Annotated in this window: 49 protein-coding genes and 1 pseudogene (1 of these 50 running past the window's edge); 35 read left to right on the top strand and 15 right to left on the bottom strand. The window is 71.4% G+C overall.

The window, feature by feature from the left end; genetic code table 11:
- The 3 genes from HALOF300_RS08175 to HALOF300_RS08165 all read left to right on the top strand — a co-directional run.
- Window positions 1-37 carry the end of a hypothetical protein gene (locus tag HALOF300_RS08175; RefSeq protein ID WP_156740464.1) on the top strand. 1,451 nt of this gene lie to the left of the window's left edge, so the window shows 37 of its 1,488 coding nt (coding positions 1,452-1,488); its start codon lies off the left edge, out of view; the stop codon is at window positions 35-37.
- A gap of 107 nt (window positions 38-144) precedes the next feature.
- Window positions 145-3,123: an FAD-binding and (Fe-S)-binding domain-containing protein gene (locus tag HALOF300_RS08170; RefSeq protein WP_231955139.1), complete on the top strand. Its 2,979-nt coding sequence runs from the start codon at window positions 145-147 to the stop codon at window positions 3,121-3,123.
- A gap of 114 nt (window positions 3,124-3,237) precedes the next feature.
- A complete protein-coding gene (locus tag HALOF300_RS08165; protein WP_156740462.1) occupies window positions 3,238-4,734 on the top strand; it encodes a hypothetical protein in 1,497 nt (498 codons plus the stop codon).
- Here the strand turns inward: HALOF300_RS08165 and HALOF300_RS08160 are convergent.
- Window positions 4,688-5,392 (bottom strand): maleylpyruvate isomerase N-terminal domain-containing protein, encoded by a 705-nt coding sequence (locus HALOF300_RS08160; protein ID WP_156740461.1) that lies wholly within the window; start codon window positions 5,390-5,392, stop codon window positions 4,688-4,690. The two genes, HALOF300_RS08165 and HALOF300_RS08160, sit on opposite strands and share 47 nt — an antisense overlap.
- 6 nt (window positions 5,393-5,398) lie before the next feature.
- Between HALOF300_RS08160 and HALOF300_RS08155 the strand changes: the two genes are divergently transcribed.
- The gene (locus tag HALOF300_RS08155; protein WP_231955138.1) at window positions 5,399-6,478 is read left to right on the top strand and encodes a Gfo/Idh/MocA family protein; all 1,080 of its coding nucleotides are present in this window, start codon (window positions 5,399-5,401) and stop codon (window positions 6,476-6,478) included.
- A 24-nt stretch (window positions 6,479-6,502) separates the two neighbouring features.
- Here HALOF300_RS08155 and metX read toward each other — a convergent pair whose 3' ends face one another.
- Both metX and HALOF300_RS08145 read right to left on the bottom strand, forming a co-directional pair.
- The gene (gene metX / locus HALOF300_RS08150) at window positions 6,503-7,699 is read right to left on the bottom strand and encodes a homoserine O-acetyltransferase MetX (RefSeq protein WP_156740460.1); all 1,197 of its coding nucleotides are present in this window, start codon (window positions 7,697-7,699) and stop codon (window positions 6,503-6,505) included.
- Between the two features lie 76 nt (window positions 7,700-7,775).
- Window positions 7,776-9,128 carry a bifunctional o-acetylhomoserine/o-acetylserine sulfhydrylase gene (locus HALOF300_RS08145; protein ID WP_231955137.1) on the bottom strand — a complete coding sequence of 451 codons (1,353 nt, stop codon included), beginning with the start codon at window positions 9,126-9,128 and terminating at the stop codon, window positions 7,776-7,778.
- 359 nt (window positions 9,129-9,487) lie between these two features.
- On the opposite strand from HALOF300_RS08145, the gene HALOF300_RS08140 reads away from it, so the two are divergent.
- The gene (locus HALOF300_RS08140) at window positions 9,488-10,819 is read left to right on the top strand and encodes a C40 family peptidase (RefSeq protein WP_231955136.1); all 1,332 of its coding nucleotides are present in this window, start codon (window positions 9,488-9,490) and stop codon (window positions 10,817-10,819) included.
- Window positions 10,820-11,000: 181 nt separating this feature from the next.
- Here HALOF300_RS08140 and HALOF300_RS08135 read toward each other — a convergent pair whose 3' ends face one another.
- Together HALOF300_RS08135 and HALOF300_RS08130 are read right to left on the bottom strand one after the other, a co-directional pair.
- A complete protein-coding gene (locus HALOF300_RS08135) occupies window positions 11,001-11,504 on the bottom strand; it encodes a pyridoxamine 5'-phosphate oxidase family protein (RefSeq protein ID WP_156740457.1) in 504 nt (167 codons plus the stop codon).
- Window positions 11,505-11,613: 109 nt separating this feature from the next.
- Window positions 11,614-12,129: an inorganic diphosphatase gene (locus HALOF300_RS08130; protein ID WP_154795673.1), complete on the bottom strand. Its 516-nt coding sequence runs from the start codon at window positions 12,127-12,129 to the stop codon at window positions 11,614-11,616.
- A gap of 103 nt (window positions 12,130-12,232) precedes the next feature.
- On the opposite strand from HALOF300_RS08130, the gene dacB reads away from it, so the two are divergent.
- From dacB to folB, 8 genes and pseudogenes are all read left to right on the top strand, one after another.
- Entirely contained in the window at window positions 12,233-13,657 is a 1,425-nt protein-coding gene (gene dacB / locus HALOF300_RS08125) for a D-alanyl-D-alanine carboxypeptidase/D-alanyl-D-alanine endopeptidase (protein WP_197522392.1), read from the top strand.
- A 226-nt stretch (window positions 13,658-13,883) separates the two neighbouring features.
- Entirely contained in the window at window positions 13,884-14,966 is a 1,083-nt protein-coding gene (locus HALOF300_RS08120) for a zinc-dependent metalloprotease (protein WP_156740455.1), read from the top strand.
- Window positions 14,966-16,219, top strand: coding sequence for a tRNA lysidine(34) synthetase TilS (gene tilS / locus HALOF300_RS08115; RefSeq protein WP_156740454.1), 1,254 nt, complete (start codon window positions 14,966-14,968; stop codon window positions 16,217-16,219). Before HALOF300_RS08120 ends, tilS begins: the two co-directional genes overlap by 1 nt.
- Entirely contained in the window at window positions 16,220-16,774 is a 555-nt protein-coding gene (hpt, locus tag HALOF300_RS08110; RefSeq protein ID WP_154795670.1) for a hypoxanthine phosphoribosyltransferase, read from the top strand.
- 140 nt (window positions 16,775-16,914) lie between these two features.
- Window positions 16,915-19,062, top strand: coding sequence for an ATP-dependent zinc metalloprotease FtsH (gene ftsH / locus HALOF300_RS08105; RefSeq protein ID WP_156740453.1), 2,148 nt, complete (start codon window positions 16,915-16,917; stop codon window positions 19,060-19,062).
- A gap of 14 nt (window positions 19,063-19,076) precedes the next feature.
- Complete coding sequence (gene folE / locus HALOF300_RS08100; RefSeq protein ID WP_156740452.1) at window positions 19,077-19,667, top strand: GTP cyclohydrolase I FolE; 591 nt, start codon at window positions 19,077-19,079, stop codon at window positions 19,665-19,667.
- Window positions 19,668-19,753: 86 nt separating this feature from the next.
- Entirely contained in the window at window positions 19,754-20,605 is an 852-nt protein-coding gene (gene folP / locus HALOF300_RS08095; protein WP_197522391.1) for a dihydropteroate synthase, read from the top strand.
- Window positions 20,602-21,558, top strand: a pseudogene (gene folB, locus HALOF300_RS27705) (dihydroneopterin aldolase); the annotation flags it as partial. The gene folP and the pseudogene folB, both read left to right, overlap by 4 nt.
- A gap of 293 nt (window positions 21,559-21,851) precedes the next feature.
- On the opposite strand, the gene HALOF300_RS27295 reads toward folB, so the two are convergent.
- Entirely contained in the window at window positions 21,852-22,052 is a 201-nt protein-coding gene (locus HALOF300_RS27295; protein ID WP_231955146.1) for a hypothetical protein, read from the bottom strand.
- 219 nt (window positions 22,053-22,271) lie between these two features.
- Between HALOF300_RS27295 and HALOF300_RS27285 the strand changes: the two genes are divergently transcribed.
- The 9 genes from HALOF300_RS27285 to HALOF300_RS08045 all read left to right on the top strand — a co-directional run bounded on the left by HALOF300_RS27285 (window position 22,272) and on the right by HALOF300_RS08045 (window position 31,494).
- The gene (locus tag HALOF300_RS27285) at window positions 22,272-22,826 is read left to right on the top strand and encodes a hypothetical protein (protein WP_231955145.1); all 555 of its coding nucleotides are present in this window, start codon (window positions 22,272-22,274) and stop codon (window positions 22,824-22,826) included.
- Window positions 22,827-22,829: 3 nt separating this feature from the next.
- A complete protein-coding gene (locus tag HALOF300_RS08085) occupies window positions 22,830-23,291 on the top strand; it encodes a DUF3180 domain-containing protein (protein ID WP_156740450.1) in 462 nt (153 codons plus the stop codon).
- Window positions 23,292-23,375: 84 nt separating this feature from the next.
- Window positions 23,376-23,870: a PH domain-containing protein gene (locus HALOF300_RS08080; RefSeq protein WP_156740449.1), complete on the top strand. Its 495-nt coding sequence runs from the start codon at window positions 23,376-23,378 to the stop codon at window positions 23,868-23,870.
- Window positions 23,867-25,465 carry a PH domain-containing protein gene (locus HALOF300_RS08075; protein WP_156740448.1) on the top strand — a complete coding sequence of 533 codons (1,599 nt, stop codon included), beginning with the start codon at window positions 23,867-23,869 and terminating at the stop codon, window positions 25,463-25,465. Before HALOF300_RS08080 ends, HALOF300_RS08075 begins: the two co-directional genes overlap by 4 nt.
- Entirely contained in the window at window positions 25,462-27,372 is a 1,911-nt protein-coding gene (gene panC / locus HALOF300_RS27700; RefSeq protein WP_408636777.1) for a pantoate--beta-alanine ligase, read from the top strand. Before HALOF300_RS08075 ends, panC begins: the two co-directional genes overlap by 4 nt.
- 9 nt (window positions 27,373-27,381) lie before the next feature.
- The gene (lysS, locus tag HALOF300_RS08060) at window positions 27,382-28,923 is read left to right on the top strand and encodes a lysine--tRNA ligase (RefSeq protein ID WP_156740447.1); all 1,542 of its coding nucleotides are present in this window, start codon (window positions 27,382-27,384) and stop codon (window positions 28,921-28,923) included.
- 293 nt (window positions 28,924-29,216) lie between these two features.
- A complete protein-coding gene (locus HALOF300_RS08055; RefSeq protein WP_156740446.1) occupies window positions 29,217-29,552 on the top strand; it encodes a histone-like nucleoid-structuring protein Lsr2 in 336 nt (111 codons plus the stop codon).
- A gap of 112 nt (window positions 29,553-29,664) precedes the next feature.
- A complete protein-coding gene (locus HALOF300_RS08050; protein ID WP_156740445.1) occupies window positions 29,665-30,693 on the top strand; it encodes a lactonase family protein in 1,029 nt (342 codons plus the stop codon).
- Between the two features lie 63 nt (window positions 30,694-30,756).
- On the top strand, window positions 30,757-31,494 hold the full coding sequence (locus HALOF300_RS08045; RefSeq protein ID WP_156740444.1) for a phosphoglyceromutase: 738 nt from the start codon (window positions 30,757-30,759) through the stop codon (window positions 31,492-31,494).
- Between the two features lie 69 nt (window positions 31,495-31,563).
- Here the strand turns inward: HALOF300_RS08045 and phoU are convergent, their stop codons facing one another.
- Window positions 31,564-32,226, bottom strand: a complete 663-nt coding sequence (phoU, locus tag HALOF300_RS08040) for a phosphate signaling complex protein PhoU (RefSeq protein WP_156740443.1) — start codon at window positions 32,224-32,226, stop codon at window positions 31,564-31,566.
- A gap of 227 nt (window positions 32,227-32,453) precedes the next feature.
- Between phoU and HALOF300_RS08035 the strand changes: the two genes are divergently transcribed.
- Together HALOF300_RS08035 and HALOF300_RS08030 are read left to right on the top strand one after the other, a co-directional pair.
- Complete coding sequence (locus HALOF300_RS08035) at window positions 32,454-33,677, top strand: sensor histidine kinase (protein ID WP_156740442.1); 1,224 nt, start codon at window positions 32,454-32,456, stop codon at window positions 33,675-33,677.
- Complete coding sequence (locus HALOF300_RS08030) at window positions 33,655-34,344, top strand: response regulator transcription factor (RefSeq protein WP_156740441.1); 690 nt, start codon at window positions 33,655-33,657, stop codon at window positions 34,342-34,344. The genes HALOF300_RS08035 and HALOF300_RS08030 overlap by 23 nt, the downstream gene beginning before the upstream one ends.
- A gap of 13 nt (window positions 34,345-34,357) precedes the next feature.
- Here the strand turns inward: HALOF300_RS08030 and HALOF300_RS08025 are convergent, their stop codons facing one another.
- Complete coding sequence (locus HALOF300_RS08025; protein WP_156740440.1) at window positions 34,358-34,840, bottom strand: hypothetical protein; 483 nt, start codon at window positions 34,838-34,840, stop codon at window positions 34,358-34,360.
- A gap of 263 nt (window positions 34,841-35,103) precedes the next feature.
- On the opposite strand from HALOF300_RS08025, the gene HALOF300_RS08020 reads away from it, so the two are divergent.
- Genes HALOF300_RS08020 through ispF form a run of 3 tightly spaced genes read left to right on the top strand, consistent with a single transcriptional unit; the run spans window position 35,104 to window position 36,789 of the window.
- Window positions 35,104-35,586 (top strand): CarD family transcriptional regulator, encoded by a 483-nt coding sequence (locus HALOF300_RS08020; RefSeq protein WP_133107964.1) that lies wholly within the window; start codon window positions 35,104-35,106, stop codon window positions 35,584-35,586.
- 19 nt (window positions 35,587-35,605) lie between these two features.
- Window positions 35,606-36,310, top strand: coding sequence for a 2-C-methyl-D-erythritol 4-phosphate cytidylyltransferase (gene ispD / locus HALOF300_RS08015; protein ID WP_156740439.1), 705 nt, complete (start codon window positions 35,606-35,608; stop codon window positions 36,308-36,310).
- Window positions 36,307-36,789, top strand: a complete 483-nt coding sequence (ispF, locus tag HALOF300_RS08010; protein WP_156740438.1) for a 2-C-methyl-D-erythritol 2,4-cyclodiphosphate synthase — start codon at window positions 36,307-36,309, stop codon at window positions 36,787-36,789. Before ispD ends, ispF begins: the two co-directional genes overlap by 4 nt.
- 122 nt (window positions 36,790-36,911) lie before the next feature.
- On the opposite strand, the gene HALOF300_RS08005 is transcribed toward ispF, so the two are convergent.
- On the bottom strand, window positions 36,912-37,730 hold the full coding sequence (locus HALOF300_RS08005) for a hypothetical protein (protein ID WP_156740437.1): 819 nt from the start codon (window positions 37,728-37,730) through the stop codon (window positions 36,912-36,914).
- A gap of 20 nt (window positions 37,731-37,750) precedes the next feature.
- The gene (locus tag HALOF300_RS08000; RefSeq protein ID WP_231955132.1) at window positions 37,751-38,194 is read right to left on the bottom strand and encodes a MarR family winged helix-turn-helix transcriptional regulator; all 444 of its coding nucleotides are present in this window, start codon (window positions 38,192-38,194) and stop codon (window positions 37,751-37,753) included.
- 81 nt (window positions 38,195-38,275) lie between these two features.
- Here HALOF300_RS08000 and HALOF300_RS07995 point away from each other — a divergent pair, with 81 nt between their 5' ends.
- Window positions 38,276-40,120: an ABC transporter ATP-binding protein gene (locus HALOF300_RS07995; RefSeq protein ID WP_156740436.1), complete on the top strand. Its 1,845-nt coding sequence runs from the start codon at window positions 38,276-38,278 to the stop codon at window positions 40,118-40,120.
- Between the two features lie 66 nt (window positions 40,121-40,186).
- A complete protein-coding gene (locus tag HALOF300_RS07990; RefSeq protein ID WP_156740435.1) occupies window positions 40,187-42,079 on the top strand; it encodes a DUF5107 domain-containing protein in 1,893 nt (630 codons plus the stop codon).
- 36 nt (window positions 42,080-42,115) lie between these two features.
- On the opposite strand, the gene HALOF300_RS07985 is transcribed toward HALOF300_RS07990, so the two are convergent.
- The gene (locus tag HALOF300_RS07985) at window positions 42,116-46,828 is read right to left on the bottom strand and encodes a golvesin C-terminal-like domain-containing protein (RefSeq protein ID WP_156740434.1); all 4,713 of its coding nucleotides are present in this window, start codon (window positions 46,826-46,828) and stop codon (window positions 42,116-42,118) included.
- A gap of 426 nt (window positions 46,829-47,254) precedes the next feature.
- Window positions 47,255-48,136, bottom strand: a complete 882-nt coding sequence (locus HALOF300_RS07980; protein WP_156740433.1) for a hypothetical protein — start codon at window positions 48,134-48,136, stop codon at window positions 47,255-47,257.
- A 207-nt stretch (window positions 48,137-48,343) separates the two neighbouring features.
- On the opposite strand from HALOF300_RS07980, the gene HALOF300_RS07975 reads away from it, so the two are divergent.
- Window positions 48,344-49,138: an IclR family transcriptional regulator gene (locus HALOF300_RS07975; RefSeq protein ID WP_156740432.1), complete on the top strand. Its 795-nt coding sequence runs from the start codon at window positions 48,344-48,346 to the stop codon at window positions 49,136-49,138.
- A gap of 12 nt (window positions 49,139-49,150) precedes the next feature.
- Here HALOF300_RS07975 and HALOF300_RS07970 read toward each other — a convergent pair whose 3' ends face one another.
- The 3 genes from HALOF300_RS07970 to HALOF300_RS07960 all read right to left on the bottom strand — a co-directional run bounded on the left by HALOF300_RS07970 (window position 49,151) and on the right by HALOF300_RS07960 (window position 51,642).
- Window positions 49,151-49,807 (bottom strand): DUF624 domain-containing protein, encoded by a 657-nt coding sequence (locus HALOF300_RS07970; protein ID WP_197522389.1) that lies wholly within the window; start codon window positions 49,805-49,807, stop codon window positions 49,151-49,153.
- 113 nt (window positions 49,808-49,920) lie between these two features.
- Window positions 49,921-50,646 (bottom strand): SDR family NAD(P)-dependent oxidoreductase, encoded by a 726-nt coding sequence (locus HALOF300_RS07965; protein WP_197522388.1) that lies wholly within the window; start codon window positions 50,644-50,646, stop codon window positions 49,921-49,923.
- 81 nt (window positions 50,647-50,727) lie between these two features.
- Entirely contained in the window at window positions 50,728-51,642 is a 915-nt protein-coding gene (locus HALOF300_RS07960; RefSeq protein WP_156740429.1) for a dihydrodipicolinate synthase family protein, read from the bottom strand.
- 173 nt (window positions 51,643-51,815) lie between these two features.
- Between HALOF300_RS07960 and HALOF300_RS07955 the strand changes: the two genes are divergently transcribed.
- The 5 genes from HALOF300_RS07955 to HALOF300_RS07935 all read left to right on the top strand — a co-directional run bounded on the left by HALOF300_RS07955 (window position 51,816) and on the right by HALOF300_RS07935 (window position 57,372).
- Window positions 51,816-53,282: an ABC transporter substrate-binding protein gene (locus HALOF300_RS07955; RefSeq protein ID WP_156740428.1), complete on the top strand. Its 1,467-nt coding sequence runs from the start codon at window positions 51,816-51,818 to the stop codon at window positions 53,280-53,282.
- A 124-nt stretch (window positions 53,283-53,406) separates the two neighbouring features.
- Complete coding sequence (locus tag HALOF300_RS07950; RefSeq protein WP_156740427.1) at window positions 53,407-54,363, top strand: carbohydrate ABC transporter permease; 957 nt, start codon at window positions 53,407-53,409, stop codon at window positions 54,361-54,363.
- Window positions 54,360-55,304, top strand: a complete 945-nt coding sequence (locus HALOF300_RS07945; RefSeq protein WP_154795640.1) for a carbohydrate ABC transporter permease — start codon at window positions 54,360-54,362, stop codon at window positions 55,302-55,304. The genes HALOF300_RS07950 and HALOF300_RS07945 overlap by 4 nt, the downstream gene beginning before the upstream one ends.
- The gene (locus HALOF300_RS07940; protein ID WP_156740426.1) at window positions 55,288-56,178 is read left to right on the top strand and encodes an SMP-30/gluconolactonase/LRE family protein; all 891 of its coding nucleotides are present in this window, start codon (window positions 55,288-55,290) and stop codon (window positions 56,176-56,178) included. Before HALOF300_RS07945 ends, HALOF300_RS07940 begins: the two co-directional genes overlap by 17 nt.
- A 9-nt stretch (window positions 56,179-56,187) precedes the next feature.
- Window positions 56,188-57,372, top strand: a complete 1,185-nt coding sequence (locus tag HALOF300_RS07935; protein WP_156740425.1) for a mandelate racemase/muconate lactonizing enzyme family protein — start codon at window positions 56,188-56,190, stop codon at window positions 57,370-57,372.
- The last annotated feature ends 299 nt before the right edge of the window (window positions 57,373-57,671 follow it).

The following is a 57,671-nucleotide window of genomic DNA, read 5'->3' as shown; positions in this document are numbered from 1 at the left end:
CGTCGCCGACGCGGGGCTGGACTTCAGCGCCGAATGAGACCACCGCTCGCCCGGGCCGGAGGGGGCCCGGGCGGGCGGGATCAGAGGGCGGACGCCGCACGCGGGACACGGCGCCGGCGTGGGAAACTGACGAGCGTGTCGACCGTGAGCACGAATCCCCCCGTGGCGCCCGAGCTGGCTGACCTGGTCGCGGCCCTGGACCGCGCGATCACCGGGGAGGTCGACGCCTCCGCGCGGCGCCGGTCGGAGTACGCCACCGACGCGTCCAACTACCGGGTGCCGCCGCAGGTGGTGGTCTTCCCACGCAGCACCGAGGACGTCCTCGCGATCCTCGCCACCGCCCGCGCGCACAAGAGTCCCGTGACCTCCCGGGGCGGCGGCACCTCGGTGGCGGGCAACGCCGTCGGGCCCGGCATCGTGATCGACTTCTCCCGGCACCTGAACAAGATCCTCGAGATCGACCCGGTCGCCCGAACCGCCCGCGTACAGCCGGGCGTCGTGATGTCGGACCTGCAGGCCGCCGCGAAGCCGCACGGCCTCCGGTTCGGACCGGACCCGTCCACCCAGGCCCGGGCCACCCTGGCCGGCATGATCGGCAACAACGCCTGCGGCCCGCACGCGGTCGCGTACGGGCGCACGGTGGACAACACGATCGCCCTGGACGTCGTGGACGGCACCGGGCGGCGGTACACCACGAGCACCGGGGCCGGTGCCCTCGACGAGATCCCCGGCCTGGCGGACCTGGTCCGGTCCCGTCTGGCCCTGATCCGCACCGAGTTCGGCCGGTTCGGCCGCCAGGTCTCCGGATACTCCCTCGAGCACCTGCTTCCCGAGCACGGCACCGACCTTGCGAAGTTCCTGGTCGGGACGGAGGGCACCCTGGTCACGATCCTCGAGGCGACCGTGAAGCTGGTGCCGATCCCGAGCTCGCCGGTGCTCGTCGCCCTCGGCTACCCGGACATGCCCGCGGCCGCCGACGCCGTGCCCGCGATGCTCGCGCACGCGCCGCTCGCGATCGAGGGGCTGGACGCGAAGCTCGTCGACGTGGTGCGCGCGCACAAGGGCTCCGACTCCGTCCCGGAGCTCCCGCCGGGCGCCGGGTGGCTGCTCGTGGAGGTGGGCGGCGAGACCCCCGAGGCCGCGCTCACCTCCGCCCAGGCGATCGTCGCGGACTCCGGCACGGACGCGGCCCGGATCATGCCGCCCGGACCGGACGCGACCGCGATGTGGCAGATCCGCGCCGATGGCGCCGGCCTGGCCGGGCGCACCGCGACCGGTGCGCAGGCGTGGCCGGGCTGGGAGGATGCCGCGGTGCCGCCCGAGCGGCTCGGCACCTACCTGCGCGAGTTCGAGGCGCTGATGGACTCCTACGGGGTGTCCGGTCTGCCGTACGGGCACTTCGGGGACGGCTGTATCCACGTGCGCGTCGACTTCCCGATGACCGACGAGGCCGGCACCGCGCAGTTCCGGGCCTTCATGCTCGACGCGGCCAGACTGGTGGCCTCCCATGGTGGTTCCCTCTCGGGTGAGCACGGGGACGGCCGCGCCCGGGGCGAGCTGCTGCCGCTGATGTACTCGGCCGAGGCGATCGCGGCGTTCGAGGCGGTCAAGGCGCTCTTCGACCCCGAGGACCTGCTCAACCCGGGCGTCGTGGTGCGGCCCCGGGCCGTCGACGATGACCTGCGCCGCCCGCACGCCCGCCCGCTGCCGATGCTGTCCGGCTCCGGCTACTCGTTCGCCCACGACGACGGCGACTTCACCACGGCCGTGCACCGGTGCGTGGGCGTGGGCAAGTGCCGGGCGGACCTCACGGACGCCGGTTCCTTCATGTGCCCGTCCTACCTGGCCACCCGGGATGAGAAGGACTCCACCCGCGGCCGCGCCCGGGTGCTCCAGGAGATGGCCAACGGCACCCTCGTGAACGGCTGGGACGCGCCCGAGGTGCACGACTCCCTCGATCTGTGCCTGTCCTGCAAGGCGTGCTCCTCGGACTGCCCGGCCGGGGTGGACATGGCCCAGTACAAGTCCGAGGTACTACACCGCAGCTACCGCGGCAAGGTTCGGCCCATCAGCCACTACGCGCTCGGCTGGCTACCCAGGTGGGCCCGCCTGATCACGTCCGTGCCGGGCGTGTCCGCCCTGGTGAACGCGGTCCTTGGGGTGCGTCCGATCGCGAAGCTCGTGCTCGCTGGCGGTGGCATGGATACCCGACGACGGATGGTCACGTTCGCGGATCAGCCCTTCAGTCGGTGGTGGCGCAAGCGGGCACGCGACCTGCCCCGTGCTGCCGCGGGCGGTGCCGGCGCCACCCGCGCCGCCCCGGGCGCAGCCCGCGACACGGCCGCATCCACGACCCGGGCGACGGCGGCGCCCGGCCAGGCTCCGCCGTCGGGCATTGCCTCGGGCTCGACCGAGGTGCTGCTCTGGGCGGACTCGTTCTCCGAGCACCTGGATACCACCGGCGCCCGCGCCATGGTCGAGGTGCTCGAGCAGGCCGGGTACACGGTGCGGATGCCGGAGGCGAGCGCCTGCTGCGGTCTCACCTGGATCTCGACCGGGCAGCTCGACGGCGCCCGGGCGCGCCTTCGCCAGACGATGGACGTACTCGGCCCCTACGCCGAGGCGGGCATCCCGATCGTCGGTATCGAGCCGTCCTGCACGGCGGTGCTGCGCTCGGACCTGCCGGACCTGTTCCCCGACGATCCCCGTGCGACGGCCCTGGCGAAGGGCACCTACACGCTCGCGGAGCTGCTGACCGCGCCCGCCCCGCTCGGGCCCGCGGACTGGGCGCCGCCGGAGCTGTCCGGGCTGCAGGTGATCGCCCAGCCGCACTGCCACCAGCACGCCGTGATGGGCTACGACGCGGACCTGGAGGTGCTGCGCCGGGCCGGTGCGCAGGTGTCGACGCTCGGCACCTGCTGCGGGCTGGCGGGGAACTTCGGCATGGAGAAGGGGCACTACGACGTCTCCGTCGCGGTGGCCGAGCAGGCCCTGCTGCCGGCCCTGCGGGAGGCGCCCGAGGGGGCCGTCTACCTCGCCGACGGGTACTCCTGCCGCACCCAGGCGCAGCAGTTGGCAGGTGTTACCGGAATGCAACTGGCCCAGTTGCTCCGGCGCCCTTGATCCCTGCGCCAGGAGTGTCAGAATGGGCGGCGGGGCAGGAGAGTCAGATTGGACGGCGCGCCTTTACGAGAGGCTCGCCGCGCCCCCCGCTGCCATCAGAAGAGACCCTTGCCGATGCCGTCATTCGCGTTCGAGTCCGGACACCTCGTCCCAGCGACGTTCGGAAGGCAGGGCCCGAGCCGATTGACCCCCGAGCTGAAATCGGCGTTGCGCCGGTATCTGCTCGACGTGCTCGAGGCGGATCTGTTCCCGATCAGCTGGAGCGACGGCGCCGAGCCCGTGCTGACCGCTATGGACCCGGCCGGTCAGGTGGTCACCGCGGTGGTCGTGGACCGGGTCGACTCGACCACCCTGATGCGCGCCCTGGCCCGGGCCGGTGAGAATGCGGCGGCGCCCTGGCTGACCATCGCGGGCCGCTACCGCGCCGGCGTCCCCGGATTCCGGAGGGACTGGAACGCGTTCCGGGAGGCCCGGCCGGCGGGACCTCGGCCCGGACCGCAGCTGTACCTGCTCGCCGGCGACGTGTCCTCGGAGGTGCTCTCCGGCCTGCGGGTGCTGCACGGCGTGCGGGTTGTCGCGGTGGACGTCCGGGAGACGCCGACCGGTGCCCCGCTGCTCGAGGTCGCCGACGTGGCGCCGGCCCGGTTGCGGGTGTTCGACGGCGCGGCGGTGCCCGAGCTCGCGCCGCTCGCCGGTACTCCGGTCGCCTCGGGCGCCGACGCCGGTGGTGCCGCATCGGGTGGGGCTGCCGCGGGTGCGCACGGCGTCGATGTGCAGCGTGTGGGTGCGCAGGACGTCGGTGTGCACGGCGCGGGTGCCGGCCCGGCAGCCCAGCCGGCCCCGGCCCAGCCGGCCCCGGCCCAGCCGGCCCCGGCCCAGCCGGCCCCGGCCCAGCCCTGGGCACGGCCGGCGGCGGCCACACCAGCCGGTCCGTCCGACCCGTCGACGCCGCCCGCTCCGTTCGGTCCGCCCGCTCCGGCTGACCGCTCGGTCCCGGTCAGCCCACCGGCCCCGGTCAGCCCACCCGTGCCGGTCAGCCCACCTGTGCCGGTCGACCATCCGGCAACGGGCAACGGGCCCGGCCCGCTCAACCGGCCCGAGCCGGTCGACCGGCCGGCTCCGACCGATCGGCCTGCTCCGGCCGCCGAGCGCGAGTCCCGCTTCGCTCCCCGACCCGAGCCGGTCGCACGGCCGGAGGCCCGCCCGCCGGTTCGACGCGAGCCGGAGCCGGTGCGGGCCTCGGAGAACCTGCGCGCCGTCGCGGCGCTGGTGGACGCTCCGGTGCGCATCGTGCTCCGTTCGAGAGAGCACGACCATCCGGCGTGGCTCCGCGAGGACGGCGTGGTGGTGCTCGCGGGTGGCGCCGAGCACGGCGAGCTCGGGTCCGCCGCCGCGCATCTGCTCGGTCACGAACCGGCGGATGCCTGGTCCCAGTGGCGCTTCGCCGAGGGCGGCCTTGCACTGGCCGACGCCCGCGCCGAGGTCATCAGGACCACCCGCGCCGAACACCACCGCACCAGTGCGGTCCCGCCCGGCCAGGGTGGCGAGCCGAGCCGTCGAGCGCTCAGATCAACGGAAGAAAACGGCTCACGTCGGGCAGGCCGTCACTGAGGTACTCGGGTCGCAGCGCCGCGGCGGCCACGGCGTCGGGCCAGGTGATGCGGCCCGTCGCCGCCTTGATCCAGGCCGCCTCGTCCCCCACCTGCAGGTCATAGCCGCTGACGCGGTTGAGCGCATCGAGCAGTGCCTGCGCGGCGATCTTGCGGGCCCCGGCGTCGACCGGCACCGGGGCAGGCAGGTCGGTGGCGAGGTCGTACCCGTGCGCCACGAGTTCGATGATCCTGGTCAGCACGAGGTCTCGCACCGTGATCGGCCCGCGGCGGGCGAGGACCACGGCGTCCGGTCCGGACTCGGTGAGGGCGGCGAGCCGGTCGAACGCCGCCTCCGCGAGCTCGTCCAGGCGGGGCAGGAGGTCGTCACCCAGTTCGGCCGCGAGGGCCTTCGTCCCACGGGAGATCTCGTCCGCACCCATCGCGTACCCGCGCACGTACTCCTCGAGCGGCAAGGGCTCGACGTCACCTGGCTGCGGCTCGCAGCTGGAGAACACCGCCATGGCACGCCCGAGGTGGGCCACCAGCTCGGCGACGCTCCAGCCCGCGACCGCGCTCGGCTCGGCGAGCACATCGTCGTCGAGGTCGTCGAGTCTGCTCCGGAGCAGGTCCCACTGGTCCCGTAGTTCGGCGGTCAGCGTCGGCAGCGGTGTCGGCATGCCACCATGATGGCGGAACCGGCGCGCCTCGCGCGCCACCGGCAGCGGGTGACGGACAACGCGACGGCGATCGCGGGAGATGGGCGGGACATGACGCAGGTGCGCTGGGGGATCCTCGGGCCGGGCCGGATCGCGGCCAAGGTGGCCGCCGACTTCGGGCAGGTCGACGGCGGGGTGCTCACGGCCGTCGGGTCCTCCTCCCTGGAGCGGGCGCAGGCGTTCGCCGCCGAGCACGGCGCCTCGCTCGGCACGCCGATCCGGTCACACGGCTCCCACGAGGCCCTCCTCGCCGACCCCGAGGTGGACGCCGTCTACATCGCCACACCGCACTCCGACCACGCCCGCCAGGCGGTCGCGGCGGCCCGCGCCGGCAAGGCGGTGCTCGTGGAGAAGTCGTTCACGGCCACGCTGGCCGGCGCCGAGCAGGTGTTCGCTGCGGCCCGCGAGTCCGGCACGTTCGTCATGGAGGCCATGTGGACGAGGTTCCAGCCGGCCCTCGTGCGGGCGCGGGAACTGATCGCCGACGGCGCGATCGGCGAGGTCCGGGCGGTCCAGGCCGACCTCGGGGTGCGCCGTGAGTTCGATGCGGCGGACCGGCTGTTCGCGCTCGAGCTCGGGGGTGGGGCGCTGCTCGACCTCGGCGTCTATGTGGTCTCCTTCGCGCAGCACTTCCTCGGCGCCCCCGAGACCGTCACGGCCACCGGGACCTTGCTCGAGACCGGCGTGGACGCCGAGGCTGCGATCAGCCTCGGCTACCCGGACGGGCGCGCTGCGAGCCTGCTCACCTCGTTCCGGCTGCCGCTGCCGGGTCAGGGCCGGATCTTCGGAACCGACGGCTGGATCGACATCCCGCCACGGTTCCACCACCCCACCTCGCTCGTGCTGCACCGGTCCGGCGCCGACCCGCAGCCGTTCGACCTGGCACCCGACGGCGCCGGGTACGCGCTGGAGTTCGACGAGGTGAACCGGGCCCTGGCGGCCGGCGCGGTACAGAGCGAGGTCATGCCCTGGTCTGACACGCTCGCGGTGCAGTCGGTGCTGCAGCAGTCGGCGGACCAGCTGGGGGTCGCGCTGCACGAGCGCTGAGGCGCACGGCTCGACGGCGGAGGTTCAGCGGGTCAGGTAGGCGCGGTTGCCGAGGAACTCGGCGATGATCGGGCCGAGTTGGTCGAAGTCGATCAGGAAGCCGTCGTGACCGTAGTCCGAGTGGAGCACTCGGTAGGTGCCGTCCGGGGCTCCCTCGGCGATCCGTTCGGACTGGCTCGGCAGGAAGAGCCGGTCGGAGTCGACGGCGACCGCGAGGGTGCGTGCAGTGATCGAGGCGAGCGCGGAATCCACGCCACCTCGGTCGCGGCCCACGTCGTGGGTGTTCATCGACTCGGTGAGCACCACGTAGGAGTTCGCGTCGAAGCGGCGGGCGAGCTTGTTCGCGTGGTGGTCCAGGTAGGACTGCACGGCGAACCGGCCGCCGCCGCCGAGCGGGTTCTCGCCGCCCTGCGGCAGTCGTCCGAAGCGTTCGTCCAGTTCGCGGGCACTGCGGTAGGTGGTGTGGGCGATCTGCCGGGCGATGCCCAGCCCGGCGTGCGGTCCGTCGTCATCGGCGGCGTCGTAGTAGTCGCCGCCCCGGTAGCGCGGGTCGGAGCGGATCGCGCCGAGCTGTGCGTGCGCCCAGGCGATCTGGTCCGCGGTGCTCTGCGCGGACGTCGCGATAGCGGCCACCGCGGCAACCCGGTCCGGCTCGCCGACCGCCCATTCGAGGGCGCGGTGCCCACCCATGGAGGCGCCGATGACCAGCGCCCAGGTGCCGACGCCGAGCCGATCGGCGAGCTCCCGCTCCGCGGCCACCTGATCGCGCACGGTCACGTAGGGGAAGCGGCTGCCCCAAGGGGTGCCGTTCGGTGCGTCCGAGGACGGGCCGGTGCTGCCCTGGCAGCCCCCGAGCACGTTCGGTGCGACCACGTAGTAGCGGTCGGTGTCGATCGGGCGCCCGGGCCCGACCATGTCCGACCACCAACCGGCTGTGGGGTGCCCCGGTTCGGCCGCACCGGTGATGTGGGAGTCCCCGGTGAGGGCGTGCAGCACCAGGACCGCGTTGTCGGCCCGGGCGTTGAGCGTGCCCCAGGTCTCGTACCCGATCCGGACCTCGGGCAGCTTCCCGCCCGCCTCGAGATGCAGTGGGCCGAGGTCGGCGAACTGGCGCCGGCCTACCGGGTCGCCCTCCCGCCACGCGGCCGAGGCGGGGATCGGACCACCGGGCGTTCGCGTGCGCGCCGACGGACGGTTCGCGCGTCGTCCTGACTCGCTCATCGCCACCTCCGTCTGCTGGGCTGCGTCCACGGTAGTTCGTCCCCGCCCCTCTTCGCTCAGTGGATGCCGTGCCGGCTCAGATGCTGGCCGGCTCGGCTGCGCCCTCGCGCGCACCCGATCCGGACGCCACCGTGAACCCCTTGTCCAGGTCCGCGATGATGTCGTCGATGTGCTCGAGGCCCACCGCCAGGCGCACCAGCCCGGGGGTGACGGCGCTGGCGGCCTGTTCCTCGGGCGTCAGCTGGCTGTGGGTCGTCGAGGCGGGGTGGATCACCAGGGAGCGCACGTCGCCGATGTTGGCGACCAGGGAGTGCAGGTCCAGGCCGTCCACGAACGCACGGCCGGCATCGACGCCGCCCTCGATCTCGAACGCGAGCACTGCCCCGGCGCCCTTGGGCAGGTACTTCTGCGCGAGCGCGTGGTACGGGCTCGACGCCAGACCGGCGTAGTTCACGGAGAGGACCTGCGGGTGCGCCTCGAGGTACGCCGCCACCTTCCGGGTGTTCTCCACGTGCCGCTCAACCCGTAGGGAGAGGGTCTCCAGGCCCTGGAGCAGCAGGAACGCGTTGAACGGGCTGGCCGCGGGACCGAGGTCACGAAGCAGCTGGACGCGGGCCTTGAGGATGAACGAGAGGTTCACGCCGAACGCGCCACCGACGCCGAGGTCCTTGGCGTAGGTGAGGCCGTGGTAGCTCGGGTCCGGAGTGTTGTAGTTCGGGAAGCGCTCCGGGTGCTGGGCGTAGTCGAAGGTGCCGCCATCGACGATCACACCGCCGATCTGGGTGCCATGGCCGCCCAGGTACTTGGTGGTGGAGTGGATCACGACGTCGGCGCCGAACTCGATCGGGCGCACCAGGTAGGGCGTGCCGACGGTGTTGTCGACGAACAGCGGCACACCGACCTCGTGTGCCACGTTCGCCACGGCCTCGATGTCGAGGACGTCGCCCTTCGGGTTCGGGATGGTCTCGCCGAAGAACAGCTTCGTGTTCTCCTGGGCCGCTGCGCGCCAGGACTCCGGGTCGTCCGGGTTCTCGACGAATGTGGTCGAGATGCCGAGCTTGGGCAGGGTGTAGTGGAGCAGGTTGTAGGTGCCGCCGTACAGGCTGGGGCTGGCGACGATGTGGTCGCCCGCCTCGGCGACGTTCAGGATCGCGAGCGTCTCCGCAGCCTGCCCGGAGGCGACCAGGAGGGCTCCGACGCCACCCTCAAGGGAGGCGATGCGGTCCTCGGCGGTCGCCGCGGTCGGGTTGCCGATGCGGGTGTAGATCGGCCCCAGGTCCGCCAGCGCGAACCGGTTGGCTGCCTCTTCGGTGTTCTTGAAGACGAAGGACGTCGTCTGGTAGATCGGCACGGCGCGGGCGCCGGTCTGGCCGTCGGGGCTCTGCCCGGCGTGGATCTGGCGGGTCTCGAAGTTCCAGTTCTCGCTCAAGGTTCTCTCCGGTGAGGGTGAAGGGGTGTGGGGGCAGGCTCTGGATGGATGGTTTCCCACGATAGGTGCGGTCCCAAGGGGCAACTGGCAAATCCCACATGTCGAGACGGTGGGTGTCCTGGCAGGTGCCCAGACGGTATCGGCGCGGTTCCGCGGAGATCCATCGATGTGGCTGGTGTGACTGATGTGAAGGTTGGGACTCGTGTTCACAAATTCAACAAGTTCCGCTACGTTGAGGCGCGGATAGCGACGAACCGTCAACCCGACACGCCGAATAGACCCGGACCAAAAATTACATGGGTGTAGTTCAAGCGTGGGGAAACGATTCGGTCGGCACTGGAACGGACGGAGACTGATCGGTGAGAGCACGACATGGGCGACGACTGGTCGCCGTTCTCGGCTCCGTTGTGCTTGCGGGCACCCTGGCGGTCGGATCGGCGGCCGCTGAGCCGACGATCCCGAGCCAGGACGACATCGACGACTCGCAGGCCGCGGCGGACAGCACGGCCTCCCAGATCGCCACCCTCGAGGTACAGCTGGCCACCAACGCTGCTGCGCTCGACGCCGCGAACATCGATGCGGCCGTCGCCGCCGAGGCCTACAACCAGGCCGCCGTCGACCTGGAGACCGCACAGCAGGATGCGGACGCCGCGCAGGCCGCATCCGACCGGGCCGATGCCGACGTCCTCGCCGCGAGCCAGGAGGTGGCCCGGATTGCCACTGCCGCCTACCGTAACGGCGGAGATCTTCAGCAGTTGTCCGTATTCCTCTCCGCCGACGGCGTCCAGGACGCGGTCAACGGCGCCACGACGTTCGACCGCCTCGGCGGGAGCGCCACCGACGCGCTCGGCAGGCTGGACGCGGCCGAGCTGGTCGCCGACATCATGCAGCAGCGGGCCGATGACGCCGTCGCCGAGCAGGAGGCGGCCACCGCGGAGCTCGAGGAGACGTCCGACGCCGCCGACGCGGCTGCGTTCACGGCGCAGACCACGCTTGAGACGACCCAGTCCGAGCGCGGCGCCCTCATCAACGAACTCGCCACGCTGCGCAACACCACGGCCGAGCTCGAGGCCGAGCGCCAGACCGCCCTCGAGGCGCAGCAGCGCGAGCGCGAGAACGCGGCCGCCGCGGCCGCGATCAGTGCTCCGGTCGCCACCCCAGCCGCGACGCCGGCTTCGCCTGTCGCCCCTACGCCGGCTGCACCGGTGACGCCGGCTCCGACCGCACCCGCGCCGTCGACCCCGGCTCCGGCGCCGACCGCGCCCGCGCCCGCGCCGTCGACTCCCGCGCCGCCGGCTCCGACGCCCACCCCGCCGACGTCGGGCTCCGGAACGGGCGCGGCGGCCCTGGCCTGGGCGCTCACTCAGGTCGGCAAGCCCTACCTGCTCGGCGCGGAGGGACCGAACAGTTACGACTGCTCCGGCTTGACGATGCGGGCGTACCAGAACGCCGGCGTCAGCATCCCGCGGACCACCACCACCCAGTACGCGGCCGTCAGCCACGTGCCGGTCGGCCAGATGCGCCCCGGCGACCTGATCTTCTACTCCGACAACGGGAGCGCCAGCGGCATCTACCACGTGGCCATCTACGCCGGCGACGGTATGCGCGTGCACGCCCCGCGGCCCGGTGCGAGTGTTGAGTACGTTCCGATCTGGTGGACCAACGTGCTCCCCATGGCTGGCCGCCCGTAGTCAGGGTCGACCTGGGAGTTTCCGGCAGGCAGTTCCGACCTGCCGCGAGGCACAGCGGGCATGGACCACAAGCAGCGAACGCCGGAGGACCCGGGGAAGGTCGTCCGGCGTTCGCACGTTCACCCGCCTGACTGTCTTACCGTGAGCGTGGCCGCACCGCCGCACCGCCGCACCGGAACGGTCAGCCGAACAGGTGCGCCGTCTGGGCGTGCGGGTCCTTGCCGAACGTGAGCACCTTCGTCGGTGCCACCGCGAACACCCAGGCCGCGTGGTCGCCGTCGCCCACGACGTCACCGTGGACTGTGAAACGCCAGGCCTCGCCGTACTTCGCGAAGGTGGCATCGGCGAACGCCTGCAGCTGCGCCGGCTCCGTCAACCGCTGCGCGGCTCCCTCAAGCACCACGTCGGTGCCCGCGGCCCACGTGTTCGTCCCGGTGGTCACGGCCACGTGCGGATTCGCCACGAGGTTGTGCACCTTCTGCTCCCGGACCCCGCTGGCGAAGTGGAACCGGTCGTCGAACCAGGCCCCGATCAGCGGCGTCACGTGCGGGCGCCCGTCGGCGCGCACGGTGCTCAGCCAGTACAGCTCCGCGTCCGCGAGCAGCTGGTCGGTGCGAGCCCAGGACGCCGGCGTGGGGTCGTCGCCGTAGCGCGGGTCGAGGCGGGACAGGTGGGGTCCGGGCATGGTGGCTCCAGGTGGGGTCGGTCGGGTCGGTTCACCCCGGACAGACCCCAGCCGTCCTCGAAACTCACCGCGCAGACCCCGCGCAGACCACCCCCGGTCGCGCGTCCGGTCAGTGCGCGATGTGCGGCTGCGGGTGTGAGTAGCCGGTGTCGATCGCGCGCTGGAACGAGCGCCGGATCTCGATCTCGGCGTCCTCGCGGCCGACCCAGTGCGCGCCCTCGACGGACTTGCCGGGCTCGAGGTCCTTGTAGACCTCGAAGAAGTGCTGGATCTCCAGCCGGTGGAACTCCGAGACATCGTCGATGTCGGAGCGCCAGGACGCGCGCTGGTCGCCCTTGGGCACGCACAGCACCTTGTCGTCGCCGCCGGCCTCGTCGCGCATCCTGAACATGCCGAGGGCGCGGCACCGGATCAGGCAGCCGGGGAAGGTCGGCTCCTCGAGCAGCACCAGCGCGTCGAGCGGGTCGCCGTCCTCGCCGAGGGTGCCCTCGATGTAGCCGTAGTCGTCCGGATACCGCGTCGAGGTGAACAGCATCCGGTCCAGGCGGATCCGTCCCGTCTCGTGATCCACCTCGTACTTGTTGCGCTGTCCCTTGGGGATCTCGATGGTGACGTCGAATTCCACGGTCTTCTCTTCCCGCTCGCCTGATGGTCCTTGCCCTAGTCTGGCCTACGCTGGCCCGGAGTGCGGAACCCTGGGTGGTGGCCTTGGACCGGATGGGGTGAGCGTGGCACGCACGAAACGGCGCAAGCGACGCCGTCGGGGACTCGCCGTCGCGCTGGTCCTCACCCTCGTGGTCGCGGGACTCGGCGGATACGCCTACCTCGACATCACCGACCAGGTGCCCGGCGTCCTGACCGACGACCCGCCCTGGCCGGAGGCGGAGCCCTATCCGGACTCCGTCCCCCCGACCATCGCGGACCCCGCCGAGGTGGCCGGTGCAGACCCGGACGCGCCGGTGCCGACGGCGGACGCCCTGGCCGCGCTGACCGCGCCGCTGTTCGCCGACGACCGCGTCGGCCCCACCCCGGGTGTCTCGATCGTCGATGTGCTCACCGGCGAGGAGCTCTACGCCTCCTCGGCCGCGAATCCGTACGTGCCCGCCTCCACTCTGAAACTGCTGACAGGGGTGGCGGTGCTCGAGACGTTCGGGGATCAGCACACCTTCACCACCGAAGCCGTCGCTGGTGACGACGGCACCGTCACCCTCGTGGCCGGTGGGGACATCACGCTGGCCCCGGACCTCGGCGACCCCGACGCGACGATCGGGCACGCCGGGCTCGGTGATCTCGCCGAGCAGGTGGCCGCCGAACTCCTCGCGCAGGACCGCACCGAGGTGACCGTGGCCCTGGACGACACCCTGTTCACCGGCCCGGCCGTCGCCCCCGACTGGGGCGAGGTCGACCTGGCCGGCGGCTGGGCGATGCCGATCGCGCCGCTCGCCGTGAACCTCGGCATCGTCGACGGCGTCACCCGCCGGCAGGACGACGCCGCCCTCGCCGCGGCGCAGAGTTTCGCGACCGCCCTGGCCGCCCGCGGGATCACGGTGACCGGGGACGTCACCCGGGCCGCCCGTCCGGAGATCGCGACCGTGCTCGGCTCCGTGGCGTCCGCCCCGCTGCGGGACATCGTCGCGTACATGATGCAGCACTCGGACAACGTCCTGGCCGAGGTGCTCGGCCGCATGACCGCGGTGCAGACGGGCCAGGAGGCGAGCTTCCTCGGGGCCGGGGCCGCCGTGCTGGACGTGGTCGCAGGGCTCGGCGTGGACGTCACCGGCGCGCAGTTCCAGGACACCTCCGGGCTGTCCCGGGACAGCACCCTCACGCCACGGATGCTCACCGACACGACCGTGCTGATCGCCGGTGGCACCCACCCGGAACTGCTCGCGGCCGTCCAGGCGCTGCCGGTCGCGCACCTCGAGGGGACACTGGCCGATCGGCTCGGCGACACCGAGGCCGCCGGGACCCTGACCGCGAAGACGGGCACCCTCCCGCAGGTGGTCGCGCTCGCCGGCCTGGTGACCACGGCGGATGGGCGCCTGCTCGCGTTCAGCGCCCTCGCCAACGGCTTCCCGGCGGGCGCCGGCTACCAGGCCCGGATCGCCATCGACGCGTGGGCCGCCGGACTTGCCGCCTGCGGGTGCACCTGACCGACGTCGACAGTGCTGAAAGGGCTGCCACTTCTGCACTCTCGCGCCGGGCGCGGGCCGGGCCCGTCGCCGTCGGTGCTGATGTGGCGGCGCCAGTTCCGTCCGCTCAGCGCTTCGTCGGTGACGACGCCTACTCTTGGGGGATGAACCTCGCCGCGCACGGCCCGCAGGTGACACCGCAGCGGGCGGACCTGCCCCCGGCCCGGCTCGAGGCCGGAGCGACCAGGTGAGCGACGCCGTCGACTGGGGCCTGGCTGCACGGCGCGCCGGGCGTCTGGCCCGGCCCGGCCCGGCGGCCGAACGCGACGAGCTGAGCGCGCTGGTGGCGTCGCTGCGCACCGGTGCGGCCCGGGCGCCTGAGTTCGTCGGCACCGTCACCGCCCTGCCCGAGGCCGCCGAAAGCGCGGCCAAGGGCCCCGTCCATGTGATCGACCGACCGCGCTGGTCCGAGGGCAACCTCGGCATGCTGCGCCACCTCGTCGGCGACCTGATGCCGGCCCCGAAGGGTCTCGGCGGCCCTCGGTTCGCCGCGGAGGAGCTCGGGGCGCTGCTCAGCCTGCTCTCCTCCCGGGTGCTCGGTCAGTACGACCCGTTCACTCCGCCGTCCACCGGACCTGGTGAGGGCCGCGACAGTGCCGTCGCAGGTGCCGGTCGGCTGCTCCTGGTGGCGCCGAACATCCTGCACCTGCAGCGCCAGCTGAACCTGCGGGCGGCCGATTTCCACCTCTGGGTCTGCCTGCACGAGCAGACCCATGCCCTCCAGTTCGCCGCCGCGCCGTGGCTCGCCGAGCACCTGCGCACCCAGATGCGGGACCTGATGGCGACCCTGCTCGTGGAGGACGACGCCGCGACCCGGATGCGGGATCTGATCGGCGCGCTGCCCCGGGTGCTGCGCGGCGACGCCGAACCCGTGACCGCCGGATCCGGCGGCGCCATCCTCGGCGCCGTGCTGACCGACGCGGAGCAGGAGGCGATGGACGCCTCGATCGCGATCATGTCCCTGCTGGAGGGGCACGCGGACGTGGTGATGGACGCCGTCGGCCCACGGGTGGTGCCCACCGTGCGCACCATCCGCAAGTCGTTCGAGGCACGCCGCGCCGGGCAGGGATTCGTGGACACGCTGCTGCGCCGGGTCCTCGGCCTGGACGCCAAGCTCGCCCAGTACCGGGAGGGCGCGAAGTTCGTCCGGGCCGTCGTGGCCAAGGTCGGGCACCCTGGCCTGAACGCGGTCTGGTCGGCGCCCGAGCGGCTGCCCACCGCCGCCGAGATCGCCGACCCCGACATCTGGGTCCGGCGGGTCCACGGCTAGTGCCCCGGCTGGATCCCGCCGTCGCCGCCGTCCGGGCGGCCGTCCGGACGTTCCTGCAGGACCGCCTCGACGATGGCACGTTGGCGCCCGGTGGCCTGATCCTGGTCGCCTGCTCCGGGGGCGCCGACTCGCTCGCGCTCGCGGCCGCCACCGCGTTCGTGGCTCCCCGGCTCGGGGTGCGGGCGGGCGCGGTCAGCGTCGACCACGGTCTCCAGGACGGCAGTCGCGCCGTCAGTGAGCGTGCGGGCGCCGTGTGCGCCGGGCTCGGACTGGTCCCGGCCGAGGTGTTCGGGCCCGACGGCGCAGGTGCTGCGGGTGGCGGTGCGCGCGGCGCTGCCGGCGAAGGTCCAGAGGGCGCGGCCCGCGTGCTCCGGTACGACCTGCTCGGCGCCGCCGCGGCCGGACACGGCGCGGTCGGGGTGCTGCTCGGGCACACCCGGGCGGACCAGGCCGAGACGGTGCTGCTCGGCCTCGCGCGTGGTTCCGGCACGCGGGCTCTCGCGGGCATGGCCCCGATCCGCGGGACCTTCTGGCGGCCGCTGCTAGGCGTGGGCCGCGAGCAGACCCGACGGGCCTGCGACGTGCTGGGCCTGGCGGCGTGGGAGGACCCGACGAACGCGGCAGACGGACCGCTGCGCACCGCGGCCGGCGCGGCACTTCCCCGCGCGGCCGTGCGCGAGCGGGTGCTGCCCGAGCTTGCCCGCGCGCTCGGGCCGGGCGTGGAGGTGGCGCTGGCCCGTACCGCGGACCTGGCCCGTGACGACGCCGACCTGCTCGACGAGCTGGCCCGGCAACTGCTCGAGCGGGCCCGCACCGCGACCGGCACCGCGGCCGGCGACCAGGCAGGTGCCCCGACCCGGAGGGCGACCGGCAGGGGGACCGGCCCCTTGACCGGCACCGACACTGTCGACGACAGGGCCGCCGCCGAACCTGCGGCAGCCGCCGTGGTGCTCGACGTGTCGGTGCTCGTCAGTGCCCACCCAGCCCTGCGCCGTCGGGCCCTGCGGTCGGCCGCCGTCGAGGCCGGAGCCGACGGCGGCGCGCTCGCCCGGGTGCACGTGCAGGGTCTCGACGCCCTGCTCACCGACTGGCACGGGCAGGGGCCGATCCACCTCCCCGGGCCGACCGAGGCGGTCCGCAGGTATGGCAGGCTGTTCCTGCGCGCTCCGGAAGCGTCGGCTCGCGCCGCCGCACCCGATGATCCGCACGGACCGACAGCACCTCATCGCCACAGTGACAATCGGGAGAGTTGAGTGGACGCCAACGACATGGGCTCGGACCTGGAGAAGGTCCTGGTCAGCGAGGCGCAGATCGCGACCCGGCTCGATGAGCTCGCGGCCCAGATCGACGCGGACTACGCGGGCCGGGAACTGCTGCTGGTCGGCGTCCTCAAGGGTGCGGTGATGGTCATGGCGGACCTGTCCCGCCGGTTGCACACGGACCTCAAGATGGACTGGATGGCCGTGTCCTCCTACGGGTCGGGCACGAAGTCCTCGGGTGTGGTCCGCATCCTCAAGGACCTCGACACCGACCTGCTCGACAAGCACGTGCTGATCGTCGAGGACATCATCGACTCCGGCCTGACGCTGTCCTGGTTGGTGTCCAATCTGCGCAGCCGCAACCCCGCCTCGCTGGAGATCGCGACCCTGCTCCGCAAGCCCGACGCCGCCAAGGTGGACGTGGACGTCCGCTACATCGGCTTCGAGGTTCCGAACGAGTTCGTGGTCGGTTACGGACTCGATTACGACGAGCGATACCGCAACCTGCCGTTCGTGGGCACGCTCGCTCCGCACGTCTATCAGGGCTGAGATCGTCGCTCCGGGGTGCGGCGCTCTGACGCGGGTGTTCATGCCGTAGGCGAACACATGCCGGAATTCACGGCCCCGTCGTATACCGTCACGGTCTAACACTGCGAGCAGGAGGGACGGGGCGCAGCCCCACACCTAGGATGAATGTGAAGAAGTTGTTGCGCGGGCCGCTCATCTGGGTGCTCATCCCGCTGATCGTCATCTTCGTGAGTTTCCAGCTCATGAGCGGTGGAGGCACCCGGCAGATCGACACGTCCGCGGGTCTCGAACTGCTCGCCGGGGACACCGTCGAGCAGGCGCAGATCACCGACGGCCAGCAGCGCGTCAACCTCACGCTCACCGAGGACTACCTCGTCGATGGCGACGAGGCCCAGAACATGGGTCGCGACGTCGAGTTCTACTACGCCGCGCCGCAGGGTGAGACGGTCGCCGAGGCGATCTCCGCCGCGGAGCCGGAGGGCGGCTTCAACTCCGTCGTACCGCAGACGCCGTGGTGGTCGTCACTGCTGATGACGCTGCTGACCGTGCTGCTGCTGGTCGGGCTCTTCTGGTTCCTGATGTCCCGCCTGCAGGGTGGCAACTCCCGGATGATGAACTTCGGGAAGTCGAAGGCCAAGCAGGTCTCCAAGGAGGCCCCGAAGGTCAAGTTCACCGACGTCGCCGGTGTGGACGAGGCCATCGAGGAGCTCGAGGAGATCCGGGACTTCCTCACCGAGCCCGCCAGGTTCCAGGCGGTCGGGGCGAAGATCCCCAAGGGTGTGCTGCTGTACGGGGCGCCCGGCACCGGCAAGACCCTCATGGCCCGCGCCGTCGCCGGTGAGGCCGAGGTCCCGTTCTACTCGATCTCCGGTTCGGACTTCGTCGAGATGTTCGTGGGTGTGGGTGCCTCGCGCGTCCGGGACCTGTTCGAGCAGGCGAAGGCGAACGCCCCGGCGATCATCTTCGTGGACGAGATCGACGCCGTCGGTCGCCAGCGCGGCGCCGGCCTCGGCGGCGGGCACGACGAGCGTGAGCAGACCCTGAACCAGCTCCTGGTGGAGATGGACGGGTTCGACGCGAACGCGAACGTCATCATGATCGCGGCCACCAACCGTCCGGACATCCTCGACCCCGCGCTGCTGCGTCCCGGGCGCTTCGACCGGCAGATCTCCGTCGAGTCGCCGGACCTGAAGGGCCGCCAGGCGATCCTCGAGGTGCACGCCAAGGGCAAGCCGATGGCGCCCTCGGTGGACCTGCACGCCGTGGCCAAGCGCACCCCGGGATTCACCGGTGCCGACCTCGCGAACGTCCTGAACGAGGCCGCGCTGCTCACCGCCCGCACCGGGCTGGAGCTGATCGGCGACCACGAGCTGGACGAGGCGATCGACCGCGTGATCGCTGGGCCGCAGAAGAAGTCCCGGATCATGAACGAGAAGGAGCGCAAGCTCACCGCCTACCACGAGGGTGGTCACGCCCTCGTCGCGGCCGCGCTCCGGTACACGGATCCGGTCACCAAGGTGACGATCCTGCCCCGTGGGCGGGCCCTCGGGTACACGATGGTGATGCCCGCCGAGGACAAGTACTCGACCACGCGGAACGAGCTGCTCGACCAGCTCGCCTACGCGATGGGTGGCCGCGTCGCCGAGGAGATCGTCTTCCACGACCCGACCACGGGTGCGTCGAACGACATCGAGAAGGCCACCGCGACCGCGCGCAAGATGGTCAAGGAGTTCGGCATGAGCGAGCGGGTCGGCGCGATCCGGCTCGGGCAGGCCGACGGTGAGGTGTTCCTCGGTCGGGACATGGGCCACCAGCGCGAGTACTCCGAGGATGTCGCCGGGCTCATCGACGACGAGGTCCGCCGGTTCATCGACTCCGCTCACGACGAGGCGTGGGAGATCCTCACCCACTACCGCCAGGTGCTCGACGACCTCGCGCTGGCGCTGCTGGAGCGGGAGACCCTGAACCAGGCCGAGCTGGCCGAGGTGTTCGTCCCGATCACGAAGCGGGAGCCGCGTCCGGTCTGGCTGTCCAGCCAGCACCGCGCCGTCAGCGATGTGCCGCCCGTGCAGTCCCCGCGCGAGATCGCCAGCGGCGCCGCCCCGATGCTGCCGCAGGACCAGGCTGCGGCCGCCGGTGACGACGAGGCACCCGCCGAGACGATCGTCGAGGTTCCGGAACGGTTCGCCTACCCGGGCGAGGCCACCGCCGGCCCCGTCGGCGGGCAGGCTCCGGGCCAGCCGGCACCGGGCGCGTCCGGCGAGTCCGACCTGAGCGGTCCGGGTGGGTCCGCACCGGATCAGTCCTAGGAGTTCACAGCCTCATGGTCGAACAACTGCCGCCCGCCCGCCCGTATGACGCCGAGGGCGTCGAGCGGGCCGTGCGGGACCTGCTCATCGCGGTGGGCGAGGACCCGGACCGGGATGGCCTGCGGGACACCCCGAAGCGGATGGCCAAGGCCTACACGGAGATCTTCGCCGGCCTGCACGCCGAGCCCGAGGACGTCGTCCAGACGTTCTTCGAGATCGAGCACGAGGAGATGGTGATCGTCCGGGACATCGCCGTCTACTCCACCTGTGAACACCACCTGCTGCCGTTCCACGGGGTCGCCCACGTGGGCTACATCCCGTCGGTCGACGGCACCGTCACGGGCCTGAGCAAACTGGCCCGGCTCGTCGACGTCTTCGCCAAGCGGCCCCAGGTGCAGGAGCGGCTCACCAGCCAGATCGCGGACGCCCTGGTCCGGCTGCTGGACGCGCGCGGCGTGATCGTCGTCATCGAGTGCGAGCACCTGTGCATGTCCATGCGCGGGGTGCGCAAGCCGGGTGCGCGGACCGTGACGTCCGCGGTGCGCGGGCAGATGCGCAACACCGCCACCCGCGCCGAGGCGATGAGCCTCATCGCGCGCGACTGATCGACGGCCAGCCCTGTCCGGCACGGCCCCGCACCGGCGTGCCGACCGCCGGTGGATCGGCGGTCGGGAATGGATAGGGTGACCGAATGACTCCGCGGACGCTGGTGATGGGCGTGGTCAACGTCACCCCCGACTCGTTCAGTGACGGCGGGCAGTGGTTCGAACAGGACGTCGCCATCGCGCACGGGCGACACCTGCTCGCCCAGGGTGCGGACATCCTCGACATCGGCGGGGAGTCCACCCGCCCGGGCGCGGAGCGGGTCAGCCTCGCCGAGGAGTTGCAGCGGGTGGTGCCCGTGGTCGAGGCACTTGCCGCCGCGGGCGCCGTGATCAGCGTCGACACGATGCGTGCCGCGGTCGCCACCGCAGCCCTCGACGCCGGCGCCAGCATCATCAATGACGTCTCCGGCGGCCTCGCGGACCCCGAGATGGTGGCGCTGGTGGTCGACGGCGACTTCGAGTACGTGGTCTCGCACTGGCGTGGCCACTCCGACGTCATGGCGGGGCGCGCGACGTACGTCGACGTGGTCGGCGACGTGGTCGGCGAACTGCGCGGGCGCCTGGCAGCGATCATCGCCGCGGGTGTCGCGCCCGAGCGACTCATCGTCGACCCGGGCCTGGGATTCGCCAAGGAGGGCGCCGACAACTGGCGCCTGCTCGCTCACCTGGACGCGCTGACGGCGCTCGGTCACCGGGTCCTCGTCGGTGCCTCCCGCAAGCGCTTCCTCGGACAACTGCTCGCCGACGCTGGCGCCGAGTCGCTCCCGGTGTTCCGGGACCGTGCCACCGCCGCGGTCACCGCGCTGGTGGCCGCTCACGGTGTCTGGGGCGTGCGGGTGCACGAGGTGGCAGGCTCTGTGGATGCGGTCAGAGTGGCCCAGGCGCTGCGTTCGGCAGAGAATGAACCCAGTTCGGACGGTCGAGAAGGGACACCATGAACTCCGAGGACAACCACGCCCACGACGTCATCCGCCTCATGGGGCTGGGTGGGGTGGGTCGCCACGGCGTCCTGCCGGAGGAACGGCGCGACGGCCAGACCTTCCTCGCCGACGTGGTGCTGCACGTCGACACCCGTGCGGCCGCCGTCAGCGATGACCTAGCCGACACGGTCAACTACGCCGACGTCGCCCAGGAGATCGTGGCGATCATCGAGGGCGAACCGGTCAACCTGATCGAGACCCTCGCCGCCAGGATCGCCGACGCGGCGCTCGCTCCCGCCGCCGTCAGATCCGTCGAGGTGACGGTCCACAAGCCGGAGGCGCCCGTCGGGGTGCCGTTCACGGACGTACAGATCGCGATCACTCGCGGTGAGCCGACGGGCGCAGCGGTCCCGGTCGAACCAGCCGTCGAGGCGGAGTTCGCCGCACCCGCGGTCGCAGCCGCCGCGGTCGCGGCTCCCGCGGGCGAAGCCATGCCCGCCGTCATCGCACCCGCGGCCGTCGCACCTGCGGCCGAGGCGGACTCCTCGTTCGACGGCGTGCCCGCCGACTCGCCCGAGGAGGCGCAGGAACCGGGGGGAGCCCTCCTGCACCGGGCGCCCGAGGAGCCCGTGGAGGTGGTGCTCTCGATCGGCGGCAACGTCGGTGACGTGCGGGCCACGATGCGGGCGGCCGTCGCGGACCTGCGCGAGGTCCCGGGCCTGACCGTGACCACCGTGTCCCCGCTGGCCCGCACAGCCGCGGTGGTGCTGCCCGATGCCGTCCCCCAGCCGGACTTCCTCAACGCCGTCGTGCTGGCGAGCACGACGCTCTCGCCGATTGATCTCCTGAGCCGTATGCATGAGATCGAGGACGCCTACGGTCGGCAGCGTCGCGAGCGCTGGGGCGAGCGCACGCTCGACATCGACATCATCACGTTCGACGGCGTCTCGAGCGTCGAGCCCGAACTCACCCTCCCGCACCCCCGGGCCAACGAGCGCGCGTTCGTGCTCGTGCCGTGGGCGCAGGCGGATCCGTCCGCGTTCCTGCCAGGTCTCGGTGGGGGACCGGTCGCCGTCCTCGCCGAGACCGCCCCGGACCGGTCCGGGGTGCGCTGGCTCGCGCTCGACTGGCTGGACCCGACGGCGGGGCAACGGTCCCGTGGGTCCGTCGCCGATGTCGCACCCGCCGCGGCGCCGGCGGCTGCCGACTCGTCTGTGGAGCTTGTCGATGACGTGGAGTCTGTCGATGACTTCGACCGGGCCCCCTACGAGGGCCAGGAGTCCGTGGCGGACCTCGAACTCCTCGCGCACGCCGACGGCGAGGAGTCCGAGCCTGCGGCACCGGTCGCCTCGGAGCAGGCGGAGGCGGCACCGGACCAGGACGCGGACTCGCCGTTCGCGCGCCCGGCGGTGGCACCGGCCGAGGAGTCGGCGGTCCAGCCGGCGTACCAGGTGCCCGCGCCCACCGACGACGCCCTGCCCGAGCACCCACCGGCGCCGCAGCCCCCTCCGAACAGCCCGGCTTCGAGCAGCCCTCGTACGAGCAACCTTCGTACGAGGAGCCCTCGTACGAGCAGCCCTCGTACCAGCAGCCCTCGTACGAGCAGCCCTCGTACGAGCAACCCTCGTACGAGCAACCCTCGTACGGGCAGCACGCCTCCGAGGAGTCCGCCTTCGAGCAGCCCGTGTACGAGGAGCCCTCCGACGGGCAGCATGCCTCCGAGCAGCCCGCTTCCGATCAGCCGGCCGAATCGCCGGCCTACGAGCCATCGGCCTATCAGCCGCCGGCATATGAGCCGTCGGGCCAGGACGAGTCCGGCTTCGAGCGGTCGGGCCAGGACGAGTCCGGGTACCAGTCGGTCGCACCGGCGCAGTCCAGCTTCGAGCCGCCGGCGTACGAGCCACCCGCCTACGAACCGCCCGCCCCGCCCCAGCCGCCCGCGCCGCCGGCCTACGAGCCCCCGGCCTACGAGCCGCCGGCCCCGGAGCCGGCGCCGGAGCAGCCGGCACCAACGGAACCACCCGCGCCCGCGCCGCCGGGCTTCGAACCCCCGGCGCCGCCGTCGGGCTTCGGTCCGTCCGGACCGGTCTCGTTCCCGCCCCAGCAGACCGACGACGAGATCGACGAGCAGACCCGTCGGCCGTCCGCTCAGCCCTGGACCGGGCCCGAGTCCGACCCGGAGCCGCAACCGCCGGCGGCGACCCCGAAGTGGCAGCCGCTGCGCCGCGACTCGAACTGACCGATGCAGCAGGTCGGCTGGCGTGCGCTGGCGGCCACGGTCATCGTGGTCGGAACGATCGCCGCCATCGCGTTGCGCTGGTGGTACACCCGGGGGAACAGTCTGCCGCCGGTCTCGGCGGCCGTGATCGTCCTGCTCGCCGTGGTGGCCGTCGTGGTGGTCCTCCTCGGCCTGCGGGTGCGCCGGGCCGTGCGCGAGCGGACCGTCACTGACCCGATCGGCGCGGCCCGGATCCTCGTGCTGGGGCAGGCCGCCGCGCTCACCGGGGCCGCGCACATCGGCTACTTCCTCGCGGTCCTGCTGCTCTCGCTGCCCCGCGTGCAGGCCCCCGAGCCACGTGAGCAGGCGTTCGCGTCCGGAGTCGCGATCCTCGCCGGAGGCGTGCTCGTCGCGGCGGGTCTGTTCGCCCAGTGGTGCTGCAAGGTGCCACCCGAGGACGAGGACGACGGGCCGGCGCCCGGCTGACTGACCCGTCCGGATCAGCGAGCGAGGTCGGGCTCCGCCGCGCGGTGGACGCGCCGGCGCAGGCACATCAGGGAGAATGGTTGCATGCCCACATCGCCCAACCCAGCACTCGACATCGAAGGCGTGCAATGGCGCCCGATCTCCGCCCGCCTGATCCCGGTGCGGCAGATTTCGGTCGCGATCTTCCTCGGCCTGCCCGGCCTGGTGACGATCTGGCCCGCCGTGGTGGTCGGCTCGGCGATGTGGATCCTGCCCGCCGTGCTGCTCGCGCTGACCGCCTGGCTGCTCTGGCTCATCCCACGGCAGGTCCGGTCCATCGGCTACGCCGAGCTCGAGGACGACCTGCTCGTCCGACGCGGCGTCATGTTCCGGTCCCTCGTGGTGGTGCCCTACGGGCGCATGCAGTATGTGGACGTCGAAGCGGGCCCGATCGCGCGCAGGATGAAGATCGCCGCCGTCCAGCTCCACACGGCTTCCGCGGGCTCGGACGCCTCGATCCCAGGGCTGGGCGAGGATGAGGCGGCCCGGCTCCGGGATCAGCTGACCGCCCGCGGTGAGGCGAGGCTGGCCGGCCTGTGAGCGCTGACCGCGCAGCCGAGAGCCAGGTGGACTGGCGCAAGCTGCACCGCATCACCCCGCTGCTGAACGCGTGGAAGGTCGCGGCCGCGCTGATCGCGATCTTCGTCTGGCAGTACTCCGACACACTCGGGCAGCTGGACCTGCCCACCACGCAGCTCCTGCTCGTGATCATCGGCGTGATCGTGGTCGGCTCCCTGATCGGCCTCGGCTACTCGGCCCTGGCCTGGAGCCGGACCCGGTACGGACTCAGCCCCGAGAGCGTCTACCTGCACTCCGGCGTGCTGTTCCGTCAGCAACGCCACCTCCGGCTCGACCGGGTCCAGACCGTGGACGTCACCCAGCCGCTGCTGGCCCGCCTGTTCGGTTTCGCCTCCCTCAAGATCGAGTCGGCCGGCGGCGCAGGCTCGAACCTGACCCTGTCCTTCCTCACCGAGGACGACGCGCAGCGGCTGCGCAACGAGCTCCTGGCCCGGGCCGCCGGCGTGACCGTCTCCGAGGCGGCCGACGGCGGCCAGGCACCTGCCGCTCCCGCCGCGCCCGAGCGTGAGGTGCTCGCGCTCACGCCGGGCCGGCTGATCGGCTCCCTCGCCCTCTCGTTCTGGGTGATGGCGTTCGTGGTGGCCGGGGCGGTGCTGATCGTGCTCGCCGTGGTGAACCAGTCTCTGGCGCCGATCTTCGGCGTCGGGCCCGCCCTGCTCGGTGCCGTCGCATACGTGTGGAGCCGGTTCGCAGGGGAGTTCGCGTTCCGCGTCGCCACCTCCCCCGACGGCGTCCGGGTGCGGCAGGGGCTGCTCGAGTCGAAGGCCCGCACGGTGCCGCCCGGCCGTGTACAGGCCATGCAGGTGTCCCAGCCGCTGCTGTGGCGCAGCCGCGGCTGGTGGCGGCTCCAGGTGAACATCGCCGGATACGGGGCCGAGGAGACCACGGGCAGCGTGCTGTACCCGGTTGCCACGACCGAGGAGGTGGGCCGACTGCTGTACCTGGTCCAGCCCGATCTCGGCGCGCCTCGGCCGCTCGAGCTGCTCGAGGCCGGCCTGTCCGGCACCGGCGACGCCGAGGGTTTCGTCACGTCGCCGCGCCGGGTGCGCTGGCTCGACTGGTGGACCTGGCGGCGCACCGGGTTCCGCGTCACCGACACCGTGACGATCCTGCGGACCGGGCGCATCTGGCGCCGGATGGTCATCGTGCCGCATGAGCGCACGCAGTCCCTCGGCCTGTCCGAGGGGCCGCTGGACCGACGGCTGCGGGTCGCGAACTTCTCGCTGCACTCGACGCCCGGACCGATCGTGCCCATCGTCACGCACATCGACGCCGACATCGCCCGCGAACTGCTGGTGGACGTCGCCGAGCGGGCCCGCCGGGCCCGGCGGGACGCCGGACCTGAACGGTGGATGCTGCCACGCGCCGCTCGGGCCGCGGCGGCAACGGCCGCAGCCCTGGATGCCGCAGCCGCACCTGACCCTGCGTCGGCGCCCACCTCGTTCGGTGGGATCCTGCCGAGCCCGCCGGTGCGAGCCGTCTACGGTGGCGTGCTGCCCGGGCGCGGTGGCCCGGTGACGAGCGACCCCGTCGACGGTGGCAGGATGCACGGGTGACTTCTCGACCTGGACGGCTCGGTGTCGGTGTGGTCGGCGCGGGCCGGGTGGGGACGGTGCTGGCGAGCGCCCTTCGCTCGGTCGGACACGCCGTCGTCGGGGCCAGCGGTGGCTCCGAGGACACCCTGGAGCGGATCGACGCGCTGCTGCCCGGGGTGCCGGTGCTCGACGTCGAGGCGGTCGTCGAACGCAGCGAGCTGCTCCTGCTCACGGTGCCCGACGACGTGCTCGCCGACCTGGTCTCCGGCCTCGCCGCTCTCGGTGCGTTCCAGCCCGGGCAGCTGGTGGTGCACACCGCCGGCCGGTACGGGACCGGCGTGCTCGCCCCGGCCCGCGCAGCCGGTGCGATCCCGCTGGCGATCCACCCTGCCATGACGTTCACCGGCACCAGCCTCGACCTGTCCCGGATCGTCGGCGCCCCGTTCGCGGTCACCGCCGCGGCGCCGGTGCTGCCGATCGCACAGGCGCTCGTGGTCGAGATCGGCGGCGAGCCGGTGGTCCTCGGAGAGGACGTCCGCGGGCTCTACCACGCGGCCCTCGCGCACGGCGCGAACCACCTGGTCACGCTCACCGCGCAGGCCATCCGGCTGTTGGCCGCGGCCGGGGTCGAGGACGGCGGTCAACTGCTCACCCCCCTGCTGCAGGCCGCGCTCGACGGCGCGCTCCGGGGCGGGGAGACGTCGTTGACCGGCCCCGTGGTGCGCGGTGACGTGGGTACCGTGCGAGAGCATCTGGCCGCGTTGGCCGAGGCCGACGGCGGAGGGCACGGACTCCTCGACGTCGCCCCCACCTACGTCGCCCTGGCACGCGCCACCGTGCAGCGCGCTCTGGTCAACGGCCGGATCGGCGAGGCCCGGGCCGGCGAGCTGCTCGACGCGCTCGCGGCGACGCCGAGTGCCGGGCACACGACGACGGCGAGCGACGCACACACCACGACGGCGAGAGATGTCGCGGTGGCGAGCTCCGCCGTCGCCGGCGTTGCTGGTGGCACCTCCGACGGCGAGGCCTCGGACGCCCCCGACGGCGGTGGAACCGGCGGCGGATCCGGGCCGCTCGTGGTGCACAGCGTGGCGGAGCTGCGCGCATTCCGACCGCGCGGCACCCGTGCCGTGGTGATGACCATGGGTGCGCTGCACGCCGGGCACATCGCGCTCGTGCGCGAGGCCCGCCGGCGCGCCGACGAGGTCGTCGTGACGATCTTCGTGAACCCGTTGCAGTTCTCCTCCGCCGCGGACCTCGAGACCTATCCGCGCACCCTGGACACCGACGTGGCACTGCTCCGGGCGGAGGGGGTCGACGTGGTGTTCGCCCCGTCCGTGGAGGAGATGTACCCCGGTGCACAGCCGCAGGTGCGGATCGTCGCGGGCCGGATGGGAGAGGTCCTCGAGGGAGAGCACCGGCCCGGGCACTTCGACGGCATGCTCACCGTGGTACACAAGCTCCTCAACCTGACGGCCGGTGATGTCGCACTGTTCGGGCAGAAGGACGCCCAGCAGCTCGCCCTCGTGCGCCGGATGGTCGCGGACCTGAACATGGGCATCGCCGTGGTCGCGGTCCCCACCGTGCGGGACCCTGACGGGCTCGCACTGTCCAGTCGGAACGTGCACCTGTCGGCGACGGACCGCGCCGCAGCGCTGGTGCTCTCCCGGACCGTGCGAGCGGGCGCCCGGGCCGCCGAACTGGGCCGTCCGCCCGCGGAGGTCCTCGAGGCCGCACGGGCTGAGCTCGCGAGCGCCCCCGCCGAGGTGCGGACGGACTACCTCGAGCTCGTCGACCCGGTGACGATGCGTCCCTACCCGGACGCTGGGGGTGCCGGTGACGCCCTGCTGGTGATCGCCGCCCAGGTGGGGACCACCCGGCTCATCGACAATGCCGTGGTGAGCTGGGCGGATCCGCGGGATCGCTAGAATCGGGGGGTGACTGACCAGTTCCTGCCCCCCGCCGAGCCGACCGAACCGACCGTCACCCCCGACGAGGACGGTGACGACCTGCCCGAGCAGGTCCGGATCAGGCGGGAGAAGCGCGAGAAGCTGCTCGCCGACGGCGTGGAGGCGTATCCGGTCACGCTGCCGGTCACAGACACCATCGCCGGCGTTCGCGCCGATCACCCGGACCTCGAGCCAGGTACCGAGACGGACCACATCGTGGGTGTCGCCGGCCGGATCGTGCACCTGCGCAACACCGGGAAGTTGTGCTTCGTCACACTTCAGGACGGTGCGGGGAACCGGCTGCAGGTGATGATCTCCCTCGCCGAGGTGGGCGAGGAGTCGCTCGAGCGGTTCAAGACGCTCGTGGACCTCGGCGACCACTTCTTCGCCCACGGCCGGGTGATCGCCTCACGCCGGGGCGAGCTGTCCGTGATGGCGGACTCCTGGGAGATCGCCGCGAAGGCGATCCGGCCGCTCCCGACCCTGCACAAGGAGTCCTCGGAGGAGTCGAGGGTGCGGCGCCGCTACCTCGACCTGATCACGCGGCCGGCGGCCCGGGACATGGTCCGGACCCGCGCGGCAGTGGTGCGTTCGATGCGTGACTTCCTGCACCGCAGTGACTTCATCGAGATCGAGACGCCGATGCTGCAGACGATGCACGGTGGCGCGACGGCACGACCGTTCGTGACGCATATGAACGCGTTCGACATCGACCTGTATCTGCGAATCGCGCCGGAGTTGTTCCTCAAGCGCGCCGTCGTCGGTGGTATCGACCGCGTCTTCGAGATCAATCGGAACTTCCGCAATGAGGGCGCGGATTCCTCGCACTCCCCGGAGTTCGCGATGCTCGAGGCGTATCAGGCGTACGGCGACTACAACACGATGGCGACGCTCACCAAGGAACTGATCCAGACGGCCGCCCGGGACGTCTTCGGCAGTACCCTGATTACGCTGGCCGACGGCACCGAGTACGAAGTCGGCGGGGAATGGCAGGACCTGTCCCTGTATCCGTCGCTCTCCGAAGCGGTCGGCATCGAGATCACACCGCAGACGCCGATGGAGGAATTGCTCGTCCTGGCGGACAAGGCCGAGATCTCTATCAACTCGAACATTGCGACCCCCGGTAAGGTCGCCGAGGACCTCTGGGAGCACTTCGTCGGATCGGGCCTGTACGCCCCGACATTCGTCCGGGACTTCCCGGTCGATACCTCACCACTGACTCGGGCGCACCGTGAGATCGACGGAGTCGTTGAGAAGTGGGACCTGTACGTGCGCGGATTCGAGTTGGGTACCGCCTATTCGGAGCTTGTGGATCCGGTGATCCAGCGGGAGCGGTTCGAGGCTCAGGCGCAGCTCGCGGTCCGTGGCGATGCCGAGGCGATGCGTGTCGACGAGGAGTTCCTGCAGGCCATGGAGCATGGGATGCCTCCGTCCGGCGGTATGGGAATGGGCGTGGACCGTCTCCTCATGGCCCTGACCGGCCAAGGGATCCGCGAGACGATCACATTCCCGTTGGTGAAGCCACGATGAACGGATTCTGGGATGCGATGGCGGCCCTTGCCCCGTCGGTGGGTGTTGCCATTCTCTTCGTCATCGCCATTCGGGCAATGATCCACGCGGATCGGCGGGAGCGTATTGCGCGGGCCAGAGCGGAGGCCGCGGAGGATGCACGGCGCGTACACGAATCTCGGGACCAGACCAAACGAGAAGGATAGTTCTACGTTCAACCACCTTTGACATGGTGTTCCGGATGGTGGCAGTCTGAACCCCCCGGTATTTACCAGGGGGCATTTCCCCCCGATTGACGAGATCAAGGAACACACATGGCTCAGAAGGTCCGCGTCCTCCTCATCGACGACATCGATGGCTCGGATGCCGTCGAGACCGTGACGTTCGCACTCGATGGCGTCACCTACGAGATCGACCTGAACGAAACGAATGCCGCCGCGATCCGTGAATCCTTCGCCTCGTGGGTCGGTCACGCGCGCCGTTCCGGTGGGCGGCGTACCACCAGCACGGCTCGTCGCTCGTCCGGTTCCTCGCGTGGGAATTCCGACGCGGGCAAGATTCGTGAGTGGGCCCGCGAGAACGGGTTCCAGGTTAGCGACCGTGGCCGCGTCTCCGCGGAGATCCGTGAGGCGTACGCGAAGGCGAACTGATTCCGGCCCGTTGACCGGAGCTCGGTAGGCCGGCCTCCGTGTGAGAGAGATCGCGCCCGCCCCGGGCCGCTCGGGTCACCAGTCATGGCACTCGACCATTAGGTTGGGTGCCATGACTTTCGTCCGACACATGTGGATCGGGTCGACGTCCACCCCCGATGTCTCCGGTGGGATCTGGCGGCTGGACCGCCAGTCCGGTGGTGACTGGGCGGACTCATCCGCCCAGCGGATGCTGACCGCGGACCACCCCAGTTTCCTCGCGCTGCACCCCGCCGCGGAGCGGCTGTTCGCGGTCGGGGAGGGCAACCCGGGGACCGTCTCCTCCTACGCCGTCGACTCCGAGTGCGCGCTCCGCCGAACCGCCCTGGCCGGCAGCGGTGGGGCCGGGCCCTGTCACCTGCTGGTGCACCCCCAGGGCCATTGGCTGTACGCGTCGAACTACGGCGACGGCAGCGTCGGCGTGATCGCCCTGACCGAGGCGGGTGACGTCGCCGACCCGGTGCTGAGCCTGTCGCACGCCGGGTCCGGTCCGGTGGCCGGTCGCCAGGACGGGCCGCATGCGCACTCCTCGAACCTGTCCGCGGGCGGGGGCTTCCTCATCGTGGCCGACCTCGGCACCGACCAGTTGCGGGCCTACCCGCTGGACATGGGCCGCCCGGATCCCGAGCCGATCCTCACGGACCTGCCGCCCGGCACCGGGCCGCGCCACATGGTCGTGGCGGGCGACCACCTGTACGTGGCCGGTGAGCTCAGTGGTGAGTTGGTCGTCCTGGCCTGGGACGAGGACGAGGGCCGCGGCGAGGTCGTTCAACGGGTCGCCGCGTCGACGCTGCCCGGCCGGAGCCAGGACGTCCACCAGCTCTCGCACCTGCTCGCCTTCCGTGGCGGCCTCGCCGTCGGTGTCCGCGGCGCGGACTCGATCTCCACGTTCGCCATCTCCGACGACGGCGCCGGCCTCGAACTGGTCGGCGAGGTGGTCACGGCAACCTGGCCGCGGCACCTCGAGGTCGTCGGTTCGGAGCTCCTGGTCGCAGGTGAGCGATCCGACGAGGTTGCGATCCACCCGATCACCGACGGTGTCATCGGGCCCGTGCGCGAGAGCGTCGCGTTGGCGAGCCCGATGTTCATCCTGCCGGTCTGAACCGTTCACGGAGCCCCTGGTCCCTGGTCGTGCCCGGCCGCCGTGATGCGGCAGACTGGATGCATGACGTACACCCTGGTACTGCTCCGCCACGGCGAGAGCGATTGGAACGCGAAGAACCTGTTCACCGGCTGGGTCGACGTGCCGCTCTCCGAGAAGGGCACCGCCGAGGCCACCCGGGGCGGCGAACTGCTCGTCGAGGCTGGCGTGCTGCCGGACGTGGTGCACACCTCGCTGCTGCGCCGCGCCATCACCACGGCGAACCTGGCGCTGGACGCCGCCGACCGTCACTGGATCCCCGTGAAGCGGAACTGGCGTCTGAACGAGCGTCACTACGGCGCCCTGCAGGGTAAGGACAAGAAGCAGATCCGGGACGAGTTCGGCGAGGAGCAGTTCATGACCTGGCGCCGTTCCTACGACGTGCCGCCGCCCGCGATCGAAGCCGGTTCGGAGTTCTCGCAGGATGCGGACCCGCGCTACGCCGGCGAACCCATCCCGGCCACCGAGTGCCTCAAGGACGTGCTCGAGCGGGCGCTGCCGTACTGGGAGAGCGACGTCGTCACCGACCTGCGCGCGGGCAACGTGGTGCTCGTGGCGGCGCACGGCAATTCGTTGCGCGCCATCATCAAGCACCTCGACGGCATCGACGACGACACCATCGCGGGCCTGAACGTGCCCACCGGGATCCCGCTCGTGTACGAGCTCGACGAGGACCTCCGGCCGATCACCCCGGGTGGCCGCTACCTCGACCCGGACGCCGCGAAGGACGCGATCGCCGCCGTCGCCAACCAGGGTCGCTGACCCACCGACCGCATACGGAGGCCGGGCCACCCGACGAGGGTGGCCCGGCCTTCGAGAGTCCGGCCGAGGTCAGCTGTTGTAGTCGCCGAGGCCCTCGAGGTCGCCGGTGACCAGGTAGGAGATCCGGCGGGCCACGGAGACGGCGTGGTCCCCGAAGCGCTCGTAGAACCGGGCCAGCAGCGTCACGTCAACGGTCTGCGCGGTCGATCCGGTCCAGTCCGGGCTGAGGGTCTCGTTGAACGTCTGCTGGTGCAGCTGGTCCAGGATGTCGTCGTCCCGCTCGATGGCGGCCGCCAGCTCGAGGTCACGCGTCTCGAGCAGCTGCACCACGTCCGCGGCCACCTTGTTGGCGGCATCGGCCAGCTGGGCGAAGAGTCCGCGGGAGTTCTCCGGGATCGCCTGCTCGGGGTAGCGCAGCCGGGTCACCTGGGCCACGTGGCGGGCCAGGTCTCCCATCCGCTCGATGGACGCGCTCATCCGAAGTCCCGAGACGATGATCCGCAGGTCCGTCGCGACCGGCTGCTGCCGGGCGAGGAGGTTGACGCACCGGTCGTCGAGCTCGCGCTCGATCTGGTCGATCGCGTCGTCCGCGACGATCACCTGCTCCGCCGCCTGGAGGTCGGCCGACGCGAGTGCCGCGGATGCTTCCCGGACGGCCGTCTGAACCTGTCGGCTCATCCGCAGCAGATCGTCACCGACTGCGCCAAGTTCCTGCTCGAAGATCGCTCGCACCGGTGGTTCTCCCTCTGGTCATCGACGGCGGTCGTCCGCCTTGGCTGCTCCGCGCGTGCCCGGCGTACCGTCGGCACCGCGCCCCGATCAGGGACGGCACCCACGCACGCACACGTACTCCTCAGATTCCCATGCCCGGATGAACGGGTCGTGCACCCATGGTGAACAACAGGCTACCGGGCCGCAGGTGGCCGGGAGCACTCGACGGCGGGGCCTAGTCTGGCGCTGTGGAGGGTTCCTGGTTGCCGCTCGTCGTGGGCTTGGTCGGCCTGCTCGTCGGCGCTGCCGCCGGTCTCGCGTTCCGGTGGAGCGAACGCAGCCACGCCCGGGAACCGGAGGTCTCGGCGCCCGCCGTCTCCGATGACGTGGCGGCTCTGCTCTCCGCGTTGCGCTCCACGTCCGTGCTGCTCGGGTCCGGTGGAGAGGTCCTGCGGGCCACTCCGGACGCCTATACCACCGGACTGGTCCGCAACGGCCGGCTCACCCACACGACGCTGAACGACCTCGTGACTGCGGTGCGCGCGGACGGGCAGATCCGCGATGAGCACCTGGACGTGCCGCGCTCGGCGGTGCCCGGCGCCGACCGGCTCTCGTTCGAGGTGCGAGTGGCCCCGCTGGCGGGGGGGCGGGTACTCCTGCTGGCCGACGACCAGACGGCGCAACGTCGCCTCGAGGAGGTCCGCCGAGACTTCGTCGCGAACGTCTCACACGAGCTCAAGACGCCGGTGGGCGCCATCGCACTGCTCGCCGAGACCGCCGCCGATGCCGCCGAGGACCCCGAGCTCGTGCGCCGGTTCGCCGCGAAGATGCAACGGGAGGCCGTCCGGCTGTCCGCCCTGGTCAAGGAGATCATCGAACTCTCCCGGCTCCAGGCGCCGGACAACGAGGTCGACTTCGTGGACGTGTCCGTCGACACCGTGGTCGCCGAGGCGGTGGACCGGATCCGTGTCGAGGCGGAGTCCCGGGACATCACCGTGGTCGTCGGCGGAACGGGTGGCCTCCGGGTGTTCGGCGACCACTCGCTCCTGGTCACGGCCGTGCGGAACCTGCTGGACAACGCCCTGCGCTACTCCGAGAACGGCACCCGGGTGAGCGTGGGCGTCCGGCCGCGTGACGGCATCGCCGAGATCGCGGTGGTCGACCAGGGTCCGGGCATCTCCAGCGAGAACATCGGCCGGGTGTTCGAGCGGTTCTTCCGGGTGGATCCCGCCCGCTCTCGGGAGACCGGTGGCACCGGGCTCGGCCTGAGCATCGTCAAGCACGTGGCGCAGAACCACGGTGGCGAGGTGACCCTGTGGTCCGCGCCGGGCCGCGGCTCCACCTTCACCCTTCGTATTCCCCAGGCAGAAGACCATGGTGACGGCCCAGGGCCGTCCCGCGACGAACAGGCGCCGCCCGCATCAGCGGCCGGCGCAGGAGGAGAGAGCCGTGACCCGCATCCTGCTCGTTGAGGACGAGGAGTCCTACCGCGAACCGCTGACGTACCAACTCACCCGTGAGGGTTTCGAGGTGGTTGCGGTCGCGACCGGCACCGATGCGCTCGTGGAGTTCGATCGAGCCGGCGCCGACCTGGTGCTCCTCGACCTGATGCTGCCGGGACTGTCCGGCGTGGAGGTGTGCCGGGAGCTGCGGCAGCGCAGTGCGGTCCCGGTGATCATGCTGACCGCCAAGGACGGGGAGATCGACAAGGTGGTCGGGCTGGAGATCGGCGCCGACGACTACGTCACGAAGCCGTACTCGTTCCGCGAGCTCCTGGCCCGGATCCGAGCGGTGTTGAGACGTGGCACCGAGTCCGTCGACGCGCTCACCCCGGCGGTGCTCAGCGTCGGCCGGATCCGGATGGACACCGACCGGCACGTGGTCACCATCGACGGCGAGGAGGTCGCCCTCCCGTTGCGCGAGTTCGAACTGTTGGAACTGCTGCTGCGCAACCCGGACCGCGTGCTCACCAGGGGCCAGTTGATCGATCGCGTCTGGGGGGCCGACTACGTTGGCGACACCAAGACCCTCGACGTCCATGTCAAGCGGATCCGCGCCAAGATCGAGGTCGACCCGGTCAACCCCCAGGTCCTGGTGACCGTGCGCGGACTGGGCTACAAACTGGTGGACGAACGCTGAGGAGCCGCGCGGCTCACTCCTCCACGGGGGCAGGGGGCAGGAACTCGTCGTAGGGCGCCAGGGTGCCGTCCAGGACCGGCACCGCGACCGTCACCGAGCCTTGCTCGGGCGAGGAGACCGTGACGTCGATGGTCGCGCCCGGTGCGGCCTCGACGGCCGCGATGGTGACGAGTTCCGCGTCGGGGTTGAGCAGCACCGTCGAGTTGCCGTCGACGTCGACCGAGGCGGCCTCGGCGCTCTCGCCGACAGTCAGGTTCACCGTCGTGGGTGATCCCCAGCGGTTCACGACCGCGCCGATGAGGACGCCCTCGGCGCCCTCGGCGCGGGTCAGGATGAGCAGGTTCTCGCCGCGGATCTGGGTGCCGACCTCCACCTGGACGCCGTCGCTCGGTGACGTGCCGTACTGCGTGACGATCGGGGAGCAGGCGCTCACGCCCGCTGCGGCCGTGGCCGCCATCAACAGGGACGCCACGAGACGGCGGGTGTTGCGAGCCACGAGGCTCTCCTTTCGAGGGGTACCCGCGCCCCGGAACGCTCGCCGGGCGCGGGTCTGGCAATGACGACAAGACCTGGGCGCCAGCCTAATGCCTGTCCGCACACGGCCGTCGCCTTCACATTCTCCTCAAGACCCCCGGCTCGGGCCCCCGCGCCGGTGGCGGCGGAGCCTACCGCCATGACCTGCGCAAACGTGGAAGCGCCGCGAGATTGCGCCCATTTCGCGTGGTAAACTTGGTTCTTGCGAAAGGGGAGTGCGAGCACATGACCTTCACAGTCGGCGAGACCGTCGTCTACCCGCACCACGGTGCAGCCCTCATCGAGGAGATCTCGAAGCGGATCATCCGAGGGGAGGAGAAGCTCTATCTCCGGCTCAAGGTGGCGCAGGGTGACCTGACCATCGAGGTGCCGGCTGAGAACGTCGATCTGGTCGGCGTCCGGGACGTCGTCGGCAAGGAAGGCCTGGAGAAGGTGTTCGAGGTGCTGCGCGCCCCGTACACCGAGGAGCCGACCAACTGGTCGCGCCGTTACAAGGCGAACGTCGAGAAGATCGCGTCGGGTGACGTGATCAAGGTGGCCGAGGTCGTCCGCGACCTGTCCCGCCGCGATGCTGACCGTGGCCTGTCCGCCGGCGAGAAGCGCATGCTGGCCCGGGCCCGTCAGATCCTCGTCTCGGAGCTCGCGCTTGCCGAGCACACCGAGGAGGAGAAGGCCGAGGCCATCCTCGACGAGGTCCTCGCGTCCTGAACCACGGGCGGACCCGGAGGTGAGTGTCGGCGCCGTGCTGGCCGCCGCCGGGTCCGGTTCCCGGCTCGGGTACACCGTGCCCAAGGCCCTCGTGCCGCTGGGCGGCGAGGCGCTCGTCGCCCGGGCCGCGCGCGGGCTGGCCGATTCGGGGCTGGTCCGCCGGATCGTGGTCACCGCGCCGGCCGCGTACCTCGAACAGGTCCGCGCCGCCGTCGCACCGGTCTCGTCGGTCGACATCGAAGTGGTCGACGGCGGGGCGACCCGGCAGGCGTCCGTCGCCTCCGGTCTTCGCGCCCTTGGTGGGTCGGACGGGGTCATCCTCGTCCACGACGCGGCCCGGCCGCTGGCCTCGGCCGACCTGATCGGCCGCCTGGTCGCGGCCGTCCGTGCAGGCCATCCGGCCGTTGTCCCAGGAGTTCCCGTCGTGGACACGATCCGGGCCGTCGACGACGGCGATCCGCCCCGAGCCATCGCGACCCCCGACCGGTCCGGGCTGCGCGCGATCCAGACCCCCCAGGCGTTCGACGCCGACCTCCTGCGCCGGGCCCACGCACACGGCGCCGCCCGCGCCGACTCGGAGGCCGTGGCCGCCGGCGATGACGCGGGCCTGGTCGAGGCCCTCGGCATCGCGGTCCACGTGGTGCCGGGCGAGGCGCGAGCGCTGAAGATCACGACGCGCCACGACCTGTCCGTAGCGGCCCTCTACCTCGAGGAGGACGCATGAGAGCGCCGCGCACCGGGATCGGCGTGGACGTGCACGCCTTCGCTGCGGACGGCCGGACCGGGCTCGCGTTGGCCGGGCTGAACTTTCCCGACGAGGTGGCCCTGGCCGGTCACTCCGACGGGGACGTCGCTGCCCACGCCGCCGCCGACGCCCTGTTCAGCGCCGCCGGACTCGGCGACCTCGGCTCCAACTTCGGCACCGCCGAACCCGAGTGGGCGGGCGCATCGGGCCTCCGGCTGCTCGCCGAAGCCGGCGCGCGGGTACGCGCCGCCGGCTTCGAGATCGGCAACATCGCGATCCAGGTGATCGGGAACCGGCCCAGGCTGGCCGGCCTGCGCGGGCAGGCGGAGGCGGCGTTGTCGGCGGCGGCCGGAGCTCCGGTGACGGTCAGCGCCACCACCACGGACGGGCTCGGGCTCACCGGTCGCGCCGAGGGGATCGCCGCGATCGCGACGGCCCTCGTCGTCGCAACGCGCTGACCCCGCTCCTGCTCAGGGTAAGCGGGGTAGGGCCGACGCCCCCGGCTGCGCAGCGCCGGGTGAGGCGACCGCCCGACCCAGCGGCCGCCGTCGCCCTTGCGGTCGACGATCGTGGGGTGCCGCTATCTTGCGGGCGGTGACCAGGTGGCGAGGGCGGAGGCGTCGGTGACCAGCACGTAGGGTCTGCCGGCCGCGGAGGTCCGGACGAGCGAGAGCGCCAGGATGTACTGCCCGTGGAGCGCGGCGAGGTCGCCGTGGGCAGCGAGGGCCTCGTCGGCGATGTCGCGGTGGATCACCACCAGTGCCCCGGTACGTGAGTGCAGGTGGACCGCGCCCGTGCGGCGGAAGCGCTCGGCACGCTCCACCAGACCCCAGTACCCGCGGATCGTCGGTTCGCTCGGGTCGACGCTGTCCAGGTGGATGAAGAAGCGGGTTGCGTCGACCTCGGTTCCGGCCCATCGGATGCGGGCGCCGTCGCGGAAGCCACGGCCGAGGAGGAGGCGGAGGGCGGCACGCAACGTGGCCCGACGTTCGCCACCGAGGCGCGGGACCTCGTGGCGAGGCGTCCGGGGGGCGTGTCCCGGTGTCGCGCTGCGGGGACGGGCCTCGGCGTGGGTGATCGGCTCCGGTGTGGTCGGCATGAGCTCGATGATCCGGGTCGATGATGCCGCCTGAGGGGTCCGCGTCGCGTCGTCGACGACGTCGGTGGACCCGTGCTCGATGGCGGCCTCGTCGCAGCCGGGGCCGTGGTTGCGCGAGGCGAAGTGCGGTGCCAGCACGCGACTGGTCAGTGCCCGCACGAAGACGAGACCCTGACACGGTTGCCCGTTGTCGAGGGTGCCGCCGCAGTGCAGCAGAGGTGGGCGTTCGGCGGGTGGGAGCCGCCGGTAGTGGCCGATCGAGATCAGCTGGTCGTCCTCGAGCACCCGGGCGATGTCCATCGGTCCGACGTGCGCCGGTCTCAGTCGGCGATGAGCCGGTGCAGCAGGGCGGCGAGTTGGTCCTGTTCCTGGGGTTCGAGCCGGGAGAAGTAGTCCCGCGAGACCTGCAGCCGGGCCGCGCCGATCTCCTCGGCCAGGGCCCGGCCCGTGTCCGTGGGGACCGCGAGCACGGCGCGCCGGTCGGTGGGGTCCGGCGTCCGTTCCACGAGCGACTTCTCCTGGAGGGCATCGACGACCTCGGTGGCCGAGCGTGGCGCTATCCGCAGGTGCGCGGCGATGTCGGACAGCCGGGCGCCGTCGCTGTCACTGATCACCCGCAGCGCCCGGGCCTCGTGCGGGGCCAGTCCCCAGGGCTCGAGCGACGCCGCCCACCGGCGCCGCAGGCCGCGGGTCGCGTGCGTGAGCAGATCGCTGGGGTCGCTCTCGGGCACTCGCTCGGGCTCACGCCCCCGGGGGTTAGTCACGCTCCGGAGCCTACTATTGACGCCACCCTCATAATGAGGTAACCTCAGTACATGACCTAGACAGAGAGAAGTGATGTCCCTATGGCCGACTTCGCCATGAACCCAGAGAGCCCCCGTGGCCGCGATGGCGCCACCCGCCCCGATCCCAAGGACCGAGTCCAGCTCGAGTCCCACCCCGTGAGCCTGCGCCGCATAGGCGCACTGTTCGCGCCCTACCGAGCCCGGCTGAGCGCCGTGGTCGCACTGATCGTCGCGACCTCCGCGATCGGGCTCGCCACTCCGTTCCTGACTCGGCACCTCATTGACGAGGCGATCCCGAACCAGGACGTCCCCCTGCTCCTCGTCCTCGTCGGCGCGATGCTCGGCGTCACCGTCGTGACCTCGGTCCTCGGCGTGTTCCAGACCTGGATCTCCACCGTCATCGGCCAGCGTGTGATGCACCGGCTGCGCACCGACGTGTTCGCGCACCTGCAGCGCCAGTCCCTCGACTTCTTCAAGCGCACCCGCGGCGGCGAGGTGCAGTCCCGGCTCACCCATGACATCAGCGCCATGCAGTCCGTGGTGACCACGGCGGCGACGTCGATCGCCTCGAACGTGACCACCGCCGTCGGCACCGCGATCGCCATGGTCGCGCTCAGCTGGCAGCTGTCCCTGCTCTCCCTGATCGTGCTCCCGCCGGCGATCTGGCTGACCCGCAAGGTCGCCACGATGCGCCGCGAGGTGACCGCCAAGCGCCAGCGCGCGCTCGCGAACCTGCACGGTCAGGTCGAGGAGTCGCTGTCCGTCAGCGGGGTGCTGCTCGGCAAGACCCTCGGCGCCGGCCCGTCGCTGACCGCCAAGTTCTCCGACTCCTCCGAGGGGCTGCTGGACCTGGAGGTCCGCGCCCAGCTCGCAGGCCGCTGGCGGATGGCCACGATGAGCATCATCTTCGCCGCGATCCCCGCGCTCCTCTACCTCGCCGCGGGTCTGCCGGCCACGTCCGGCGGCATGACCATCGGCACCCTGGTGGCGTTCGTGAGCCTGCAGGCGGGACTGTTCCGCCCGCTGATGGGCGTGCTCAACGTCGGCGTCCAGGTGACGAGCTCGATGGCCCTGTTCAGCAGGATCTTCGAGTACCTGGACCTGCCGGTCACCATCGACGATCCGGCCGAGCCGGTCCGGCCGGCCGACGGCGGTGGTGCACTCGCGCTCGAGGGCGTGAGCTTCACCTACCCCGACGGCGACCGCCCGGCGGTCGACGCCGTCACCCTGGCCGTACCGGCCGGTAGCAGCCTCGCCCTGGTGGGCGAGTCCGGGTCGGGCAAGTCCACGATCGCGGCCCTGATCTCGCGCCTGCACGACCCGACAGCCGGCCGCGTCACCATCGACGGCGTCGACCTGCGGGACATGACCCTGCAGGACCTGTCCGGCGTGGTCGGGGTGGTCTCCCAGGAGACCTACCTGCTGCACACCACGATCCGGGAGAACCTGCGCTACGCCAAGCCCGAGGCAACCGACGCCGAGATCGAGGCGGCCGCCCGTGCGGCCCAGGTCCATGACCTGATCGTGGCACTGCCGGACGGCTACGACACCCTCGTCGGCGCTCGCGGCTACCGGTTCTCCGGTGGCGAGAAGCAGCGGCTGGCGATCGCCCGCACGTTGCTGCGCGATCCCCGGGTGCTCGTCCTCGACGAGGCCACCAGCGCGCTCGACAACGAGACCGAGCGGGCCGTGCAGGCCGCCCTGGACGTGGTCAGCGCCGGTCGCACCACCATCAGCATCGCGCACCGGCTCTCCACCGTGCGCGATGCCGACCAGATAGCGGTTGTCGATCATGGGCGGATCGTGGAGTCCGGCGACCACGCCGAGCTGCTCGCCCGGGGCGGCCGCTACGCCGCCCTGGTCGGGTCCTCCGGTGCCGTCGCCATCAGCCCCGCACTCGCGTAGCGGCCGCTCACGCCGCGGACGGAGATACGCTCTGCTCGACAGTGAACTCCGTCAGCGAAGGGCCGCATGAGCAACGTCGCCATCACCACCGCCGTCGTCCCGATGTCCCGGCTCGGGACGGACGGCGAGCTCATCCTCGACGGCGGTGGCGGGCGTCGGCCCACCCCGGCGGAGGAGCGCGTCCTGGGCGTCGGAGCGGCCCACCTCGAGCGCCGCCCGACGGTCCTTCCGTACCGGTACCAGGACGCCTACGGACGCGACATCCAGGACACTCAGCAGCGCGTCGCGGTGCTGGACAACGGGCGCCTGCGGGCAACGTTCGGCCTCGACCAGGGCGGCCGCCTGCTCAGCCTCGTCGACCTCGAGACCCAGCGGGAGGCCCTCCATCGGCTGGACGCGATCCAGTTCGCCAACCTCGCCCTGCGCAACGCCTGGTTCGCCGGCGGTGTCGAGTGGAATCTCGGCACCACCGGCCACTGGGGGCTGACCGCCGAACCCGTCGCAGCGGGGATCGTCGGCGACGGTGTGCTTCGGATGTGGGCGTACGAGCGGCTCCTCGGGGTCACCTGGCGACTCGACGCCTGGCTACCGGACGGGTCGGACTCCCTGTTCACGCACGTGCTCATCGAGAACCCCACGGATGCGGATCTCCCGGTCTACTGGTGGAGCAACATCGCCGTGCCCCAGAGCGAGGACACCCGCGTCGTCGTGGCCGCCGACCGTGCCCTCCACTTCGGGTATGCCAGCAGCCTGAGCGAGGTGCGGTTCCCCGTCCGGGACGGTGTCGACGTGAGCTGGCCCGCGCGGCACGCGGGCAGCGCCGACTACTTCTGCATCACCTCCAGCGAGCATCCGTGGATCGCTGCGGTCGATGGCGACGGCCTCGGCCTGGGCCAGGCGTCCACGTCACGGCTCGGGGGCCGCAAGGTGTTCACCTGGGGCGGGAGTCCGGGTGGTCTGACCTGGCAGAAATGGCTGTCGGGCGGGAAGTCGTACGCCGAGATCCAGGCCGGCCTGGCCCGGACCCAGCTCGAGCACCTCCGGTTGCCGGCGGGGGAGTCCTGGCGGTTCACCGAGAGCTACCGACCCGTCCGCATCGACGGTGGGAATCGTGACTGGGACGAGGTCGTCGCCGCGGCCGCCCGGGCCACCGTCGACGAGGAGATGCTGGACCGGGCCCACGAGCACCTGACCGCGCTCGAGCGGACCGCCGTCGACGAGCACCCTTTGCGCGGTGGGGTCGACGCGTTGGGGTGGGGCGCGCTGGAGGTGGCGGCCGGGCACCGTGGCTTCGATCCCGCGACCCCGTTCGACCCGCAGCTCCTGGGCGTCGAACAGCAGGCGTGGCTCGACCTGGCCAGGACCGGTGCCGTGAGCCCGGCGCTGCAGCGAGGCGCCGCGGTCGGTCCGCAGTGGTCGGCGCACCTGGCGGTGGCCGAGCCGGGCTGGCTCCGGGACCTCCTGCTGGGCCATGCCCAACACGCGGCCGGGGACACCGAGCGCGCCCGCCAGCTCTGGCGATCCTCGGCGGACGCGCATGCCTCGCCCGACGCCTGGCGCGCGCTCGCACTGACGGCACCGGACGGGGCCTCCCGCGCCCGTGACCTGGTCCGTGCGCACGAGCTCGACCGGAGCCGGACCGGGCTGGCGATCGAGGCCCTCACCGCGTTGCTCGAGGAATCGCACGTCGAGGAGGCGCTCGGCCTCGTCGAGAGGCTCTCCGACGAGGCGAAGGGACACCCGCGCGTGGCCTACCTCGAGTGCCTCGCGCTGATCCGGGTCGGCGATGCGGCCGGCGCCGAACGACTGCTAGAGGCGCCGCTCGTGCTGCCGGACCTGCGCGAGGGCGACCTCGGCCTCGACCGGTTGTGGGACGAGTTCCAGCGCCTCGTCGGCACGGACGCGCCGTTGCCCGCCCACTACGACTTCCGCATGGCCCCAGGCCTCGACGGCGGGTGAGGATCCCGCCGTCGAGGGCCGTGACTCGTGGCTCGCTCAGATCGCGACCACCGGGGTGAACCTCACTCCGTTCAGCCGGTGGTGCCCGGCCAGCTCACAGCGCAGCCGCACGTGCGCCGTCGCCGGGTCGAGGTCGAAGGCGCCGATCGTCCGCCACGTGTTGGCACGCTCCTGCTGGTCGATCCGCACCGTGGCGGTGGTGCCGCCGGACTGGACCACGTCATAGGTCGCGGCGCGGGTGGTGTTGGCGTCCGTGCCGTACCAGACGGACACGAGGTAGCGTCCGCCCTCGGCGAGGGCCGGCGCCCAGTTGCCGGTGCGAGCGCCGTTGCTGCCATGGGCCCACCGGGACGCTCGCCCGTCCCAGCCCGCCAGGCTGCTCGAGGTCCAGGTGCCCTCCTCCGAGTATTCGGGGGAGTGGTTGTCCAGGATCAGCGGGACCGGCGCCGTCCCGATCACGGCGGCGAACGCGTCGGTCGCGTCGGCGACCACCACCGTGCCCTCGAAGGCGGTATTGGTGGGGGCGTCGGCAGGCGGCTGCACGGCGAACGTCAGTTCCACGCTCTCTCCCTGCGCTACCTCGACCGGGGTCGACGGCGGATCGACCACCCACCCGTCCGGCAGGTGCACCACGGCCTCGCCGGTGAAGTCGGTGTCCGAACCGGTCACGGTCACCGTGAGGTCGGCACCGGTGGCCGGGTCGACGTGGGCCGGCGCGTGGGTCACCTCGACACCGGGCGGGTTCGGCGCCCCCTGGAGCCGGAACCGCGCCGAGTGGGCCCGGGTGTACAGGCCGGAGACCGCGGTCATTGTCACCGACGCGGGTTCCCCCGGGGCCAGGTCGTAGGGCCCGATGAGGCGCCACTGGCCAGCGAGTTCCTGCTGGTTGATGTGGTGTGTGTCCGTCCCGGCAGGACTGGCCACCTCGATGAGGACGTCCTCGGAGGTCTGGTTGTTGGTCGGGTACCAGATCGATACGTCGTACGTGCCGGCCGTCGCGATCGTGGGCGTCCAGATCGCTTGGCCGCCGTACTGGCTCTCCGGGCTGTACCGCGACCTCGACCCGTCCGGCCCGGCGAGGCTGCTCGCCAGCCAGTTGCCGACCTCGGAGTACCCCTGTGCGTCCGGCCCGATGATCACGTCGTTGGGATCCGCGACCGTGTAGGCGATCGAGGTGGCCGCCATGCCGGCGCCCGGGTTGACGGTGACCGAGCCGCCGCTGCCGGGCGGGGCGTTGGTCGCGGTGACCGTGAATGTCAGTTCCGCGAGGGATCGGGCCTCGATGGACCAGTCCGTCGCCGCCGGCTCCGCGGTCCAGCCGGAGGGCAGGCCGAGGGTGGCCGTCCCGGTCCGGGCGATCGGCCCGCGGTTCATCAGCGTGAGGCTGATGGTCGCGCTCGCGCCAGGGCCGGGCAGCGCCCTCCGGTCGGAGACGCACTCGATCACGTCGGTGGCTGCGAACACCGTGATCGCGCCGGGCGTGAGGACCTGGTTCCCGGTTCCGTTGAACAGCACCCGGCCGGTCACCGGGTACGAACGCGGTGTGGCGCCGGCGGTCGGGGTGACGATGAAGGTGGCGTCGGCCACCTCGCCGTCGGCGAGCTCGGTGGGTGCGGGCGTCTCGGGCTCGAGGGTCCAGCCGAGCTGGGCGTAGGCCCGCACCTCCACCCCGGTTGCGGTGGCGCCCGACGTGTTCCGGATCCGTGCGGTCACCGTGAACGGGTCCGACGGCGTGGTCGAGGGCCGCAGGAGCAGGTCGCCGCCCACGGTCTGCCCGGCAGGGAGCGCGCCGGTCACCGTGGCTGGCAGGTACAGCGAGCGGTCCGGACGGGCCACGCCGGCCACCGTGACCCGGTAGTCGAACGTCGCGGTGAGGTCGTCGACCCCGATGGTCCACTCGTAGGGGTAGACCTTCTCCGGGGCCTGCACCCAGTCGCCACCGGCGACCCGGTGGTCGAGACGGACGCCGGTTCCGTCCGCCGCGCTGGACTGGATGTACACGTCGTAGCCGCTCCGGTCCGGCCGGGGCAGCGTGATCCCGTAGACGCGATCCCCGGTGGTGCCCCCGGAGTTGTCGAAGTCGTCGAAGTGATAGCTCACGGCGGCCCGGTCGGGCGCCTCCGGCAGTTGTTGCCAGGGCTGGAGCACGCCGGCGCCCGGGATCTTGATGGTCGTGATGCCGTGCGCGGTGACCCGTGCCTGGAGGCGGCCCCGCACGATGCGTCCGCTGCGGGGCGCACCGTTGTCCATCCGGATCTCGACCTCGTAGGTGCGGCCCGGGTCGACCCCGGTCAGGTCCTGGTCGAACGTCACCTGGGCGTTCTCGACGCCGGCCGACTCGCTGGTGAGGCTGAGGTAGAACGCGTCGGCCGAGACCGCGGTGAGCCAGTTCAGCTGGGGGTTGGAGACCTCGACGATCCCCTTCGGGAAGTACGGCCACACGCCGTCATCGCCGTAGAACGAGCCCGGTGCGTGCCCGTAGGTGCGGTACCGGAAGTACACGAACACACACTCGAACGCGCTCGGGAACGTGACCTGGCCCTCGGAGCGGGTCTCGTGCTCGCTGATCAGGTAGTCCATCGCCAGGCCGAGCTGGGCCGGCGCGTGGTGGAAGTAGATGCTGCTGGTACCGGGCGGACCCTCGATCGGGTACTCGGGCCGCATCGGCGCCGTGACGAACTGCCGGTTGTAGTAGCCGGGGTAGTTCGTGAACCGGCCCACCACCATGTTGTGCGTCATGTCCCGGATGAAGTCGTCCCCGGTCACCTGAGCGAGGCGGAGTAGGAACGGCGCCCAGATCGGGTTCAGTGTGAAGCCGCCACCGGGGGTCTTCAGGTAGGTGCTGAGCTGTTCGAACGTCAGGCCGGTGGTCGAGGCCATCCAGGCGGGGACGTCCTCCTCGGTGATCGGCAGCTCCCGCGGATACTCGGGGATGCCGTCGCTGACCTCCCAGAGGTAGTACATGTCATCGATGGGCTCGCCCACCGGTGACGTGATCGTGGTGTCCGGGATCGGCCGCACCTCGAACAGGCCCATGTACCGCTTCGCCTCCCGGTGTGCCGCCGTGAGCAGTTCGGTGTCGCCGGTGAGCTCGTACAGCACGAACAGCTCCAGCCAGGCCTTGACGTACGTGTATCCGAACGCGGACGTGCCCTGGTTCACGGTGTACGGGGTGTCGATGTTGTGGCGGGCGTACCACTTGCCCACCTCGACGGCCTGGGCGAGCCAGGCCTCGTCCCCGCTGAACAGGTACGCCGAGAGCGGGATGTTCATGGGGGTGCGGCCCTGGAACTGGTACTTGCGCCAGATGGTCTCCAGCGCGATCGCGTGAACCCCGGCGGACCTGCCCTGGAGCAGGTCCCAGACCGGCACGATCGTGTTCGCGTCCCCGACCCAGCCGCCCAGCGGCGAGTAGTTGTGGAAGCCGGCCTTGGGCGTGTGCCCGATGTCCCGGCGGGAGATGATGTGCTCCAGAAGCGGGCGGGCTCGCCGTTGCCAGAAGTCCCCAGCCGCCTCGGGCCGGGAAGCGAGCAGGTTCGCACTCAGAAGCACGCTGGCCACGGACGTCCGCACGTTCTGGTCGGCCTCGATGTTCGCGAACCCCTTGTCCCGGTTCCACCAGCCCGAGACCGACGGGATGAAGTCGACCGAGTCATCGCCGTCGGGCTCGATCGCGACCAGGTCCATGATGTTGTGGACCGTGTCCGTCAGCGACGTGTCATAGATGTTGCTCCGGTAGCGGTCGAACCCGTACTCCGCGCGGGAGAGCGCCGTCTGGGTCTCGTACAACGACGCGGCGCTGATGACCACGCCGAACGCATAGCCCACCGACTGTCCCGCTGTCAGCGCGGAACGCAGGCCGCCAGGTGGCGCGTACGCGACCGCCTGTACCTGCTTCGACTCGTTGCGCAGGCTCATCGCGAACGGCTGGTCCTCCGGCCCGATGAACCGCTCGTGCTCGAACTCGAGCACGTCCGCCGGGATGGATACGCCGGTGGTGAGTGGGACGCCGTCGACCGCGCGGGAGACCAGCGCCATCGGGGCGAACAACTCCCACGCCTTGATCGCGGTCGCGGAGCCGATCACCCGGGCGTGCTGCTGCGAGCCACAGAGCACCTCGGTGACATCTTCTTCCTCCGTGACCGCGTTCGCCTGGTAGCCGACCACGTAGCCGTCGTCCGCATGCACGGTCAGGGACCACTGCACCTGAGGCAGGCTTCCCGAGACGTCCCAACGGATCGTCAGGTCGAGCACGTCGTCCACGCCTGCGGTCAGTTCCACCGCGGTGTCGCCGACCTGGTCCAGGGACTCGATGGCGAGCCAGTGCGGGGTCCCGGACGGGTAGTAGTTGCCACCGCCCAGGAACGTCGGGTCCCCGGCAATCACCACCCACTGCTCGTCGAACCGGGCCGGCTCGCCGCTCGCCACCAGCCAGGTCGAACCCGAGCGCACCTGGGTGTCGCGAACGATCGCGCCGATCCGGCCGCCGTCGGGGCCGTCCCAGGTGGCCCGGTGGAAGGTGATCCGGTGGCTCCGTCCGGAGATGGTGGTCAGCTCTTCGAATCGCAGGTTGGGCTTGTCGACGGCGCGCAACGGCGCGGTCAGGGCCAGGCGCGGCAGCGGGTCCGCATGAGCGGCGCCAGCGAAGCCGACGTTGGTCAGCGCCGGCAGCACGCCGGCGCCGATCAGCAGGCCGATCGCCTGGCGTCGGGTGGTCTGGAACAGGCCGTCCGTGGTTGCATCCTTCACGATCTGAATCTCCCTCGGTGGACCGCGGGCATCGGCGCTCGCGGAGTCTCGACATCGATCGGCGCCGGTGGATAGCGCTGGGCAGGTCATCACAGGAGCGACGTGTGGGCATGGATCAGCGTTGAGTCACCCGGAGGTCGCACATGCTGACCGGCGCCAGAAGGGACACTCTGACGGCGTCGAGCAGGTTACGGATCTACATGTCAGACGCTAGTGCTGAAGTATGGATAGAGCAACCAACTGGTGAGGGCGGCTTGCCGGTCGAACGCCGACGTTGCTGTCGTCGTGCAAGCCGAGGATCGAGCGCTGCCCAGGCTGCGATCGCCGTCGGTCCGCCGTCAGGCGCGCGAAAATGTGCGGCAGCGATGCCGCTCGAGCCCGCCGTCGTCCGACGTGGCGCACCGGCCGCCCCACCCGCTGCGGCGCTCAACCCATGAGGTCGAACTCCGCTGACTCAAGATCGACCGCCAGGATGCCGCTCGCTGCATAGCTCAGGTCGAAGTGGATGCCGACGCTGCGGCCGAGCTGCAGGAACCGCGGGCTCAGGCTCGGCGTGAAATCGATCTCCATGTACGTGCCGCCCAGGTGGTTCGCGAACTCGAACGGTATCGACCTCGCCCACGGCATCAGGTCGCCCGACCGTTCGTCGTACGGTCCACGGTAGTCGGGCGACCTCGTCGCCAGGCCGACGTTGCGGTCCTCGCGCCGCTGCAACCAGACGCGACGCGTCGGCTGTGGGTCGTCCCAGGCGTTCGGCGACGTCGTGTGCTCGGCGGGGCGCCGGATGTCGCGCGGCGGGGCCGTGGGGCCGGGAGCGAGCTCGTCGGCCGTGAGCCAGATCAGCGCGAAACGGTGCGGCGCGAAGGTGGTGACGGCGGTCGTGAGTCGCGGGTGCGGCCGCGCGGCCGCGAGTGAGGCGAGGTGGGGATCGTCGGCGGGGCGCCCGGCCGGGCCGGCCATGGCGCTCCCCGGTGCGGCATCCTGCTCGACCGGGCCGCCGTCGGCCGTGTCCCCCTGAAAGATTGCGATGCCCGGCAGTGCCGGACCGCGGGTCAGGTACTCCGGTGGCAACCACAGCGTGAGCGTGTGCCGCATCGGGAGTCCGGTACCGGGGCTCCTCGGCCAGGTCTCCGGCGCGATCGCGGGACCGTGTTGACCGATCCACCCGCTCGGCTGCTCGGTGGGCCGGGCAGCGGCGGCCTCGACCCGCGTGCCAGGGTCCAACGCCTCGACGGGCAGCATCCAGGACGCCGCGTCAGCGGTCTCGTAGAGCAGATTCCAGGCGGTGCGGGGCGGCGGCATCGTCACGCCGACGACGGTACACGCGCTGCCTGAGGCCCAACCATGGGCCGGACTGTCGATGGCTCAGCGGGAGGTGCTCGGAACCAGCCGTGAACCCGGTCCCCGTGACGCGACGCGCGCCAGAATGATGCATGCATATGCTGCATGTCTGTCCCAACGTCCGCTATAGTGGGGCGGACTCGATCAGAGTCGACCCAGTGGAGGGGCACACGAATGGCGAAGGTAGCCGAGCGGGAGCCGATGCAGGGCGCCCAGAGTATCGACCGGGCACTCTCGCTTCTATCCGCCTTCACGCCGCAGCATCCCCAACAGCGTATCGCTGACCTGGTCGCGGGTAGTGGATTGGGGCAGTCCACCGTGTCCCGGATGGTCGGGGCGATGCTCTCGCTCGGCTTCCTCAGCCATGACCCGCGCAGCGGCCTGTACTCGCTCGGTCCGGAGGTGGTGAACCTGGCGGCCGTGGTCCTGAACCAGAGCCCCGTGCACCATCAGGCACGGCAGGTGGCGCAGGACCTGGCGGCCGAGCTCGGCCTGGGCGTGAACGTCGCCGAGCGAGCCGGCGACCGGCTCTTCTATCTCTGCAACTTCGAGGGCAAGCAGGCCCCGCGAGCGTCCACGCTGATCGGGCGGGGTGGCCCACTGCATGCGACGGCGCTCGGCAAGTCGCTGCTGCTCGACCACGACCCGGCGGACGTGGAGGCGCTGCTCGGCGTTGAGTACCCGCGATACACGAACAGCACGATCACCTCGTTGAGTGACCTGCTCGCGGAGCTCGACCTGGTGCGCGGGCGCGGCTATGCAGTCGAACACGAGGAGCTCGCGCTGCGCCGGGCCTGTCTGGCCGCGCCGATCCGGGACCGGTCGGGCACCGTTGTGGCCGCCATGTCCGTCTCCGGGCCGCTCTCCGCGATGAACCTGACCGAGAACGAGGACCACCTCGCGATGTTGCTCATCGAACAGGCGGACCGGATCTCGGTCGGACTGGGATTCACCGCGCTGACGGCGTGAGCCGAGCGTCGGTCAGTCTGTCGCCGCCAGCAACTGCTCGGGCACGTGCCGGGCGGCCATCGACGCGGCCATGGCCGGGACTGCCGGCACCGCGAAGACGAGCGCGGCGGGTAGATAGAGGTAGCCCAGCACCAGGGCGACGGCACCGGTCAGGCCGGCGAGAACGAACGGCACCGGGGTGGCCGCGAAACTCCGCAGCGTGAGCAGCCACAATGCGCTCGGTCGCCGCGGAGCCCCAGCGTCCGACGTGTCCGCCTCGTCTGCCCGTGAGGCGACGGCGGGCAGGTGGATCAGCCAGCACAGGTAGACGGCGGTCAGGATGGCTATCGTGATCGTGACCACCTGCCCGCGCAGCAGCCAGAGGTAGAAGCCGAGCACCGCGGGGGTCAGCAGCGGGATGAGGTAGCGCCGCTGCGACTCCCAGAACTCACGACGCCACCGCCTCCAGGACGCGCGGTAGTACCCGTGCTGGACGTCGTCGAGGAGTCCGATCCGCAGTTGCCGGTAGAGCACGGACGTGGCCGGTGCGATCCCGAGCAGCACGCCGCCGGCCAGGGTCTGCAGCAGCCAGGTCACGTTCAGTGCTGCGAGCCGGCAGATCCAGGTCGTGACGGTCTCGACCAGGCCGAACGCGCCGGAGCCGACCGAGCCGCCGGACCTGCTCGGCACGGACTGTCCAGCCGCCCTCCCGGTACCGCGCTGCCCGCCCGTGCCGCGCGAGGGCGACCCGTCGGCGCTAGCCGGCCCACGCCGTCGGGCATTCGCACCGGGACCGCCCTCGGTCACGGCTTCCGCCACTGTTCCACCATGGCGGGACGCGTGAACGCGACCGGAGAGGCCACCGACAGCCCCGCGTCGACCGGCAGGATCACACCCGTGATGCCGGACGCCCGCGCAGAGGCGAGGAACGCGACCGCCTGCGCGACCTCCTCGGACGTCGGCGTGCGGCCCATCGGGTAGCCGACCTCGCCGTCGGGCACGGTATGGCCGTCGATGAGCGCGGGCGCCACCGCGTTCACCCTGATCCCGCGCGGGGCGTACTCCAGACTGGCCTGGGTGACCAGCGCGTGCACCGCGCCCTTCGCCGTGGCGTAGGCGGAGTTGCCAGGGTGGGCGAGGTAGGCGTTCACGGAGGTCAGCGCGACGATCGCGGAGCCCGGCCCGAGGTGGGGCACGGCGGCGTGGATGGCGTTGAACGTGGTGTCGAGGGTGCCCGCAAGGACTGCCCGCCAGGTCTGCACGCTGGTCTCGTGCAGGCGCCCGCCGAGTTGCTTGGCCGCCGCGGTGATGAGCACGTCGATACCGTCGCCGCCGAGGACGTCCACGGCGGCGGCCATGGCCAGTTCGGACTGCGACGGATCGGACATGTCCGCGACGACGTTCGCGGTCAGCGCGGGGTGCTCGAAATCGGAGGAGTTGATGCCGACCACCCGGGCGCCGTCCGACACCAACGCCTCGGCGATCCGCTGAGCGGTGACCGAGCTGGAACCGACGATGACGGCGCGCACTCCGCACTCCTGTTCGGTGGATCGGGTCGTTTCGCCACGGGTCCGGTCCGGCGGTGGAGCCGGAGCGGCCGAGGTCATGGGTCAGACGCTAGCCGGAGTCAGGGGCAGTGGCGCAAGGACCTCGGTCAGCAGCTCCACCATCCGTGCCGGGATCGGCTGGGCCGGGGCGCGCACCGCAGCGGATTCGATGATGCCACGGCGTACCAGCACCTCCTTGTGGATCGCCCAGGCGGGGCCGGACTGGAGGCCCCAGACGATGAGCGGGAGCAGGCGGGCGAAGGACTCCCGGGCGCCGGCGCGGTCTCCGGAGTTCCAAGCGGCCAGGGTCGCCGCGAGCAGGTCCGTGAATTCGCAGGCGGGCATCGTGCCGACGGCCCCACACGCGTACTCGTCGAGGACGAACTGTGCGTTCTGGCCACCGAGCATGGCCATCGGGCGATCGCCGAGCGCGGTCGCGACGGCGCACATCTTCGGCAGGGTCGGCGGGGCCTCCACCTTGACCGAGTCCACCCCGTCGATGTCCGAGAGGGCGACGATCAACTCCGGGGTCATGGCCACGCCGGTGGCACCCGGCGCGTCCTGCACCATGATGCTGACGCCGAGCCGGATCGCCTCGGCGGCGAGCGTGGCGTAGAAGTCGACGAGCTGGAGCGGACCTGGCTTGACCATGAACGGGGGCAGCACCATCGCGGCGCGCGCACCGCCGTCGGCCAGTTGCCGCAACTGCTCCAGCGCGGGGGCGATGGCGGTCGCACCGACACCCGCCACCACGGGCATGGGGCCTGCGGCGGCCACCACGTCGGTCAGGATCGCCTCACGTTCGGCGGTGGTGAGCGTGAACGCCTCGCTCGCCATGCCGAAGATCGCGACGCCGTCGGCGCCCGATCGGGCCTGGAACTCCACGAGCCGGCGCAGTGAACCGCGGTCCAGATCGAGCGTCTCGGTGAACGGAGTCGCCAGTACGGGCACCAGCCCGCGGATCGCTACGTTCTGCATCAGAAGCCTCATTTCTTCCCCATCGAAGGGTCCTGGGCTGAATACTGTCGCCAGCCGAAGGGTGAGAGAACCATATCGTAGATAATCGAACCAGAGCACGTGTACAGTGAGCCGATGGATGGAGATCACGCCTGCATCCCTGGCGACATCCGTAACAACAGAGAGGTTGTGTAATGACGACGACACGAGGAAGTTCGCGAGGATTCTCGCGGCGCTCGGTGCTGCTGGGTGCGGGCGCGGTGATGGCTACCGCCGGCTGCAACCTGGTTGGTGGCGGCGGCGACGACCCCACCGATGCCGGCAGCACGTCCGGCGGCGAGGGTGGCGGCCTCAGCGGTGAGATCACCGTGGCCCTGGTTCCTGACCCGCCCGGTGCGAGCGAGTTCTACCGGGCCCAGTTCGACCTCTTCCAGGAGGCCAACCCGGGGGTCACGGTGAACATCATCGAGAACCCCGCGGACCAGCAGCTGAACGCGCTCGAGCTCATGTTCCAGCAGGGCGAGGGCCCGGACGTGATGCGGGTGCAGGGTGGCGCGGCGCTGACGCGGTTCTACGACCGCGGCTGGGTCGCCTCCCTGGATGACCTGGTCAACGACGACTTCACCGCTCGGTTCCCGGAAGGGTCGCTCGAGCCGACGTCCTCCGGCCTGCACCGGGAGGGCAAGCTGGTCAGCATCCCGCTCGTGTGGGGCGACTGGGGCTACACGCACCTGTGGCTGTACAACACCGACATCCTCGCCGAGAACGGCTACGACGCCCCGCCCGCCACCTGGGAGGAGATGGTGGAGATGGCGACCACCATCACCGAGAACGGCGGCGGCAGCGTGTTCGGCACGGCACCCGTCGCACCGCAGTACTTCATCGAGGTGGTGCAGCCGTTCGCGCAGAAGCCGGGCGTCAACGTGACCACGGGTGAGCCCGACCTGGCCAACCCCAACGTGGTCGCCGCCGTCGAGGTCTGGCGGCAGCTGCAGGCGAACGGTGTGAACATGCCGGGCTGGGAGAGCTGGGACGGCGGCCGCCCGTTCACCGAGTTCGCGGCCGGACGGCTGGCGATGTACCCCACCGCCACGTGGCACGTCGCCGAGGTCCGCAAGCTCGCACCGGACATCGGCATGGGCATCGCCCCGATCCCGGTCCCGGAGAGCGGTCGGCTCGCCTACGCGGCGCGGTCGGCGGCACACCAGCCGATCTGGTCGATGTCCGCCGAGTCGGCCAACGCCGACCTGGCCCTCGCCGCCATGGACTTCCTCGGTTCTGTCGACTTCTACAAGGCCTACTACGAGGAGTTCGGTTCGTTCACGGCCTCCCAGGTGGCCTGGGAGGACCAGGCCCAGGAGAACGAGGACCAGGCCGGGATCCTGGCCGTGGCGGCCACGGACATCCGCACCGCCCCGAACCCGGAACTGCTCGCACAGGGCGCTGAGGCCTTCTGGGCCGACGCGGGCGGCAACGCCGACCTGGACGTCAAGAACGCGTACCTGGAGTCCATCGTCAGCAACGTGGACTACGAGCCGCTGGCCGCGGCCATCGACACGCAGGTCGAGGCCCTCATCGTCCAGTACGAGGCGGAGAACGCCGACCTCCGGAGCCAGTTGACCTTCGCCGACTGGGACCCGCTCGAGGACTACACCGCCTGATGGCGAACGGCTTGAACGGACGGCCCGTAGGCTCCCGCCGGGAGCTGCGGGCCGTCCCGCCCGCCCCGATCCTGGGTGCGGGGCAACCGCGGCGTCCTGCCGCGACGACGTTGGAGGTGAAGCGGTGACCACAGCCGCGATCACGGCACCCTCGAAGCCGGGGGTGCCCTCGAAGAGCCGCGCCCGACGGCAGGCGGTGCTCTGGGGCTGGTTGTTCCTGGTGCCGTTGGTGGTGCTGTTCACCGCGTTCAGCCTCTGGCCGATCGTCGCCTCCTGGGCCTACGCCTTCTTCGACTGGGACGGCGTGGGGCCGCCGGAGGTGTTCATCGGTCTCGACAACTTCCGCGAGGCCCTGAACTCGACCTCGTTCTGGAACGCGTTCTGGAACTCGTTCCTGTTCTCCCTCGGCGCCCTGTTCATCGAGCTGCCGGCCGCGCTGTGCCTCGCGATGCTCCTGAACAACGTGCTCCTGCGGGGGCGCAACATCTACCGGCTCGCGATCTTCCTGCCCGTGGTGTCCACGACGGCGGTGATCGGGCTGGTCATCGCGGTGCTGCTCGCACCGGTCGGCGGGGTGGTCAACGAGGTGTTGCTCGGCATCGGCCTCGTCGATCGTCCGATCAACTTCCTCGGGGATCCGAACGTCGCGCTGCCGACCCTCGTCGTGGTGGACATCTGGAAGGGCTTCGGGATCACCCTGATCTACTGGCTGGCGGCGCTGCAGACCGTCCCGAAGGACCTCTACGAGGCCGCGAAGCTCGACGGGGCCGGCGCCCGCCAGCAGCTGGCCAACATCACGATCCCGGTGATCATGCCGATCGCGGTCGTGGTGCTGCTGCTGACCTTCCAGCGCAGCCTGAACACGTTCGACCTGGTCCAGGCCGTCACCGGCGGTGGCCCGATCTTCTCCACGGACGTGTTGCCGACGTATATCTACCGGTACGCGTTCGATGCGAACATCGCGGCGCCGCGATACGGCTTCGCGTGCGCCGTCGGTGTGATCTTCGGCGTGTTCACCCTGATCATCACCCTGCTCCAGGGACCGCTCCTGGCCGGCCGGCTGAGGAGGACCGCAGCATGAGCGCATTGATCACTCCAGGCGCCGGCGCCCAGGCGGGCGCGGACGCGGCAGCGCAGGTCGCCGGCGACGCCGGCCCGCCGACGCAGTCGCAGCCCCGCGCCCGCAACCGGGTCAGCGGCCAGGCCCGCCGGATGCGTTGGTGGCACCTGTTCCTGATCCCGTTCTGCTTCATCTGGATCTACCCGTTCCTGTGGATGGTCACCGCCGCGTTCAAGACCCCGCAGGAGATGCTGCTCGGCGGCATCGGGCTGTGGCCGAACGAGTGGACCCTGGACAACTTCGTCCGGGCCTGGACCACCGGCCGGTTCGGCGACTACACGCTGAACACGCTGACGTTCGCGATCGCGGTCGTCGTGATCCAGGTTCTCGTGGCCTCCCTGGCCGGGTACGCCCTCTCCGAGAAGACCCTCCCGGGCCGCAAGATCGTGATGGGCGTCCTGGTCGCGGCCATGTTCATCCCACACGGCTACACGATCATCCCGGTGTTCCAACTGGTGAACGCGATCGGCCTGCAGGACGGCCTGCTCGGCGCCGCGATCGCTCAGGCCGCCCCGGGGCTGGTGGTCCCGGTGCTGCTCTACGTCGGCTTCTTCTCGGGGATCCCGAACGAGCTCGCGGAGGCGGCCCGGGTGGACGGCGCGGGGTATCTGCGCACGTTCCGCTCGGTGATGCTGCCGCTCGCCAAGCCGGTCACCGGCACCGTGGTGCTGATGAACTTCATCGGTGCCTGGAACTCCTTCTTCATCCCGCTCGTGTTCACCCTCGGGCGGCCCGAGCTGCGCACCCTCGGCGTCGGCATGTACAACTTCTTCGGCACCGACACCACCGACTGGACGGGTCTGGCCGCCGGGGCCTCGATCGCGATCATCCCGATCGTCATCGTGTTCCTGTTCCTGCAGCGCTCGTTCGTGGAGGGCATCGCCGGTGCGGTCAAGAGCTGAACCGGTCAGTACGGGCACGTACCTGCAGGGTGAGTCGATCCGGGTCGATGCACGCACCGGCGACCTGCTCTGGGTGGACATGCGGCTCGGCACGTTCCATGCCGGCACCTTCGACGGCACGGTCCTGACGGAGACGTTCACCGCCGACCTCGGGCCCCGGATCGGCGTGGGTGCGCCGATGGTCGACGACGGCGCGGGCTGGGCGGTCGCAGGGGGGCAGAGCCTGTGGCACGTCACGCCCGACGGCGTCCGTTCCGAATGGGTGCGCGGGCTCGGCGACGGCGAGGGTCGCTTCCTCAACGACGGCGTCTGCGCGCCCGATGGCGCGTTCTGGGTCGGCACCCAGTCCGTGCCACGGGAGCCGACCTCGGCGCTGTACCGGATCGGCCCGGACCTCGCCGTCACGACCGTGCTCACCGACGTCACGGTGTCCAACGGCATCGGGTTCAGCCCGGACGCCTCGACGCTGTACTACATCGACACCCTGCCGCACCGGCGCTTGGAGGCCTTCGACGTCGACGGCGACCGGCTCAGCGGGCGCCGCACGGTCGCCACGCTGACCGGCGGGAACCCGGACGGCCTGGTGGTCGATGATGAGGGGTGCGTGTGGGTCGCGATGTGGGACGCGGCCGAGGTGCGCCGGATCTCACCGGACGGCGAGGTCATCGCGGTCGTCGAGACCGGTGTCCCGCGCCCGAGCGCCGTGACCATCGCCGACGGCGTCCTGTTCATCACCACCGCGCAGGTCGGCCTCGACCCGGTGCCGCCCGACAGCGGACGCATCCTCGCCGCGGAGGTCGGCGTGTCCGCGCCGCCGGCCGCGCCGTTCCGCGCGCAGCCTCCACGATCCGTCGACGACCACACCGAAAGGTAGTCACTCCCGATGCCCACCATCACGTCCCTCGAGGCGTTCCCGCTGCAGTTGCCCCTCGCTCCTGGCCGGGAGGCCGGGGGAGCGAGGTACCGAGCCGCCCCGAACGTCCGCAGCGTCTACCCGGCGCGGGACGAGACGGTGCTGGTCCGGATCGCCACCGCCGACCACGTCGGCTGGGGTGAGGCCCTGGCACCGGTGGCCCCCGAGGCCCCGGCGGTCATCATCAACGAGGTGTTCGCACCGCTGCTCGTCGGCACCGAGCTCGAGGGTCCCCGGCCCACCGCGTTCCGCCTCCAGGAGACCATGCGCGAACGCGGCCACCTGAACGGCCACCACGCGGACGCCGTCGCCGGCCTGGACATCGCGCTCTGGGACCTGACCGGCCACACCCACGGCCTGCCCGTACACACCCTGCTCGGCGGCACCTACCGCACCGAGGTGCCGCTCTACCTGACCACGGTCGGCGGTGCGACCCCCGCGGAGAAGGCCGAGCACGCCGTCGCCGCCCACCGGGCCGGCTTCGACGCGATGAAGCTGCACCTGAGCATGGACCCGCGCACGGTGCTGACCACCGTGGACGCCGTGCTGGAGGCGCTCGCGGGCGAACCCGCCGGTGACCGGCCGGCGCCGCAGGTGGCCGTGGACGCCCACTGGGTGCACCAGCTCGGCCCGGCCCGCTCGCTCGGCCGCGCGCTGGACGAGCGGGGGATCTGGTTCTTCGAGGCGCCGCTCGCACCGGAGGACCTGCGCGGCCACGAACTGCTCGCCCAGGACCTCGCCACCCCGGTGGCGGTCGGCGAGGCGATGCGGCACCGGTTCGAGTTCGCCGAGTGGACCGCGCGGCGGGCCGTCGGCATCGCGCAGCCGGACATCGGGCGGACCGGGATCAGCGAGGGCTTCGCGATCGCCGGGGTGACGGCGGCGAACTACGTCCCGATCGCTCCGCACCACTCGATGGCCACCTCGCTGGCCTACGCGGCCGGGTTGCAGGTCAGTGGCGCCGCCGAGTCGCTCGCGGCCATGGAGTACGGGCCGCACACGTCGCTGAAGTCCGCAGCCCTGATGTCCGCGGACTTCATGGCCGACGGCGCCGTCTCCGACGGGCGGGTCACCCTGCCCACGGCACCCGGCCTCGGCGTCACCGTCGACGAGGACGCCGTGCGCGCCCTCGCGGCACAGTTCCCGGCCCGCTGACTGGCCCGCGTTCCGGGCGCGCCAGGTACGCCGACCTGGTCGCTTGAGGTCCGGCGCGGTTCCGCTGTCCCGAAGTGCGGGTCGGGCACGCCAGGACCCGCAGTTCGCGTCAGTGGAGCCGCTTGAGGTCCCCGAGGTGGTTCCGCTGTCCCGAAGTGCGGGTCCTGTGCGCCGTGACTCGCAGTTCGGGACAGGGGAGTGGTGCGTGCGCGTGTTCCACTGACCCGAGGTGCGGGTCGAGGGTGGGTGCATTGACGATTCGCGTCAGTGGAGCGCGTAGGAGGCCAGGGGGTCGGGGC

Origin of the sequence: Occultella aeris (genome assembly GCF_902703175.1) — a bacterium.
GTDB lineage: Bacteria > Actinomycetota > Actinomycetes > Actinomycetales > Beutenbergiaceae > Occultella > Occultella aeris.
Note: the sequence above shows the minus strand (reverse complement) of the source record. Positions and strands in the feature narration are given on the sequence as shown.

Coding starts and splice junctions, on each gene's coding strand:
- HALOF300_RS07995 (WP_156740436.1), top strand. CDS start 38,276: ATGGCCGACTTCGCCATGAACCCAGAGAGCCCCCGTGGCCGCGATGGC.
- ftsH (WP_156740453.1), top strand. CDS start 16,915: ATGAATGTGAAGAAGTTGTTGCGCGGGCCGCTCATCTGGGTGCTCATC.
- folE (WP_156740452.1), top strand. CDS start 19,077: ATGGTCGAACAACTGCCGCCCGCCCGCCCGTATGACGCCGAGGGCGTC.
- HALOF300_RS07935 (WP_156740425.1), top strand. CDS start 56,188: ATGCCCACCATCACGTCCCTCGAGGCGTTCCCGCTGCAGTTGCCCCTC.
- HALOF300_RS07955 (WP_156740428.1), top strand. CDS start 51,816: ATGACGACGACACGAGGAAGTTCGCGAGGATTCTCGCGGCGCTCGGTG.
- HALOF300_RS08135 (WP_156740457.1), bottom strand. CDS start 11,504: ATGCCCGGACCCCACCTGTCCCGCCTCGACCCGCGCTACGGCGACGAC.
- ispF (WP_156740438.1), top strand. CDS start 36,307: ATGAGAGCGCCGCGCACCGGGATCGGCGTGGACGTGCACGCCTTCGCT.
- HALOF300_RS07975 (WP_156740432.1), top strand. CDS start 48,344: ATGGCGAAGGTAGCCGAGCGGGAGCCGATGCAGGGCGCCCAGAGTATC.
- metX (WP_156740460.1), bottom strand. CDS start 7,699: ATGAGCGAGTCAGGACGACGCGCGAACCGTCCGTCGGCGCGCACGCGA.
- HALOF300_RS07945 (WP_154795640.1), top strand. CDS start 54,360: ATGAGCGCATTGATCACTCCAGGCGCCGGCGCCCAGGCGGGCGCGGAC.
- HALOF300_RS08005 (WP_156740437.1), bottom strand. CDS start 37,730: ATGGACATCGCCCGGGTGCTCGAGGACGACCAGCTGATCTCGATCGGC.
- HALOF300_RS08080 (WP_156740449.1), top strand. CDS start 23,376: ATGCCCACATCGCCCAACCCAGCACTCGACATCGAAGGCGTGCAATGG.
- HALOF300_RS08045 (WP_156740444.1), top strand. CDS start 30,757: ATGACGTACACCCTGGTACTGCTCCGCCACGGCGAGAGCGATTGGAAC.
- HALOF300_RS08055 (WP_156740446.1), top strand. CDS start 29,217: ATGGCTCAGAAGGTCCGCGTCCTCCTCATCGACGACATCGATGGCTCG.
- HALOF300_RS08155 (WP_231955138.1), top strand. CDS start 5,399: ATGATGGCGGAACCGGCGCGCCTCGCGCGCCACCGGCAGCGGGTGACG.
- folP (WP_197522391.1), top strand. CDS start 19,754: ATGACTCCGCGGACGCTGGTGATGGGCGTGGTCAACGTCACCCCCGAC.
- HALOF300_RS08020 (WP_133107964.1), top strand. CDS start 35,104: ATGACCTTCACAGTCGGCGAGACCGTCGTCTACCCGCACCACGGTGCA.
- HALOF300_RS07990 (WP_156740435.1), top strand. CDS start 40,187: ATGAGCAACGTCGCCATCACCACCGCCGTCGTCCCGATGTCCCGGCTC.
- HALOF300_RS08085 (WP_156740450.1), top strand. CDS start 22,830: ATGCAGCAGGTCGGCTGGCGTGCGCTGGCGGCCACGGTCATCGTGGTC.
- HALOF300_RS08050 (WP_156740445.1), top strand. CDS start 29,665: ATGACTTTCGTCCGACACATGTGGATCGGGTCGACGTCCACCCCCGAT.
- HALOF300_RS08165 (WP_156740462.1), top strand. CDS start 3,238: ATGCCGTCATTCGCGTTCGAGTCCGGACACCTCGTCCCAGCGACGTTC.
- HALOF300_RS07960 (WP_156740429.1), bottom strand. CDS start 51,642: ATGCAGAACGTAGCGATCCGCGGGCTGGTGCCCGTACTGGCGACTCCG.
- HALOF300_RS08160 (WP_156740461.1), bottom strand. CDS start 5,392: ATGCCGACACCGCTGCCGACGCTGACCGCCGAACTACGGGACCAGTGG.